Raw genomic sequence first — 56,339 nt, 5'->3', positions numbered from 1 at the left:
AAGCAAGACATGGAAGACGCCGGCAACAACCTGATCCGCATCATTCTCAAAGGCTGCGGCCTGACGCCTGCTATCTAAGACACCTATGCCTTTTACCCTCAGCGGCTTTTGCGAATACCGCGAAGAGATTCGCAAAAGCCGCTTCATCACCCTCGCCGGGCCAATCACTAGCGCAGTCGACGCCCAGGCGTTCATCGAGCAGCACAGTGATTTGAACGCCTCGCACAATTGCTGGGCATGGAAACTCGGCGATCAATACCGCAGCAATGACGATGGCGAACCCGGCGGCACCGCTGGCCGGCCGATTCTGGCAGCGATCGAAGCGCAGGATTGCGATCAGGTCGCGGTGCTGGTGATCCGCTGGTATGGCGGCATTCAACTGGGCACCGGCGGCCTCGCCCGGGCCTATGGCGGCGGCGCCAACAAATGCCTGCAAGGGGCGCCGAAGGTCGAGCTGATCAGCCGGGTGCCGGTCAGTTGTGCCTGTGCGTTTGGCGAGTTGGCGCTGGTGAAGCTTCGGGTAGCGGAACTGGGCGGTTTGGTCGTGGAAGAAACCTTCACGGCCAATGGCGTGGAACTGCAATTGGCGATCGGCGAGGGGCAAATAGAGACTTTGCAGATGCAGCTGGCGGATTTGAGTCGCGGGCGCATTTTGTTGCAGCGATAAAAGATCAAAAAATCGCAGCCTGCGACAGCTCCTACGCGCCTGTGGGCGCTGCGATCTTTTGGGGCAGCCCGGTTTTCTTTACTCTCGATACTTGCCCACATCTGCTGTGCACCCGGCTGTGGATAACCTGAGCACATTCCGCTGTAACCCTTCTGTCATGCGGCTTTGCGGGCTTTGCTCATTTTTCATCCAAATTCCCAGCAACAACATTTATTCCACGTAAAAACAATCAGTTAGAGCGGTTTATCGCCATTAGAAGAAAGCCCCTCAGTGCTTATGCCCCTCCAGTCGGCTTGCGCACAAATACTGTGGAACAACCTGTGGATAACCCGTTCATGGCTGGCGCAGCCCCATGTCCGACATAGCTTGCAGGGTATTGCTCGTTTTTTGATCAATTCACCGCGCGCAAAACCAGAGCCTGATCAAGGAACGTGCCCTCAAGTGGTGCCTGATTCGGAATTGGAATATGACGGGGCATCCTCCACAACGCCTATGCCAGCAAGGCTTTGCCGATTTCCTGACTCAATGGCCAGGAAATTGCTTTATTCCCAGGTATAACTTCTGTCGACCTGAGCCTGTCATGTCCAACCCCGTGCCGATCCCCGATCAAATACCTCGCCTGCAACTGCGCAGAATCAGCAAACGTTACCCCGGTTGCCTGGCCAACGATGCCATCGACTTGAGCATTGCGCCCGGTGAAATCCACGCCCTGCTCGGCGAAAACGGTGCGGGCAAAAGTACCCTGATGAAGATCATCTACGGCGTCACTCACGCCGACTCAGGGGAAATGATCTGGCAGGGCCAGCGCGTGACCATGCGCAATCCGGCCCAGGCTCGCGGCCTCGGGATTGGCATGGTGTTCCAGCATTTCTCGCTGTTCGAAACCCTGAGCGTGGCGCAGAACATCGCGCTGGCAATGGGCGCAGCGGCAGGAACACCGAAGCAGCTTGAGCCGAAGATTCGTGAAGTGTCCCAACGCTACGGCATGGCCCTGGAACCGGAGCGACTTGTCCACAGCCTGTCCATCGGCGAGCGTCAACGGGTGGAAATCATTCGCTGCCTGATGCAAGACATTCGCCTGTTGATTCTCGATGAGCCTACGTCGGTACTGACTCCACAAGAGGCCGATGAGTTGTTCGTCACTTTGCGCCGACTGGCCACCGAGGGCTGCAGCATTCTGTTTATCAGCCATAAGCTCGGCGAAGTGCGCGCGTTGTGCCACAGCGCTACGGTGTTGCGCGGCGGTCGGGTGGCCGGGCATTGCGTGCCGGCGGAGTGCTCGGATCGGCAACTGGCGCAATTGATGGTTGGTGAAGCCGCCGAGCTGATCACCGACTATCCAAAGGTCATAGGCGCTGATGCGTTTTTGAACGTGACGGGGTTGTCCTGGCACAACCCGGACCCGTTCGGCTGCTCTCTGAAGAATATTGATTTCGACGTGCGCAGCGGCGAAATCGTGGGGGTCGCCGGGGTGGCAGGCAATGGTCAGGATGAGTTGCTGGCCTTGCTCAGTGGTGAAGAACGGTTGCCCCGCGATGACAGCGCAACAATCAGTTTCGGCGGGCAACCGGTGGCCCATTTGCGACCGGATGCTCGACGTAAACTTGGCTTGGCATTCGTCCCCGCCGAGCGTCTGGGCCATGGCGCGGTGCCGGAGCTGAGCTTGGCAGATAACGCCCTGCTCACCGCGTTTCAACAGGGGCTGGTCAGCAACGGCCTGATCCAGCGCGGCAAGGTCGAAGCGCTGGCCGAAGACATCATTCGCCGCTTCGGGGTCAAGACACCTGATGCCCAGGCGCCTGCTCGCAGCCTGTCCGGCGGCAACTTGCAAAAATTCATCCTCGGCCGGGAGATCCTTCAGCAGCCTAAATTGCTGGTGGCCGCGCACCCGACCTGGGGTGTGGACGTCGGCGCGGCCGCGACCATTCACCGGGCGTTGATTGCCTTGCGCGATGCTGGCGCGGCGATTCTGGTGATCTCTGAGGACCTCGACGAACTGTTCCAGATCAGCGACCGCCTCGGCGCCCTGTGCGGCGGTCGACTGTCGCCATTGCAGGCCACCGTCGACACCCATCTGAGCGACGTCGGCGGCTGGATGGCCGGCCAGTTCGACGCGCCTCAATCACCTGCCCCCGTAGCGCTTTAACGGAGTTTCACATGCTGCTTTCTCTCGAACCCCGTGGCCAGCAATCGCGCCTGATGTTGTGGTGCTCGCCCTTGCTGGCGGCCGTGTTGACGCTGGGCTGCGGCTCATTGCTGTTTATCGCGCTGGGCCACGATCCGTTGCTGACCTTGCACACGTTGCTGATTGCACCGATCAGCGATCTTTATGGCGTCTCCGAATTGTTGGTCAAAGCGTTGCCGATTCTGCTCTGTGCATTGGGCCTGGCGGTGGCGTATCAGGCGCGGATCTGGAACATCGGCGCCGAAGGTCAGTTGCTGCTCGGCGCCCTCGCCGGCAGTGCGTTGGCAGTGAACATTATCGATATGCAAAGTCGCTGGGCGCTGGTGCTAATCCTGATGGTCGGCACCTTGGCCGGCGCCGCGTGGGCCGGGTTGACTGCATGGTTGCGCACGCGCTTCAACGCCAATGAAATCCTCACCAGCATCATGCTCAATTACATCGCCCTGAACCTGCTGCTGTTCTGCGTCCACGGCCCGCTGAAGGACCCGGCCGGGTTCAACTTTCCAGAGTCGGCGATGTTCGGCGATGCCAGTCGACTGCCGCTGTTGATGGAGGATGGCCGGGTTCACGCCGGTGTGTATTTCGCCTTGCTCGCGCTGGTAGCGGTGTGGGTGTTGCTGCAGAAAAGCTTTGTCGGCTTCCAGATCAAAGTGCTTGGGCTGGACAAGCGCGCCGCCGGTTTTGTCGGCTTTCGCGAGAAGCGGCTGATCTGGCTGGCGCTGTTGATCAGCGGCGGTTTGGCGGGGCTGGCCGGCGTGTGCGAAGTCACCGGGCCGATCGGCCAACTGGTGCCTCAAGTCTCGCCGGGTTACGGCTACGCGGCGATCACCGTGGCGTTTCTCGGGCGACTGAATCCCATCGGCATTCTGTTTTCCAGCCTGTTGATGGCGCTGCTGTACATCGGTGGCGAGAGCGCGCAGATGAGCATGAACCTGCCGCAAGCCATCACTCAATTGTTCCAGGGGATGATGCTGTTTTTCCTGCTGGCCTGTGACGTACTGATTCTCTACCGACCGCGTTTGAACCTGCGCTGGGCTCGCCGTGCACCAACCACCGCCGTACACGCAGGAGCCTTGTGATGGATATCGATCTGCTGAGCAATATTTTCTACGCCATGGTCCGTTGCGGTACGCCGTTGTTGCTGGTGGCGCTGGGCGAGCTGATTTGCGAGAAGAGTGGCGTCCTCAATCTCGGGCAGGAAGGCATGATGCTGTTTGGCGCGGTGATCGGTTTTATCGTCGCGCTGAACAGCGGCAATCTCTGGTTTGGCGTGTTGCTGGCAATGCTCGCCGGGATGCTGTTGTCGTCGCTGTTTGCCTTGGTGGCACTGGTGTTCAATGCCAATCAGGTGGCGACCGGGTTGGCGTTGACGATCTTCGGCGTGGGCCTGTCGACCTTTGTCGGCGCAGCGTGGGTTGGCAAACCGTTGGCGGGTTTTGAGCCAGTGGCGATTCCGTTGTTGAGTGAAATCCCGCTGATCGGGCGGATGCTGTTTGCCCAGGACTTGTTGGTGTATCTGTCGTTCGCGCTGTTCACGTTAGTGGCCTGGGTGATTCTGAAAAGTCGCGTCGGGTTGATTATTCAGGCAGTCGGCGAAAACCCGGATGCCGCTAGTGCCATGGGCTTGCCGGTGTTGCGCGTGCGTAAGCTGGCGGTGCTGTTTGGCGGCGCAATGGCGGGGTTGGCCGGGGCTTATTTGTCCCTGGCGTACACGCCGATGTGGGCGGAAAACATGAGCGCCGGTCGTGGCTGGATTGCCCTGGCGCTGGTGGTGTTTGCCAGTTGGCGGGTGTGGCGATTGCTGCTCGGGGCGTATCTGTTCGGTCTCGCCAGCATCCTGCATTTGGTGGCGCAGGGGTTAGGGCTGGCGATTCCGTCGAGCCTGTTGGCGATGCTGCCGTATGTCGCGACCATTGTGGTGTTGGTGCTGCTGTCCCGGGATGCCGTGCGCACACGGTTGTATGCGCCGGTTTCGTTGGGGCAGCCGTGGCAGGCCGGGCATTAGGGTTGGCTTCAAGGGCCTCATCGCGGGCAAGCCCGCTCCCACAAGTTTTGTGTCGATCGAAAATTCCGTGTTCGCCAAAATCACTGTGGGAGCGGGCTTGCCCGCGATGGCGCCCGAACAGGCATCACCTGAACAACGCCCCACGCCAATTCAAAGACCAAGAAAACAACCAGCAATGAACTGGCGCCGTGGAGCAAGGCATACAGTTGCCAAGCCGAAAACAGAAACCTCCCCACCGCGTCATACCGCCCAAACACCAACTGCGGATCACGAATCCGCAGCACCGCCCAGACGCACACAATCGAACCCAATAAATTCGCCATCAGCATATGCATCGGCTCGAACGGCGGCAGCTCGCCTGGCAGATTGAAAGTCTGACTCAGGCTCAACAACACGCCATGCAACGCCGCAAAACTCCACGGTGTCACAAAAGCAGCGGTCACGATCAGGTCGTACCACGCACTGCCACGCACCACTTGACGATATTGCGTTGAAGTCCACATCGGCATTGCTCTATAAATTCAGGGAGCAACAAGGCTAAAGCCTGGAGTATGCTCCAGGGTCAAGCCCTCTCGAGACACCAAGATTCGGCTCAGCGGCGGGGCTTTACCCTTGGTGAGATCGGCAGCAGTGTCGCTGCGCTGTGGCAGGCGCCCGACCCAGCCAATGCCGTTACCCGGCTGTTGCAAGACAAACTGAACCTGATCGAAACCCGCATCGCCGAACTCGACGTCTTGCGTCAGGAACTGCAACATCGACTCGGCCAGCGTTGTCCATTAAATCCGTGATTCTCATCTATCTAGGAAGCCATTCATGTCTACGGCAAAAACCGCACTCATCATCGGCGCCTCCCGGGGCTTGGGCCTCGGTCTGGTGAAAACCCTGCTGGCCGACGGCTGGCAAGTCACCGCCACCGTGCGTAACCCGCAGAGCGCCGAAGCCTTGCAAGCGTTGGGCAAGGTGCGGATCGAAAAACTCGACATGGACGATCAGCAAGCAGTCATCGCCCTTAGCCAACAACTCAAGGGTGAAGTGTTCGACTTGTTGTTCGTGAATGCCGGGGTCAAGGGGCCGGAGGTCCAGACGCCGGGCGGCGCGACGTTGGCCGAGGTCGGTCAATTGTTCTTCACCAACGCCGTGGCGCCGATCAATCTGGCCCAGCGATTTGTCGGGCAGATTCGTGAAGACAGCGGCGTGCTGGCGTTCATGAGTTCGGTGCTGGGCAGCGTGACCATGCCCGACGCGCCGGAGCTGGCGCTGTACAAGGCCAGCAAGGCGGCGCTGAACTCCATGACCAACAGCTTCGTCACCCAATTGGGCGAACAGAAACTCACCGTGCTGTCGCTGCATCCGGGTTGGGTGAAGACTGATATGGGCGGTGAAGGCGCGGACATTGATGTGGAAACCAGCACCCGCGGGCTGATCGATCAGGTGAATGCGTATGCCGGCAAGGGCGGGCATCATTTTGTGAACTACAGGGGTGAGACCATTCCCTGGTAACACCACCGCACCCTGTGGGAGCTGGCTTGTCGGATCGCCGCACCGCTGCGATAGCATCACCTCGGTATCGCTGAAAAACCGAGGTGCCTGCATCGCGGGCAAGCCCGGCTCCCACAGGGTTTGGCATCGTCTGGTCGGACCGGGCTTGCCCGCAAAGCTTTTTTGTTCGAAACTCCGCACCTCGCCCCCGCGGCGACCCTGGATCAGCAGACAGGGCAACACTGAGCTGGCAACCCTGAACCCAACTTTCAGAGGAGCCGGCCACCATGCCTGCGACCCGTACCTGGTTAAAAAATCCCCTCGCCATTTTCACGGCCAACGCGCTCGATGCCCGTGGCGGTCTGGTGCTGCAAGACGGTTTGATCGTCGAAGTGCTCAGCGCCGGCCAGCAACCCTCCGCGCCCTGTGACCACGTTTTCGATGCGCGCGAACATGTGATCCTGCCAGGGCTGATTAATACCCATCACCACTTCTATCAAACCCTGACCCGTGCCTGGGCGCCGGTGGTTAATCAGCCGTTGTTCCCGTGGTTGAAAACCCTCTATCCAGTTTGGGCTCGCCTCACCCCTGAAAAACTTGCCCTCGCCACCAAAGTCGCGTTGGCCGAGTTGCTGCTGTCCGGTTGCACCACCGCGGCCGATCACCATTACCTGTTTCCGGAAGGCCTGGAAAACGCGATCGACGTACAGGTCGAGAGCGTCCGCGAACTGGGCATGCGCGCCATGCTCACTCGCGGTTCCATGAGCCTTGGTGAAAAAGACGGCGGCCTGCCTCCGCAGCAAACCGTCCAGGAAGGCGAAGTGATCCTCGATGACAGCCAACGTTTGATTGCCGCGTACCACGAGCGTGGTGATGGTGCGCAGATTCAAATCGCCCTGGCGCCGTGCTCACCGTTCTCGGTGACCCCGGAGATCATGTCCGCCAGCGCCGAACTGGCGAACTCCCTCGACGTGCGCCTGCACACGCATCTGGCAGAAACCCTCGATGAAGAAGACTTCTGCCTGCAGCGCTTCGGCCTGCGTACCGTCGATTATCTGGACAGCGTCGGCTGGCTCGGCCCGCGCACCTGGCTGGCCCACGGCATTCATTTCAACCCCGACGAAATCGCCCGTCTCGGCGCGGCCGGCACGGGTATTTGCCATTGCCCGAGTTCGAACATGCGCCTGGCCTCCGGCATTTGCCCGACGCTGGACCTGACTGCTGCGGGTGCGCTGCTGGGTCTGGGCGTGGACGGTTCGGCGTCCAACGATGCGTCGAACATGATCCTCGAAACCCGTCAGGCGCTGTACATCCAGCGGCTGCGTTATGGCGCGGAAAAGATTACGCCGGAGTTGGTACTGGGCTGGGCGACCAAGGGCTCGGCGAGTTTGCTCGGGCGCAGCGATATCGGTGAACTGGCGGTGGGCAAGCAGGCGGATCTGGCGTTGTTCAAACTGGATGAACTGCGCTTCTCCGGCAGCCATGATCCGGTGTCGGCGCTGCTGCTGTGCGGCGCGGATCGGGCGGACCGGGTGATGGTCGGCGGAAAGTGGCGGGTGATCGATGGACAGGTTGAGGGGCTGGATCTGAAAGGGTTGATTGCCGATCACAGCCAGGCGGCTCGGCAGTTAATCAGCGGCGTCTGATACGACACCTTTCCCATGTGGGAGCGAGCCTGCTCGCGATGACGGAGTGTCAGTCAGTTTAATGGTGCCTGACACACCGCCATCGCGAGCAGGCTCGCTCCCACAGTGGCTTGTGGTGTTTCAGAGGCCCAACAACGACAACATGATGAACGTCGCAAACAGCACAAAGTGGGTCATGCCTTCGATGGCGTTGGTTTCTCCATCATTGAGGTTGATCGCGCTGACGATCAGGGTGATGAAGATCATAACGGTCTGCACCGGGGTCATCGCCATCTGAAATGGCTGGCCGGTGTAGAGCGCCATCGCTTCCATCACCGGCACCGTCAGGATCACCGTCGACAGCGACGCGCCCATGGCGATGTTGACGACCGACTGCATGCGATTGGCCAGTGCCGCCCGCAACGCGGTCAGAATCTCCGGCGCCGCGGAAATTGCCGCCACCAGAATCGCCGTGATCACCGGCGGAGCTCCGGTTCCTTCCAGGCCCAGATCGAGGGTCTTGGACATGACTTCGGCCAATGCGCCGATCACCACCACGCCAAACACCAACGTGCCGATGCTCAATGCCAGATTGATCGGTTCGGGCTTCTCGTCCGGTTCCTTCCTGCGACGCTTTTCCGGGTAGCTGTAGCTGAAGAAATAGCTATGAGGCCCGACCTGCATGCGCAGGAACAAAGCGTAGAGCACGACCATCGCGCCGATGGTGAAGGCTGAATAGAGTTTCCAGTTGGCCTCGGGAATGAACTCCGGCACCACCATGGAAACGCCCATGGCGGTGAGGATCATCACGCTGTAGCTGCGCGCCGAGTCGTCGTTGTAAGACTGTTCGCCGTGCTTGAGCCCACCCATCAACGCGGCCAGGCCGAGAATGCCGTTGATGTCGAGCATCACCGCTGAATAAATCGTGTCGCGAACCAGCGTCTTTGAGGCTTCGTTGCTCATCATGATCGCCAGGATCACCACTTCCACCAACACCGCTGCCAGGGTCAGGATCATTGTGCCGTAGGGGTCGCCGACTTTTTCGGCGAGCAGTTCGGCATGATGGGCGACGCGCATCGAGGCAGCGACGATGAACGCGATCAGCACCAGGCCGGCGCTCAGGGCAATGGTCTGGCCGCTGTGCAGCAGCCAGTGCTCCATCGGGTAGGCGACGAAGGCGGCGATCAGGGCCAGCAGTAGAAACTTTTCTTGCTTGATGAGTGTGAGCATCGCGGGCCTTTTGCCGAACTGAGCGAAATCGGCGTGATGAGCTACTGACTGCGGGGCGGCGCCAACGTTTCGTTACACCTTAGCGCACCAGTGGATGGCAGTTGCGCATGGTCATGCACTTTTATCGGCCTTGCGGGCCTCTTCGCGGGCAAGCCCGCTCCCACAGGATTTGCGCAAGTCATGTAGGAGCGGGCTTGCCCGCGATGACCGTTACGCGATTTCGATCATTTTGTTGTCCTGTTGGTCAGCAATTTGCATTGACCTCGCACACCTCACAACAAAATGGAGTTCCAGTTCATGCATAAACGTCCGTTGAAGCAGCTACTTTGCGCTGTCGCCGCAGCCATCGGTCTGAGCGCCAGCCTGACCGCCAGTGCTGCCGACCCGCTGAAAGTCGGCTTCGTCTATATCGGCCCGATCGGTGACCACGGCTGGACGTATCAGCATGAACAGGGACGCAAGGCGCTGGCTAAGAAGTTCGGCGAGCAGATCACCACCAACTACGTGGAGAACGTCGCCGAGGGCGCCGACGCCGAGCGGGTGATCCGCAACATGGCCAAGGACAAATATGATCTGATTTTCACCACGTCTTTCGGCTACATGAACCCGACCCTGAAAGTCGCCAAGCAATTTCCCAAGGTGACTTTCGAACACGCCACCGGCTACAAGCAGGACAAGAACCTTGGCACTTACCTGGCGCGCACTTATGAGGGCCGCTACGTCGGCGGTTTCCTCGCGGCGAAGATGACCAAGACCAAGAAAGTCGGCTACGTCGCTTCTTTCCCGATTCCGGAAGTCATTCGCGATATCAACGCCATTCAACTGGCCCTGAACAAGTACAACCCGGGCACCGAGATCAAAGTGGTGTGGGTCAATTCCTGGTTCGATCCGGGCAAGGAAGCCGACGCCGCCAATGCGCTGATCGACCAGGGCGTGGACGTGGTGTTCCAGCACACCGACAGCCCGGCACCGATCCAGGCGGCCGAACGGCGCGGCGTGTATGCCGTCGGTTATGCGTCGGACATGGCGCACTTCGGGCCAAAAGCGGTGCTGACGTCTATCGTCAACGACTGGGGGCCGCACTACATTCAGGCGACCCAAAGCGTGCTCGACCACACATGGAAATCCCAGGATTACTGGGGCGGTCTGAAGGAAGGCACGGTTGAGTTGCCGATCAGCGACCTGGTGCCGGCTGCGGTAAAAACCGAAGCCGAACAGATCATTGCCGACATCAAGAGCGGTGCGTTGCATCCGTTCACCGGGCCGATCAAGGACCAGGCCGGCGTCGAGAAAATCCCGGCGGGCGCGACGGCAACCAATGCGGAACTGGCGTCGATGAATTACTACGTCGAAGGCATGAAGGCCGAGATACCGAAGTAATTCCTTTGAACCAAAACACAGTACCTGTGGGAGCGGGCTTGCCCGCGATAGCGGACTTTCAGTCAACAGAGATGTTGGATGTGCAGACGTCATCGCGGGCAAGCCCGCTCCCACAGGGCTCTGCAGTGTTTTGTCAATCTGCGTACTCTTCAGGACAATCGCATGAACAGCCTCCCGATCATCGACATCAGCCCGCTCTACAGCGCTGATCAAAACGCCTGGCAATCGATCGCCACACAAATCGACCATGCCTGCCGGGAATGGGGCTTTTTCTATATCAAGGGCCACCCGATCGCCCCGTCGCGTATCGATGCCGTGCTCGACCATGCCCAACGTTTCTTCGCCCTGCCCGCCGCCGAAAAACTCAAGATCGACATCACCCAGACCCGCCACCACCGCGGCTATGGCGCCATCGCCACCGAGCAACTCGACCCGAGCAAACCCAGCGATCTGAAAGAAACCTTCGACATGGGCCTGCACCTGCCGGCTGATCATCCCGAGGTTATTGCGAAAAAACCATTGCGCGGTCCCAACCGTCATCCGTCGATGCCCGGCTGGGAATCGCTGATGGAGCAACACTACGTCGACATGCAGGCGCTCGCTCAAACCCTGTTGCGGGCCATGACTCTGGCGCTGGGCATTGAGCGCGACTTCTTCGATACGCGATTCAAAGAACCGGTCAGCGTGCTGCGGATGATTCATTACCCGCCGCGCCATACTGCCAGCACCGAAGATCAGCAAGGTGCCGGCGCTCACACCGATTACGGCTGCATCACCCTGCTCTATCAGGATGCCGCGGGAGGTCTGCAAGTGCGCAACGTGCAGGGCGAATGGATTGATGCGCCGCCGATCGAAGGCACGTTCGTGGTCAACCTCGGCGACATGATGGCGCGCTGGAGCAACGACCGTTACCTGTCGACGCCGCATCGGGTGATCAGCCCGCAGGGGGTGGATCGGTACTCGATGCCGTTCTTTGCCGAACCGCACCCCGACACGCCCATCGAATGCCTGCCCGGTTGCCAGGACGAACGGCATCCGGCGAAGTATCCGGCCACCACCTGCGCCGAGTTCCTGCTGTCGCGCTTTGCCGATACCTACGCCTATCGACGGGAACAGGAAGCCGTGTAATGAACCGGCTGGTCAGGTTTTGCTCATTGTTTCTGCGGGCATCTGTAGAATGCCCTCATTGCACCTGATGAGATTTCAAAAATGTACGACTGGCTGAACGCTCTGCCCAAGGCAGAATTGCACTTGCACCTGGAAGGTTCGCTGGAGCCTGAGCTGCTGTTCGCCCTGGCCGAACGCAACAAGATCGCCCTGCCGTGGAGCGACGTTGAAACTCTGCGCAAGGCTTACGCCTTCAATAACCTGCAAGAGTTTCTCGACCTGTATTACCAGGGCGCCGACGTGTTGCGCACGTCTCAGGATTTCTACGACCTGACCTGGGCTTACCTGCTGCGCTGCAAGGCGCAGAACGTGATTCACACCGAACCGTTCTTTGACCCGCAAACCCACACCGACCGTGGCATCCCGTTCGAAGTAGTGCTCAACGGCATCGCCGCCGCACTGAAGGATGGCGAGCAGCAACTGGGCATCACCAGTGGTTTGATCCTCAGTTTCCTGCGTCACTTGAGCGAAGACGAAGCGCAGAAAACCCTCGACCAGGCATTGCCGTTCCGCGATGCGTTTGTCGCCGTGGGCCTGGACAGTTCGGAGATGGGCCACCCGCCGAGCAAGTTCCAGCGGGTGTTCGATCGTGCGCGCAACGAAGGCTTCCTGACCGTGGCCCACGCCGGTGAAGAAGGCCCGCCCGAGTACATCTGGGAAGCCCTCGACCTGCTGAAAATCCAGCGCATCGACCATGGCGTTCGCGCCATCGAAGATGAGCGTTTGATGCAGCGGATCATCGACGAGCAGATCCCGCTGACCGTGTGCCCGTTGTCGAACACCAAACTCTGCGTGTTCGATCACATGTCCCAGCACAACATCCTCGACATGCTCGAGCGCGGTGTGAAGGTCACGGTGAACTCCGATGACCCGGCCTACTTCGGCGGGTATGTCACCGAGAACTTCCACGCGCTGTACACCGATCTGGGGATGACCCAGGATCAGGCCAAGCGCCTGGCGCAGAACAGCCTGGATGCCAGATTGGTCAAACCTTAAAAGCCACCGAATAACCTGTGGGAGCGGGCTTGCCCGCGATAGCGGACTGTCAGCCAACTCAATGTTGAGGCAGTTGGCCTCATCGCGGGCAAGCCCGCTCCCACAGGGACTGTGTTCAGCCGACGATCTCTACTTCGCTCAACTCTTCCAACGTCTTGCCCCGGGTTTCCATCCCGAACATCCACACCACCCCCGCCGCAATCGCAAAACACATCGCCCCCAGCGCAAACACTCCGCCCTGCCCGGTCATCGGGAACACCAGCCCGGTCACCAACGGCCCGAGCAACGACCCCACGCGGCCGATAGCCGAAGCGAACCCCGAACCCGTGGCGCGTGCCGACGTCGGGTACAACTCAGGGGTGTAGGTGTAGAGCACCGCCCACATGCCGAACAGGAAGAACTGCATCAGCAGCCCCGAGGTAATCAACAGACTGACGTTGCCGCCGAACACCGCACTCTGGCCATAAAGAAACGCCATGACCCCACCGCCGAGCAATGTCACGACGCACACCGGTTTACGCCCCCAACGCTCCACCAGCCAGGCAGCCATGAGAAAACCGGGAATCCCGCCGAGGGAAATCAGCACCGTGTAATACACCGACTGGGTCACGGCGAAACCCGATTGTTGCAACAGCGCACTGAGCCAGGACGTCAGGCCATAGAAACCCAGCAAGGCGAAGAACCACACGCTCCAGATCATCATCGTGCGCTGGCGATACTGCGGCGACCAGATCTCTCGTAGCGCAGAGAAGAAAGTGCCCGGTTGACTCGCCACCCGGGGCAGACGAATCGGTTCAGGCAACTCCGTACGGCCCAGTGAAGCCCGAACCCGGGCTTCGATGCCGCGCAAGACCTTATCCGCCGCGTCATGATGCCCGGCCTGCTCCAGCCAGCGCGGTGACTCGGGAATGAAAAAACGAATCGCCAGGACGAACACCGCCGGCACCGCCAACACCAGAAAGATGTCGCGCCAGCCAATCACCGGCAACAGGAAGTACGACAGCACCCCGGCGGCGACGAAACCGAGGGGCCAAAAACCATCCATCAATGCGATGTAACGCCCACGTCGCTTTGCCGGAATCAGCTCGGACAGCATCGACTGCGCAATCGGAAACTCCATGCCCATGCCGATCCCCAACAGGACTCGGAATAGCGTCAGCGTTTCGACGTTCTGCGCCGTGGAGCACAGGTAGCTGGCGATGCCCCACAGCACAATGCTCCACTGGAACACCGGTTTGCGCCCGAAGCGGTCGGCCAACATACCGGACAGCGATGCGCCCATGACCATGCCGAAGAAACTCGAACTGGCCAGCAATCCGGCCTGCGCCGTGCTCAGGCCGAACTCGGTTTTGATCGAGCCGAGGAGGAAGGTCATCATCGCCAGGTCCATGGAGTCGAAGAAAAACGCCAAGGCAATGATGATGAAAATGATGCGGTGATAACCGCTGATGGGCAGCCGTTCCAGTCGTTCTGCCGCGCTGAAGCTTCGTGTTTCCATGCCACATCCCCCCAATCCTGAAAGTCCCCGGATCGAGTGTGCGCGATAGCGGCTGGGGATTATTGCTGAATACGACCTGTCCACAGCTCTGAACGACGCCTGAAACAAAGATCCCGGACGTCGCATCTCAATGGCTCTAAAGCGCCATTTCCAGTTCGGTTTCCTTGGCGAAGCGATGGATTTCCCGTTGCCCCGCAGCGGTGATCTGCAACGCTCGCGAATCGTTGGGCAGGCTCAACCAGCCGGATTGCATGAACAACTGCAACAACGCTGCGCCCAATGAGCCACCCATGTGCGGGCGTCTTTCGCTCCAGTCCGGGCAAGCGCAGGCGACTCTGCTGTTGCGATGAGCCAGCGCCTGGATGAACACACCGCGTGTGGCCAATTGTGTGGCGCCCTTGTGAGTGATCATGACCCGTTGATCGAGTTGCTCGATCCACCCCGCATCCAGCAGACGCTGGTAAAGATCGGCGGCCAGGGTGCCGCCCAGATGGTCGTCGCAGAGCCTGGCCCGCAGCAATGACGAAGGCGCCGCCTGAGGTTTGGCGATAGGGCTGGTGCGTTTGAAAACCTCTGGAATATCCCGAGGCGCGCTGGCCAGGGTCGCGCTGGCCAAGGCCTCTATCGCGGCGCCGACTTCGGGCGCGGCAAGCCGGAAAAACCGCTTGCGTCCACGGGTTTCGACTTTCAACAGACCTCCGGCGGACAAACGCCCTAAATGCGCACTGGCCGAAGACGGCGACAGGCCGGCCAGCAACGCCAGCTCTTCGGTTTGCCGCGCCGAGCCGTCCATCAAGGCCCACATCATTGCGCTGCGCTTTGGGTCAGCCAGCAATGTGGCGATCTGGCTGATGCAAGGTGCATGTTCCATGTATTCACTCCCTGTTGAATCGTTTCGTCTACTGCTCAGAGACATCTTGACCAGTAATGTGTCGTCGGCCAAGACGCGAAAACCGCCATAAACCGGCAAAGGCACCCACTCACCCAGGCCATTGCTTCGCGGGTGCAATGAAGGTCCGGTGATGACCATGGGTCTGACCGAATCGAACCTGAACTCGCCATTGCGAGGTCGACGGTGCGTACATGAGGCGAGCGCTAGTATAAGCGGGTTAACCGCCGGTTCCTGCCCTCGGGGATCCATTGGTGGTGATAGTTCCTGACAGAAATTTCGCTATTTGCCTGCGACTAATGATCGACATCCGATTTAGTCGGAAATTGACTGCTTATACGAGCGCATCGGCTGGCAAGCATTTCCCGCAAAAGGTTCACCGGCTTACTCAATTGTGCGCGATGGGCGCACAGCAAATTCAGCGGTGCGCGCTCACAGAGCAGCTCCGGCATCAGCACTTTCAACCGACCGGCCAGCACATCGGCAGCGACATCGAGCCAGGACTTATACGCAATCCCCGCCCCCGCTATGGCCCACAGACGCACAACATCGGCGTCGTCACTGAAACGATCGCCACTGACCGTCAGGCTCACTTCACGTTTGCCATCGTGGAAACTCCAGTGATCGTGGACCCGGCCGCCGAGCATGAACAACAGGCAATTTTGCTGAGCCAGTTGCTCCAGATGCCGAGGTTCGCCATGCCGGGCCAGGTAACTCGGCGCCGCACAGAGCACGCGACGGTTTTGCGGAGCGATGGGCAACGCCACCAGACTTGAGTCTTCCGGCTCGCCATAACGCAGGGCAATGTCCACCGGTTGGCGGAACAGGTCGGCGATGCGGTCGCCCAATAGCAACCGAACCGTTAGTTTCGGATGTTCACGCTGAAACTCGTCGAGCCACGGCAACAGCAGGTTGCGACCGAAGTCCGAAGGCGCCGACAGCTGCAAAATCCCGCTGACCTGATCCTGCCCGCTGGCCAGCAGGCGGCGACCTTCATCAAGATTGCTCAAGGCTGCCCGGGCGTATTCCAGAAAGCCCTCGCCTTCAGCGGTCAAGCGCAGGCTACGGGTAGAGCGGGCGAGCAAGCGCGCGCCGAGTTGTTGTTCGATGCGCTTCAACGCCGCACTGGCCACCGCCGCCGACATATCCATCACCCGCGCCGCCGCCGACAGACTGCCCAGGTCCGCAGCCCGAACGAACAACTGCAAGTCATCGAAACGCAACATCGCCAGCCCCGATTATCAAAAAAATATTGAAAGAGACTGCTCTTTTAGCGGGTTTTATCTTGCCGGGAAATAACCAATCATCTGTCCCATCGAAATCATTCCCTCTGAGGACCCCACATGAAAGCCATTGCCTACTACGCCTCCCTGCCCATCAGCGACGAAAAATCCCTGCAAGACATCGAACTGCCAGAACCGGTCGCTGGCCCGCGCGACCTGTTGGTGGAGGTCAAAGCCATCTCGGTCAACCCGGTGGACACCAAAGTTCGCCAGAACGTCCAGCCTGAAGGTGGCGCGGCAAAGGTGCTGGGCTGGGACGTGGCCGGTGTGGTCAAGGCCGTCGGCAGCGAAGTGACCTTGTTCAAGACTGGCGACAAAGTGTTCTACGCCGGCTCCATCGCCCGTGCCGGCGGCAATAGCGAGCTGCATGTGGTGGATGAGCGAATCGTCGGCCATATGCCGAAAACCCTCGGTTTCGCCGAAGCCGCCGCCCTGCCCCTGACCGCCATCACCGCGTGGGAACTGTTGTTCGAGCGCCTGCAAGTGCGCGAAGGCAAAACCGATGAGGGCCAGAGCCTGCTGATCGTCGGTGCCGCTGGCGGTGTGGGTTCGATCCTCACGCAATTGGCCAGCCAGCTCACCGGGCTGAAGGTCATCGGCACCGCCTCCCGTGCCCAGACCCAGAGTTGGGTGCGTGACCTGGGCGCCGATCAGGTGATCGATCATAGCCAGCCGCTGAGTGAAGAACTCAAACGTGCGGGGTTCGAGCAGGTGACTCACGTCGCCAGCCTGACCCAGACCGATCAACACCTGGATCAATTGGTGGAGGCGTTGGCGCCGCAAGGCAAACTGGCGCTGATCGACGATCCGAAATCGCTGGACGTGACCAAGCTCAAGCGCAAGAGCCTGTCGCTGCACTGGGAGTTCATGTACACCCGCTCGCTATTCGAAACCGCAGACATGATCGAGCAACACAAACTGCTCAACCGCGTCGCCGGGCTGATCGATGCGGGCACGCTGAAAACCACGGTCGGCGAGCACTTCGGAACCATCAACGCGGCTAACCTGCGGCGTGCCCATGAGCTGTTGGAGAGCGGCAAGTCCAAGGGCAAGATTGTGCTTGAAGGGTTCTGAAGAGTAGGAGCTGCCGGAGGCTGCGATCTTTTGATTTTGCTTTAAAAACACAAGATCAAAAGATCGCAGCCTTCGGCAGCTCCTACAGGGGATGGCGATCTTTTGCCGTCAGTCAGAGAATTGACCGTTGTCACAATTGCGATCGTATTCAGGTCTACAATCGAAGACTCTGCGAACAATCATTTACGTGATGTCTTTTACGAGACGTCTTTTACGAAAGGAGTTCAGCAATGAAGATCCTGATAAAAGAAGTAGCAACATCCCGCTGGCAGGTCCGCCTGGATCAACACGCTGTGACGTTCCGCAGTGAGGCCGAAGCCCTGGCCTTCACTAAAACGCTTGAAGCGCGCTTGCACGCGCCCCATCAGATTCCCGACCGTCAGCATCGCGCTGCTGGCTGAGTCCCGTCCTCAGACTTGGGCTTGCGTCAGCGCCCGGGCATTTTGCAAACGTCGGGTGAGCGTTGCCGCGCTCACCACCAGAATCCCGCACAGGCTGATGACCATGGCCATCGGCATGGCGCTGCCATCATGCAAAACCCCCACCAATGCTGCGGCCCCGGCGGCAACGCTGAACTGCAGGCAACCGAGCATCGCCGAGGCACTGCCCGCCCGCGCGCCCTGCCCGTTCATGGCGCAGGCTGAGGCGTTGGGCACAATACAACCCAGGCTGGCGATGCAGAGGAAAAGCGGAATCAGCAACGGCCACAACTGCGCGGTATGCAACGCGCTGACCGCCAACAGGGCCAGACCGCCCGCCAGATAGAACCAGACGGTACGCGCCAGTAAAAAAGCCGGACCGCGTTTGGCCAGCATTCGGGCATTTACCTGGGCCACCAGAATGAAACCCGCCGCGTTAATGCCGAACAGCCAGCCGAAATGCTCGGCCGGCACGCCATAGAGTTTGATGAAGACGAACGGTGAACCGGCGATGTAGGCAAACATCCCGGCGATGGCGACACCGCCAGTCAGGGCATGGCCGAGGAAGATCGGGTCCGCCAGTAACCGACCGTACTGACGCAGCGCGCCCGACAACGGTTGGCGCGGCACATGGGCCGGCAGACTTTCCGGCAGCCCGAGGGCCACTGCCAACCCTGCCAATGCACTAAAACCGGTCAGCACCAGAAAGATCGATTGCCAGCCAGTCGTGTTGACCAGCAACCCGCCCAGCATCGGCGCAAGAATCGGCGCCAGGCCCATCACCAGCATCAACTGCGAAAAGACCTTCGCCGAACCCACCGCATCGCATTTATCGCTGACCACCGCCCGCGAAATCACCATGCCCGCGCAACCGCCCAGCGCCTGGACGAAACGTGCGCCAATCAGCCACTCCAGAGTCGGCGCATAAGCACAGGCCAATGAAGCGACGGTGAACAAGCCGACACCTGTCAGCAAGGGAATCCGTCGCCCGAAGCGATCAGCCACCGGGCCGTACGCCAGTTGGCCAATGGACAGGCCAAGGAAATAGGCCGCCAGGGTCAGTTGAACGTGTTTTTCGTCGGTGCCGAAAGCGAGCGCCATCGCCGGGAATGCCGGCAAATAGAAATCGATCGCCAGCGGACCGAAAGCGCTCAAGGCGCCGAGAATCATGATTGTGCGAAAGTTCATCAGGCGTCCAGGTTAGGCATGCAGGTTGGCCATGGATCGGCAGGCCAACAGTCTAGCCGGGCGTGGACGCCTTGAACATTCCGTTAGGTCGCTAACTATTAAAAAACTCAGGCCAGTTTGACGCCATAACCCTCTTCGCTGATCGCGGCGATCACCTGATCGGCCGTCAGCGCACTTTCAACGCCGACTTCTTTTGCCGCCAGATCAATGCGCACGCTGGCCGCGGGATCCTTGGCTTGCAGCGCCTGAGTGATGGCCTTGACGCAATGACCGCAGGACATGCCTTCAACGTTGAACACTTGCATGGGACGTCTCCTTAATGGGGCCCTTTAATCGGGTTGAGGGCAGTCTCGAGCTTGCCACCATGGCAAGGTCAAGTTCTGAGGCAAGCTGCCGGGCTGGCAATCGGCGCCGTGCTCGGCCAAGCTGCGTCCATCTATGACTCGACCTCAGGAGATTCAGCCATGCGCTGGTCAGCTCTCAGCCTGTTTGGCTTCCTCAGCCTATTTGCCGCGACACCTTCGGTCCAAGCCGCCGGGGAGGACTACGGCGTGCTGATCATTTCCCGCGAGCGTCTGGAGGTTTCGACTTCCTGCGAGATCGGCGTGTACATCCAGGATCAGCTATCGGCGCGACTGTTCCAGGAACAGAGCACCTCGTTCAACCTGCCGCCGGGCAATGTGTCCCTGCGTCTCAAACTGCTGCCGGGCCAGGCGCCGGGTTGCAACCCGGGCATGCTCGCGCCGGGTTCGCAGAACATCACGCTCAAGGCCGGGGATGTGTTGAAGTTCCGGATTGCGATGACGCAGGAAGGGATGTACCTCAAACCTGCCGCCCTCGAATATTGAGTCGCCTGTAACAAAGATCGCAGCCTGCGGCAGCTCCTACGGGATCGGGTTAACACGCTGTCAATGTAGGAGCTGCCGCAGGCTGCGATCTTTTGATCTGAGACATGGCGCTTGACCTTGCCCGCATGGCAAGGTTGATCCTGTAGGTAATTTCTACAGGGAGCGTGACCGATGTCCGAATCCACCACCTTCGATCTGCCGATTGCCGGCATGACCTGCGCCAGTTGCGCCGGGCGTGTCGAGCGTGCCTTGAGCAAAGTTCTCGGCGCCACGGCCGTCAGCGTCAACCTGGCCACCGAACAGGCCCGGGTTCAAGCGCCCAGTGACAGCCTGCCGGCCTTGATGGACGCGGTGCTGCAGGCCGGTTACAGCGTGCCACAGCAGACCCTGGAATTGAGCATCGACGGCATGACCTGCGCGTCCTGTGTTGGCCGCGTCGAACGGGCACTGGCCAAGGTGCCGGGGGTGAAGAGCGTCAGCGTCAACCTGGCCAACGAGCGTGCCCACCTCGAATTGCTCGGCCAGGTCGACCCGCAAACCCTGATCGGCGCCGTGACCAAGGCCGGATACTCCGCCAGCGTCTGGGAAGTCGAACACCCGCAAATCGACAATCAACAGCAACGACTGCACCGTGAACGCTGGGCTTTGCTGGCGGCTATCGCCCTCGCTTTGCCGCTGGTGCTGCCGATGGTGCTGCAACCTTTCGGCGTGCACTGGATGCTTCCGGCGTGGGTGCAGTTCGCGTTGGCCACACCGGTGCAGTTCATCTTCGGCGCGCGCTTCTATGTCGCTGCGTGGAAAGCCGTGCGCGCCGGTGCCGGCAACATGGATTTGCTGGTAGCCCTGGGCACCAGCGCCGGCTACGGTTTGAGCGTTTACGAGTGGGCCACCGCCGCCGGCCGCCTGCCGCACCTGTATTTCGAAGCCTCGGCGGTGGTGATCGCTTTGGTGCTGCTGGGCAAATACCTGGAAAGCCGCGCCAAGCGCCAGACCGCCAGCGCCATCCGCGCCCTTGAAGCCTTGCGTCCGGAGCGAGCCATTCAGGTGATCAATGGCCGCGAACAGGACGTTGCGATCAGCGCTTTGCGCCTCAACGATCTGGTCATGGTCAAACCCGGTGAACGCTTCCCGGTGGATGGCGAAGTGGTGGAAGGCCAGAGCCACGCGGATGAAGCACTGATCAGCGGCGAGAGCCTGCCGGTGCCAAAACAGCCGGGTGACAAGGTCACCGGCGGCGCCATCAATGGCGAAGGTCGGCTGCTGGTTCGGACCTTGGCGCTCGGCGCAGAAACCGTGCTGGCGCGGATCATCCGCCTGGTGGAAGACGCGCAGGCGGCGAAAGCGCCGATCCAGAAACTGGTGGATAAAGTCAGCCAGGTGTTCGTGCCAGCGGTGCTGCTGATCGCGCTGGTGACCTTGATCGGTTGGTGGCTGTACGGCGCGCCACTGGAAACCGCGTTGATCAACGCGGTCGCAGTGTTGGTGATCGCCTGCCCTTGCGCACTCGGGCTGGCCACGCCGACGGCAATCATGGCCGGCACCGGTGTGGCGGCGCGCTACGGGATTCTGATCAAGGACGCCGAAGCTTTGGAGCGTGCCCATGAAGTCAGCGCCGTGGTGTTCGACAAGACCGGCACATTGACTTCGGGCACGCCGCGCATCGCTCATCTGAGTGCCATCGAAGGTGATGAAGCTGCTCTGCTGCAAATGGCTGGTGCGCTGCAACGCGGCAGTGAACACCCGTTGGCCAAGGCTGTGCTGGATGCCTGCACCGAGCGCGGCCTGACCGTGGCTGATGTCAGCGACAGTCAATCGCTGACCGGGCGCGGTATTGCCGGCAATCTCGATGGTCGGCGATTGGCTTTGGGCAATCGGCGTCTGCTGGAAGAAAGCGGGCTGAGCACCGGGTCATTGGCCGACTCCGCAACCGCTTGGGAAACCGAAGGCCGGACCCTGTCCTGGCTGATTGAACAAAGCCCTGAACCGCGAGTGCTCGGTCTGTTCGCCTTCGGTGACACGCTCAAACCCGGCGCCTTGCAAGCGGTGCAACAGCTGAGTGCACGGAACATTAGCAGCCACCTGCTGACCGGCGATAACCGCGGCAGCGCCAAGGTAGTCGCCGAGGCGCTGGGCATCAGCGATGTCCACGCCGAAGTATTGCCGGCGGACAAAGCTGCCACCGTCGCCGCACTGAAAAAAACCGGCGTGGTGGCAATGGTCGGCGACGGCATCAACGACGCACCGGCCCTTGCCGCGGCAGACATCGGCATCGCCATGGGTGGCGGCACCGACGTCGCCATGCACGCTGCCGGGATCACCCTGATGCGCGGCGATCCACGGCTGGTGCCGGCGGCACTGGAGATCAGCCGCAAGACCTACGCGAAGATTCGCCAAAACCTGTTCTGGGCCTTCGTCTATAACCTGATCGGCCTGCCACTGGCGGCGTTCGGCTTCCTCAACCCGGTGCTGGCCGGCGCGGCCATGGCGCTATCGAGCGTCAGCGTGGTGAGCAATGCGTTACTGTTGAAAACCTGGAAACCCAAAGACCTGGAGGACAACCGATGAACATTGGCCAAGCGGCCCGCCAGAGTGGTCTGAGCGCAAAGATGATTCGTTACTACGAATCCATCGGCCTGCTCAAAGCAGCCCATCGCACCGACAGTGGCTATCGGGTCTATGGCGACGACGATCTGCATACTCTGGCGTTCATCAAGCGCTCTCGGGATTTGGGTTTCTCGCTGGAAGAGGTCGGCAAACTGCTGACCCTCTGGCAAGACCGCCAGCGAGCCAGCGCCGATGTGAAGGCGCTGGCCCGTCAGCACATCGACGAGCTGAACCAGAAGATTCGCGAACTCGGCCAACTGCGCGACACCCTGCAAGACCTGGTAGAACATTGCCACGGCGACCACCGCCCGGACTGCCCGATCCTCAAGGAGCTGGCGTCGGGCTGCTGCGCCGAACCCGCCCATTCCTGAGCGCCAACCCCTTCGCCACCAGCAACGTGGTGAGGGGAATGCCGTGAAACAACAGCACCACCGCGCCGGGCGTCCACCAGGAATAGAACGGCGCGGCGATCAACATGCCGATGCCGAACCCGGTCATTTGCAGCAGCGTCAGAAAGCTGAAAATCGGCAGGCGCAGGTTGTCCGGTTCACGTTGCAGGCGCGACATCAGGCCGACTTCCGAGAAGCCGTCACCCAAGCCTGCGGGCAATGAAAACAGCAACAAGCCGTAAAGGGTTTGCTGTTGGAACATCAGGATGAAGCCGCAGGACATCAGCAACACGCCGAAGAAAAATCGCCGTTCAAGGTGCGCGTTGTCCGTACCTTTCAGGCGACTGGCGATTCGTGCTCCGATGAATTTTCCGATGGCCCAGACCGCCAGCATCAGGCCCAGGGTGGTGCTGGCCGACTCGGGTGTCAGCAGTTTTGAAATGATCGGGAGGCCGACGTTGTGCCCGGCGCTGCCCAAAGTGTCGGCCATGGCAACAGCCAGCATCGCCGCCAGCACCGGCGCCGTGCGCAAACCCTGACGCAGGGCTGACCATTCGCCTTGTTTGTGAAAGGGCTCATCACTGGGTTCAGGTCTGGAAAACCGCAGCGGCACAATCAACAACGCCGCCAGCAGGTAAGTGACCACGTTCAGGGCAAATACCGTTTCAAAGCCAAACCCGGCCACCAACAACCCCGCCACCAGACTCCCGCCGACCATCGCCGCAGACGACGCCGAGGTAATCCAGGCGTTGGTCTTGAGCAACTGCGCCTTATCGATCATGTGCGGCAATTGGCTGTTGAGGCCGATGGCAAACATCGAATTGCCAAACCCCAGGCCGAACGCGATCAGCGGTAGCAGCAGCGCTTGTTGAGTGACCGGCAACACCAGCAGCAGGCCCAGCAAACCGGCGCGCAGCAGGTCGAAGGCAATCAGCGGCAGGCGCCCGGCCCAACGGCGATAGAACCGGGTGCCAATCAGACTGGCAAAGATCCCCCCGGCTACACGGCTGGCGAGGAAGATGCCGACGCTCATGGCGCTGTTGCTGAGCAGATAGACGTAAGTGGCCAGGGCGACCATGTTGAGGAAAGCGCCGAAGTCCGAAATCAGCCGGGCGGCGATGATCAGTTGGGCATTGCGGGTGGAATTCACATTCAGTCCTTGAGTGTGGTGAGTATCGCCGTTGTGGATTGTCTGGTCTGACGCCATCGCGGGCAAGCCACGCTCCCACAGGTCAGGTGTCGATCATAGAATCCGGGTGCAACACAAAACTTGTGGGAGCGGGCTTGCCCGCGATGCAGACGACGCGATCCGAAAAAAAAGCATCTACAAAAAACCCGGCCGAGGCCGGGTTTTGGGTCAACCGATTACTGCATCCACGGTGGAGGCGGCTCTTCGGCTTTGCTCGGTGGCGCGTCGTCAGCAGCGCGAATCGCTTGCTTACGCTCTTCATCAAGACGGGCCGCCTCGATCTCGCGCATGATCCCGCCGACGTCCGCCAGTTCTTCCGGCTCGTCGAACTCGCCGGTCAACACACTGGCCGGGTGCAAAGTACCAGCTTCGTACAATGCCCACATTTCCTTGGCGTACTTGGTGCGTTTCAACTCCGGTGCAAAGCGACCAAAGTACGACGCCATGTTGCCCACGTCCCGTTCCAGCATGTTGAACGCGTGGTTATTGCCCGCCGCATCCACCGCTTGCGGCAGGTCGATGATGACCGGGCCGGTCGGCGTCAGCAGCACGTTGAACTCGGACAGGTCACCGTGCACCAAACCGGTACACAGCATCAGCACGATCTGCGAAATCAGAAACGCGTGATATTCGCGCGCCTGGTCCGGCTCCAGCACCACATCGTTCAGACGCGGCGCGGCATCGCCGTACTCGTCGGCCACCAGCTCCATCAGCAGCACGCCTTCGAGGAAGTCATACGGCTTGGGTACGCGCACACCGGCACCGGCCAGCCGGAACAACGCCGCCACTTCGGCATTCTGCCAGGCGTCTTCGGTTTCTTTCTTGCCGAACTTGGAGCCCTTGGCCATCGCTCGAGCCTGCCGGCTGTTGCGCACCTTACGGCCTTCCTGATACTCGGCCGCCTGACGAAAACTGCGTTTATTCGCCTCCTTGTAGACCTTGGCACAACGCAGCTCGTTGCCGCAGCGCACCACATAAACAGCTGCTTCTTTACCACTCATGAGTGGGCGCAGCACCTCGTCGACCAGACCGTCCTCGATCAGGGGTTCAATGCGTTTTGGAGTCTTCATCAGCTTTTATTGTGGGTCCTTTATTACCAAACACGCGAAAGTCATTCGTTATACGGCAATCCTCTCATTCGCGGGAGGGGTTGCCGACCTATGAACGTTCCCATGAACATCAAGAAGCACACAATGTGCCGGATTAATCGGGCACAACTCATTGACCGCTCAGGATCATAGCTGAGCCTGCGCCACTTGTTGACGAAGGGCTACAGGGGCATTTGCGACAGAATCTGACATGTAGCCCCTACCCTTCGCCGGATTTTTCTCAACAGGCCTAAATTTCCACGTTCCTCAGCCGAAGTCATTAGAGAGAAAAGGAATTGTCCGACAATCGCCCCGACAATGATAACGAGGGCGCACTCAAGGATCGGGGTATCGAACGTTTTCGGCTGCCAACAATCCGCGAGTCATCTGCACTGCGTGGGCCTACAAGAAAAAACTGGAGCGCGGATGAACATCAAACAGAAGTTGACCTGGGCGTTTGCAATCATCGCCTGCTTGCCCGTGGTGCTGGTCGCCACCCTTGTGGTGCTGAACTTGCGCAGCGATGCCAAGGATAATTTTGTCGATGGCAGTGGCCGCGAAATTCGTCAGGTCAGCAATGCGATGCAGCTGTTCTTTGACGGCATCAGCCAGAACGTCGATTACCTGGCCACCCAACCGCTGATCAAGGACTCCGACGACAGCCTCAAGACCTACATGAGCGCCAACGCCGAGAGCATTCCCCAAGGCGAGTCGGACAAAAAGGTCTTCGCCCTCCTCCAGGACCTGGGCAACAGCCACCCGGCCTACGCCTATGCCATCCTCGGTACGGCGGCGGGCGGTTACGTGTCTTGGCCGGACGATGCGAAGCTGAGCAATTACGATCCGCGCCAGCGCCCTTGGTACAAAGCCGCGCAGGCCAAACCCGGCAAACCATTTCGCACCGAGGCCTATTACTGGGCTCAGGATGACGCGACTTACGTCAGCACCGTGCGCACCATCGACAACAAACTGGGCACCAACGGCGGCGTGGTCAGTATCGACGTGACGCTCAAGCAGCTCACCGAAATCGTCAAACAGATCAAACTCGGCGAAACCGGCTACCTGATGCTGGTGGAAAACACCGGCAAAGTGCTGGTCGACCCGAAACAACCGGAACACAACTTCAAAGCCTTGACCAGTCTCGGCGACGGTTACGCGCAACTGGCCAAGGCCGGCAAAGGGCTGGTGGAAGTCGAGCTCAATGGTGAACGCTACATGGCCAACGTCTGGCCGTCGGAACAACTGGGCTGGACCTTTATCGGCCTGATCAAACAGACCGACGTGATGAGCTCGGCCACTCAACTGACCTGGCTGATCGCAATCATTGCGGCGGTACTGGCGGTGTTCTTCGCCATTGTCGGCGCCAGTTTCGCCAGCCTGATCGTGCGGCCGATCCGCAGCGTGGCCAGCGGTCTGGAAGGCATCGCCCAGGGTGAAGGCGACCTGACCAAGAACCTGCAAATCCGTGGCAGCGACGAAACGGCTCAATTGGCCAACTGGTTCAATCAGTTTCTGGCGGCGATTCGCAACCTGATCCAAAGCATCGGCGGCGCCGCGACCAAAATCCTCGCCACCTCCCAGAGCTCGACGCAAGTGTCCAGCGACATGGCCGAAGCCGCCGGGCGCCAGCGTGAAGCGGTGGACATGGTGTCCACGGCGTTCCATGAAATGGTCGCCACCGCCAACGAAGTCGCACGCTCCTGCAGCCAGGCCGCCGAGTCGGCCGACAGCGGCCAGCGCCAGGCGCGTGAAGGTCAGCAGCAGATCGATGCCGCAGTGAGTAGTGTTGACCGCTTGAGCCAGGAAATCGAACAATCGGCGCAATCGATGCAACAGCTCGAGCGCGATAGCAACGATATTCAGTCGATCCTCGGGACCATTCGTTCCATCGCTGAACAAACCAACCTGCTGGCACTGAACGCCGCCATCGAAGCGGCTCGGGCGGGTGAACAGGGTCGTGGTTTTGCGGTGGTGGCGGATGAAGTTCGCGCCCTGGCCAAACGGACGGCCGACTCCACGGCGGAAATCGACGGGCTGCTCGGTAACCTGGCCAAACGCACCAGCCAGGTGACGCAGCAAATGCATGCGAGCCTGGAAGTGTCTCAGCAATCGGTGACGCGCATCGGCGAGGCGCGCAGCAGCTTCGGGCAGATTCGTGAATCGGTGGATGTGATTCGTGACATGAACACTCAGATAGCCACGGCGGCGGAAGAACAGCATCAAGTGGCGGAAGACATCAATCGCCACATCAGCCAGATTCATGGCGATGCGCAGTTGGTGGCAGAACTGGCGAACTCGGCGCGGCTGGATTCTCAGAGCCTGGCAGGGTTGTCGAATGAGCTGGATGGGTTGGTTCGGCGGTTCAGAACCTGATCCAAAATCCCGGTAGCGCTCCCACAGGGTTTGCGTTGTCCTTGTGGGAGCGGGCTTGCCCGCGATGAGGCCGTCACTGCCTGAACAATTCCCCCGGGGTAAACCCGAACAATCCCTTGAACGCCGCAATAAACGCCGACGTCGAGTCATACCCGCAAGACAGCGCGGCATGGGTCACGCTGTTCCCCTCCTCCAGCAAACTCAACGACGACAGCAGCCGCATGCGCTGCCGCCAGCCACGGAAGCTCAACCCCGTTTCACGCTGGAACAAGCGCATCAGGGTTTTCTCCGACGTGCCCAAACGCTCGGCCCACTCCTGCAAGGTCGCATTGCGCTCAGGGCTGTCGATCAGTTCGTTGCACAAGCCCAACAACCGTTCATGCCGGGGCAGCGGCAGAGAAAAACCCACCTCCGGCAGACTCGCCAACTGATCCAGTAGCACGCCCACCAACCGCGCCTCCTGGCTTTCGCCCTGTGGATACTCCACCGGAAACAGGCAAAAACGCTTGATCAGTTCCCGTGCCAATGGCGTGACTTCCAGCACCCGGCAACGCCCGTCCGCCCATTGGCAATCCTCGCGGCGCACGTACAGGCTGCGCATCTCGGCACGCATTGAGGTCACGACCTGATGCTCGAGATCCGCCGGAATCCAGATGCCCCACTGCGGCGGCGCAAAGAAACTGCCCTCGGCGGTATGCACACCGAGAACGCCGCTGATGGCGTAGGAAAACTGCACCCAATCGTGACGATGCGGCGGTGTCCACGAACCAGCGTTCAGACTTTCCGCACGCGCATACAACGGACGCGGCAACGCCGTTAGCGCCGGGATGGTCCGCTCGAGGGAAAGTTGTCCGTTAGTCGGCATTGATTGGCCTTATGTCGCAAGACGGCTGATGAGGCCGACGTTAGGCTAAGTCATCAATTCTTACAAACCTATTCGGTGCCGGTCATGCATGCCTTCAAACACCTCAAACGCGTGGTCACCGACTGGTTCTTGTGCGGCATGCTGCTCGCCACGCTGCTGGCGTATTTCTTCCCGACCTTCGGCGCCACCGGCGGCGGGATGCACGCGGAGTATGTGATTAACATCGGCGTGTTTCTGGTGTTCTTCCTCCATGGGGTCAACCTCTCCAGCGAGCAGATCAGCCACGGACTGAAAAACTGGAAGCTGCACGTGATGGTTCAAATCTTCACCTTTGCGGTGTTTCCATTGATCTGGCTGCTGAGCGACAAACTGCTGGGTTCGCACATTCCCTCACTGCTGATGCTCGGCTTCCTCTACCTCTGCGCCCTGCCTTCGACCATTTCCTCATCTGTGGCCCTGACCGGCAGCGCGGGCGGCAACGTACCGGCAGCGATTCTCAACGCGAGCCTGTCCAGTGTGTTGGGGATTTTTCTGACGCCGTTGCTAGTGAGTTTCGTGGTCGGCAGCGGCGCGGGTGGTATCGATCTGGGCTCAACCCTGCTCGACTTGTGCGCGATGTTGCTGTTGCCGCTGGTGCTCGGGCAATTGCTGCGGCCGTTCCTGGGCAAGTTTTTCGCTCGGCACAAGCGCTACACCAACATCGCCGACAAACTGGTGATTCTGCTGCTGGTGTACTCGGCGTTTTGCAATTCGATGGTGTCGGGGATGTGGCAGCAACAGGGCAACAGCGTGATTTTGACTGCGCTGATGGGCAGTGCGATTTTGCTGGCAATCATTCTGTGGATGACCACCCGCACCGCTCGTGCGCTGAAGTTCAGCCCTGCCGATGAGATTGCCGCGGTGTTCTGCGCCAGCAAGAAATCCCTGGCGGCCGGTGCGCCGATGGCGGCACTGATTTTCGGCGCCAACCCCGGCCTTGGCTTGATCCTGCTGCCGATCATGATCTATCACCCGTTGCAGCTGATCGTCTGCTCGGTGATGGCCGAGGGTTATGCCAACCGCAACCGGGAACTGGCCGCGCAGCAACGCGCGGCAGTGCTCAACCCCCAGTAATCAGCAATCAGCGCTCGATAATCGCCGTCACGCCCTGACCGCCCGCTGCGCAGATCGAGATCAACCCTCGGCCCTTGCCCGCCGCGTCCAGCAGCTTCGCCAGGTTGGCGACGATGCGTGCACCGGTGGCGGCAAACGGATGCCCGGCGGCCAGTGAGCTGCCCTTGACGTTCAGGCGGCTGCGGTCGATGGAGCCCAGCGGTGCGTCGAGGCCGAGGCGGGTTTTGCAGAACTCCGGATCTTCCCAGGCCTTCAATGTGCACAGCACCTGCGCGGCGAACGCTTCGTGGATTTCGTAGTAATCGAAGTCCTGCAAGGTCAGGCCGTTGCGCGCCAGTAACCGCGGCACGGCATAAGCCGGCGCCATCAGCAGGCCTTCGGCACCGTTGACGAAATCCACCGCTGCCGCCTCGCCGTCACGCCAATAGGCAAGGATCGGCAAGCCGCGCTCTTTCGCCCATTCTTCACTGCCCAGCAACACCACCGACGCACCATCGGTGAGTGGCGTGGAGTTGCCCGCGGTCAGGGTGCCCTTGGCGCTTTTCTCGAAGGCCGGTTTCAGTGAGGCGAGTTTTTCCAGGGTCAGATCCGGGCGCAGGTTGTTGTCCCGGGTCAGGCCGAGGAACGGCGTCATCAAATCGTTGTGCCAGCCTTCGGCGTAGGACGCGGCCAGTTTCTGATGGCTTTCCTGAGTCAGCTGATCCTGCTCGTCACGCGGGATGCTCCAGGTTTGGGCCATCATTTCACAGTGTTCGCCCATCGACCGGTTGGTGCGCGGCTCGCCGATGCTTGGAAAGTCGGGCATCAAGTGGCGGGGACGCAGTTGCAGGAAGGTTTTCAGTTTGTCAGCGGTGCTTCGGGCGCGGTTGGCTTGCAGGAGGATCTTGCGCAGGCTTTCGTTGACCCCGATCGGCACGTCTGAGGCTGTGTCGACGCCGCCGGCAATGCCACATTCGATCTGGCCCAGGGCGATTTTGTTCGCCACCAACAATGTCGCCTCCAGCCCCGTGCCGCAGGCTTGCTGGATGTCGTAGGCCGGCGTCATCGGCGACAACCGCGAGCCGAGCACGCATTCGCGGGTCAGGCCGTAGTCCCGCAAATACTTGAGCAATGCACCTGCCGCCACTTCACCCATGCGCACACCGTGCAGGTTATAGCGCTCGATCAGGCCTTCCAGCGCTGCGGTGAACATCGCCTGGTTACTGGCAGTGGCGTACGGCCCGTTGGACCGGGCAAAGGGGATACGGTTACCACCGATAATCGCGACGCGGCGCAGCTGAGTCATGAAAAAGCTCCTTTTAACCAAATATGAACACCAAACCCACAGGGGGCTGCATTTCCTGAAAGTCCTGCTAAACCCAATCTCAAACTAACCTGCAATGATCAAGCGTAGGCCGTATCTCGTGGGTCGAACGACTAATTGCCGTTCATGGTCCACACTTTTAACCCCAGCTGCTGGAGCGTGATTCATGTCTGACCGCTATATCGACTTCGCCAATTCGTCCATCGGCCATCGTGTGGTCGGTGCCCTGGGTCTGCCGTCGCCGGTACGACTGGAACGCTGGCAAGCAGGCCGGCTGCGGCCTATCGAGGGGGCGCTGTTGATTGGCGGTGGCCCGTTGGCGGAAAAAGTCAGCACTCTCGCCAACCGCCTGACCGACACGATTTACAGCTACGGCACCGATCCGACCCTGGCCACCGCGTGGATTCCCGGCCACGGCCAGAAACTCAAAGCCGTGGTGTTCGACGCCAGCGATCTGGTACAGGTCGATCAGCTGAAACAGCTGCGCGAGTTCTTCCAGCCGCTGATGAAAAACCTCGATCACCATGCGCATCTGGTGATTCTGGGCCGGGCGCCAGAGACCTTGAGCGACCCGTTCGCCGCCAGCGCCCAACGCGCCCTGGAAGGTTTCAGCCGTTCGCTGGCCAAGGAACTGCGCAGCGGCGGTACTTTGCAGCTGATCTATGTTGGCGAAGGTGCCGAAGATCAACTGGAAGGCCCATTGCGGTTTTTCCTCTCGCCAAAAAGCGCGTTCATTTCCGGACAAGTCATTCGCTTGAAGGCGTGTGAGGCGCAGGTGATGGACTGGAGTCGCCCCTTGTCGGGACGCAAGGCACTGGTGACGGGCGCGGCACGCGGCATCGGCGCCTCGATCGCCGAAACCCTGGCCCGCGACGGCGCCGAGGTAATCCTGCTCGACGTGCCACCGGCCAAGAACGATCTCGAGGCCCTGGCCGCACGCCTCGGCGGGCGCGGCATCACACTGGACATCTGCGCCGAAGATGCCGCCGCACAATTGATCGAACACTTGCCCGACGGCGTCGATATCGTGGTTCACAACGCGGGCATCACGCGGGACAAAACCCTGGCCAATATGACCCCGGAATTCTGGGACGCGGTGCTGGCGGTCAACCTCAACGCGCCGCAAGTATTGACCAAGGCTTTGCTCGACAGCGGCACCTTGCGCGACAACGGCCGAGTGATCCTGCTGGCGTCCATCAGCGGCATCGCCGGCAATCGCGGACAAACCAATTACGCGGCGAGCAAGGCCGGGTTGATCGGCCTGGCCCAGGCCTGGGCGCCGCTGCTGAGTGAGCGCGGCATCAGCATCAATGCCGTAGCGCCAGGGTTCATCGAAACCCAGATGACCGCGCACCTGCCCTTCGGCCTGCGCGAAGCCGGGCGGCGCATGAGTTCATTGGGCCAGGGCGGCCTGCCGCAAGACGTCGCCGAAGCCGTGGCCTGGCTGGCACAACCGGGCACCGGAGCCTTTACCGGGCAGGCGTTGCGCGTCTGTGGGCAAAGCGTTTTGGGAGCCTGACCATGACCACCGACTGGCACACACTCAATAGCGAACCGGGCCTGAAAACGCTGTATGTGAAAGCGGCAACGCGCCGCAAAATCACCGGCACCACCCTGCCTGACTTGGGTTATCACTGCTGGGTCAATATCGATCCGAAACGCCTGGAGGCGTATCGCAAGGTCTGTGGTTTCGCCGACAACGGACTGCTACCACCGACGTATCCACACATCCTGGCGTTTGCCTTGCAGATGCAATTGCTCACGGCCAAAGCGTTTCCGTTCCCGCTGCTGGGGCTGATTCACTTGAGCAATCGCATCCGCATCTTGCGCCCCATGGGCGGCGTACACCGGGTGCGGGTCAGCGTGAAAGTGCAGAACCTGAAACCTCATGCCAAAGGGGCGACGTTCGATTTGGTGACGACACTCGACGATCAGTTGGGGCCGCTGTGGGAGGCTGAAAGCCAGATGCTCTGTCGCGGCGTCAAACTGGAAGGCGAGCCCGTTGAGGAAGCGTTTGCATCAACGCTATCGCTGACCGAAGTAGCCCACTGGAAAGCACCCGCGGACATTGGCCGGCGGTACGCCAAGGTGTCCGGAGACTACAACCCGATCCACCTGAGTGCGATCAGCGCGAAGCTCTTCGGCTTCCCTAGCGCCATCGCCCATGGCCTGTGGAACAAGGCACGTACGCTGGCAGCCCTGACCGATCATTTGCCGACGGCAAACGTCGAGATTGCGGTGCAGTTCAGGAAACCGGTGCGCCTTCCCAGTGAAGTGACGCTGATATCCAGCGCGGCGGGGTCCAGTGGGGATCTTCAGTTGATGGGCGCGGGGGATCTGGAACACATGGTTGGGCAGTGGCGGCCAGTTGCCTGATTTTGTGGCGAGGGGGCTTGTCGGAACGCCGCATCGCCCCGTTCGGCTGCGCAGCAGTCGCCAAGCGCACTGTCAGACACTCCGCGTGCTCAGCCTTCAGGGCAGCTGCGCAGCCCAACGGGGGCAAGCCCCCTCGCCACAGTTCAGTGCTTACCTTGGGATATGGGCACCATAGATCAGGAACTAACCACCCCAGGAAACAAATTATTCAACGTCTCCAACAACCGCACGTGATAAATCGGCTTGCGAAACAAATCCAGCACCTGCAACCGCAACATATCACTCACATCATCCATATCCGCATGCCCCGACGTCACAATCACCGGCAAATGCTGACGAGACGTATGCTCACGCAACCGCTTGATCAACGACATGCCACTTTCCTCCGGCATCCGCAAATCAGTAATCACCAGCGCAATATCAGGATGACAAGTCAGATGATGAAGGGCGAGTTTGACCGACGTTGCCGTAAAACAAGTAAAGCCCTCGCCCTCCAGCAACTCGGCCAGTTCCAGTAACGCATCCTCCTCATCATCGACCAGAAGAAGCTGTTGCCGAGGGAGCGCTGGAGCGTTCATGGGGTAACACCTGCAATGGACTAAGCCTTGACGTTAGAAGCCCTTTGCGGGATTGGCAAATGACTGCCTGTTGCCAGCCTTAAAATCAAAGCGCAGCTGAAATTGTGGTGAACATTGCGGTGACACTCGTGGCGATGGGTGTCGCAAATGCTGCCAGCGCAACGGCCACCATCCCCGCAATAATCGCGTACTCGATACCCGAAGCACCTTCAGTATCTTTGGCCAGACCTTTGTAAAAAACGAACTCGGATTTGATCTTCTGAACAACTTTAATAAAGGACATGACGTGTCTCCTATGACAGCGGATGTTGCACGGCCGCAACATGATTCCCCTATGCCAGCATCAGCATTGTCGGCAAACCCGAGACCAACAACTGTAAGAACCTATTAATACTTAAGTATTAACCGTCAATAAACAGCGCTTTTGGCTTCAACCCGTTACTTTTGTCAGATATTTACCGCCCTGTAATGGCTTTTTGCTCTACCTGCGCTACCGTCAAATAGCGAAATAGTTCCATGTTCATAGCTGCCTGATTGCGAAGTCATCTCGTTAGAACTCTTGGGGGGGCGTTACGCAGCAGGAAAGGGAGAGCCTTCATGAACAGTCGCGTCACCATGGGCCTGGCCGGGCTGTTTCTGGTAGGCGCCATCATTGCCGGTTATTGGGGGCTGGCGCTGAGCCGCCAACCGGCACCCGAATCCATCGCGCAACCCGGCACATCATCGGCCCCAATACTGGCGTCGGTGGACGACCCGACCCGCCAGCCGGTGGTTGTGCTGCTGCGTGACATAGCGCCGTTCGAGCAAATCACCGCCGCCGACGTGACCCTGGAAAAACTTCGTACCGCCCCGGCCGGCAGCCTGTCCCGTCTCGATCAAGCCATTGGCCGTATGCCTTGGCGCATGCTTACTGCAGGCAGTTGGCTCAATGATGAAAGTTTCGAAACCGGCGGGGCGCTGGCGCGAATGATCCGCCCCGATGAGCGCGCCCTTGCTGTGGCGGCGGATGACGTGGTCAATGTCGGCGGTCAACTGAGCCCCGGCGACTATGTCGATGTCCTGCTGTTTCTGCGCATGGACACCAACAACCTCCAGCAATCGGCCCAGGTCGTGGTCCCGGCGTTGCGGGTGCTCGGTGTCGGCGACCAGTTGGGGCTGATGAACGATGGTCAGCCTGCCAACCCGGCACGCAGCACTGAAGAAAGACTCAAACAGGAACAGCAACGCGCCAGCGCCCGCACCGTTTTGCTCGCCGTCCCCGAACCCCTCTTGAGTCGCCTGATGCTCGCGGCTCAGGTCGGGGTTTTGCGCCTGGCCGTGCGCAGCGCCGAGGAAAAACGCCTGAACCAATACTGGGCCGGCAACCGCGATTCAAAGGCGAGCCTGGCCAGTGCCAATCGCGAACTGGTGCAGTTCAGTCAACTGGCCCTGGACGGCACACCCAAACCCGCCACCGGCGGCGCAGCACCGCGCAAGACGAGCGTGGAAGTCATCCGCGGCAATGAAGTCACCCAACAAACGCCCTGAATCGAGCGAGGACGCTTCTCCATGCGCAGACGTTTCACGCAGTACTTGCTCGACAACGGCTGCTTCGATAAATGCGGTGGGTTATCGCAATGAGCCAGCCCCAGAACCTGAGTCAGACGTTCCTCGCGATCACACGCAACAGCACCGACTTCGAGTGGCTGCAAGGTGCCCTTGCCCCTTTGGGCCGAGTGATCAGCGCCGGTGGCGGTAACCTCGATGAGCTCTTGACGCTGGTGGACGTGACCTTCGCCAACCTGGTGTTCGTGGGGCTGGACCGTGAGCATGTGGTGGCCCAGAGCGCGTTGATCGAGGGTGCCCTGGAAGCCAAACCGATGCTGGCGATCGTTGCCTTGGGCGACGGCATGGACAACCAACTCGTGCTCAATGCCATGCGAGCCGGCGCGCGGGATTTCGTCTCTTATGGCTCACGTTCCAGTGAAGTTGCCGGCCTGGTGCGACGCCTGAGCAAACGCCTGCCAACCGTGGCGCCGAACATGCAACAGAGTCAACAGGGTGGCCTGACCGTGCTTTACGGTGCGCAGAGCAATGCCGACGGAGCGTTGCTCGCTAACCACCTGGCGCACGTGGTGCAAAAGAGCGGCCAGCAGACACTGTTGCTGGATCTGGGCCTGCCGCGTGGCGACAGCCTTGCGTTGCTGGGGCTGGAGAGCTCGTTTCATTTTGGCGATGCGTTGCGACATCTGAGGCGCCTCGACGCGACGCTGATCGACAGCGCCTTTACCACCTGTGACGCCGGGCTGCGGATCCTCGCCTACGCCAGCAACGACGAACCGCTGGAACAGACCAGTGCCGCCGAGCTGTACATGCTGCTCAGCGCCTTGCGTCAACATTTCCAGCACATCGTGGTGAACCTCACCGGCCAGTCGGACAGCGAAGCGTTACGCACCTTCGTCAGCCATTGCGACAAGTTGCTGTGGTACACCGATCAGAATGTGCTCGACTGCCGACGCAACCTTGAAGTGCTCGGCCGCTGGCGCGAAAAAGGCCTCAAGCTCGACCATGCCCGGTTGCTGGTGGACCGCTATCTGCGCAACGTCGTACCAGACTCCGACACCTTGAGCAAAAGCTTCGGCATGGAGGTTATGGCGGTCCTTGTCTACAGCCCGGAAGTACGGCTCAACGCCAAGAATCAGGGGGTGAGCCTGTTCGAACTGGCCCCGCGCGAAAACCTGACCCAAAGCCTGCGCGCCCTCGGCGAACGACTGGCCAAACGCTCCGAAGACCAGGACAAACCCAAGGCTGGCTGGTTTGACCGATTGAGGGGTGCGCAATGAGCGGGGAAAAACTCTTCGGCGCGCCCTCCCACGGGCCGGCCGGCAATACCGACCACGAAGGCCTGAAACTGGTGCTGCACCGCTACATCATCGACGCCATAGAGGAGTCCGGAAAAAACCTGCTGGAAGGTTCGCGGCCAATGCTGTCGCAGTTCGTCATCGACAAAGTCGCCGAGTACATCGCCCGTCTGCACCTGGCGATTTCCCGTTATGAGATGGAGCGGCTGGCTGAGGAAATTGTCGACGAGCTCACCGGTTTCGGCCCGCTGGAGGTGTTGCTGCGTGACTCGACGGTGACCGAGATTCTGGTCAACGGCCCGCACCGGGTGTTCGTCGAGCGCGAGGGTGTGTTGCACCTGAGCGACCTGCGATTCATCGACGACCATCACGTCGAGCGAGTAATGCAACGAATTCTCGCGCCTCTGGGCCGACGGCTCGACGAGTCTTCGCCGATGGTCGATGCGCGCCTGCCCGACGGCAGCCGGGTCAACGCGATCATCCCGCCCATTGCCCTCGATGGCCCATGCCTGTCGATTCGAAAATTCCGCAAGGACATGCTCAAGAGCTCCGATCTGATGGCGATGCAAACCATCGACCAGGCGATCTTTGAATTTATTCAGGAGGCCGTGGGCAAGCGTTGCAACATCCTTGTCAGCGGCGGTACCGGCACCGGCAAGACCACACTGTTGAACATTCTCAGCCAGTTGATCGCCCCTCACGAACGCTTGGTCACCATCGAAGACGTCGCCGAACTGCAACTCGGCCATCCTCACGTAGTGCGCCTGGAAACCCGACCGCCGAATGCCGAAGGCCACGGCGAAGTGAAGGCCAGCGATCTGATTCGCAACGCGCTGCGGATGCGCCCGGACCGGATCATCCTCGGCGAGATTCGCGGCGTCGAAGTGGTCGACGTGCTCACCGCGATGAACACCGGGCACGACGGCTCCATGAGCACCGTGCACGCCAACAATGCACAGGATGCGCTGTTGCGCCTGGAGACCCTGGTGGGCCTGACCGGGCGCTCCATCGCTGAACGCACCCTGCGGCAAATGATCTGCGCGGCGCTGGACGTGGTGATCCAACTGACGCGCCTGCCCGATGGTCGTCGCTGCGTCAGCGAAGTGGTGGAGGTCGTGGGTATTCGTGATGACATCTATGTGACCAATACGCTGTTCCGCTTCGACCGACGCACCGGTTTCGGTTTTCTGCGCGAGGCGGTCAACCCCGCCGGCGATAAACTACGCCGCGAGTCGGCGCTCTCTCCCTTATCGCATTGAAGGTCACGGCATGCTCAAACCGGCGCTGCTCATCCTGATTTGCCTGACGTTGCTGGGCCTGTCGATCCGTTTGTTCTACAACGGTCTGCGCCAGACCGGCATCGATCGAACCCTCGGTCGCTTGATGCAGGGGCAACCGCAACTGACGGTGGCGAAATCATCCTGGGCTGGCCTGGAGCGGGCCTTTCTACGCGCCGGTCTCGGTCGTCCCACCGAGCGCCTGGGGTTGTGGCTGTTGCTCTGGGCCTTGGGCATATTGCTGGGGTTTGCCCTCGCGAGCTGGATCGGTTTGCTGGCGTTGTTGCTGATGCCACCTCTGGCTCTGCGGCTGTACATCAGTTTGTGCTACCAGCGCCGGCTCAAGCGCATGATCGAACAGCTGCCGCCAATGCTCGATCACACGGTGCGCAGTCTGAAGTCCGGACGCACCTTGGCCGATGCGGTGCTGGTCGCCATCAACGCCGCCGAAGATCCACTGAAAAACGCCATGGGCCGGGTTCAGCGCAACGTGCATTTGGGCGTCAGCCTGCCTGACGCTGTCACGGACTTCGCCGAACTGTACGAGAAAGACGAGTTTCGCTTGTTTGCGCTGGGTCTGAAGGTCAATCACCGCTACGGCGGTAATGCCAGTGAGCTGTTTGAGAACCTGATCAAAATGATCCGTGAACGCGACCAAGCTGCGCGCCAACTGCGCGCCATGACGGGCGAAACCCGCATCACGGCGGTGGTGCTGGCCCTGATGCCCGTGGGACTTGCCGCCTACTTCTTACTGTCCAATCCGAAATACCTGCTCGCCATGTGGAACAGCAGCTCGGGGCAAATGATGCTCGCGACCGCGTTCGGCCTGCAGGTGGTGGGTTGCCTGGCGCTGTGGCGCATGTTGCGTAGCGTATGAAAATAGCCCTGCTGATCAGCGCACTGTTGTTTCTGGCGGCCACGCTGTTACTGCTCAGTGGGCTGCTGGACCAACATCGACGTGCTCGCCAGGTGGCTCAACGACTGGACGGCAAACCACTGAGCGACCATCGCGTCCGTCACTGGTTGCAAGTGCTGGGCGACAGCCGCATCGGTCAGCGCTCGGTCAAACTGGACAACGAAACCCAGACCCTGCTCAACCGCCTCGGCTGGCGCAGCGCCCGGCAACGCTCGCTGTTCGCTGCCTGCCAGGTCGGCATACCGGTGCTTGCGTTGGTCCTGAGTCTGTTGATCCAGAGCGTGTTTTTCCCGCAGGTGAACAACCACTGGATCACCCCGGCCTTCGCCACCGCCCTCGGTTATTTGTTGCCCAAACGCTTGCTGGCCGCCGCCGCGTACCGTCGGCAAAGACAACTGGCGATCGAGATTTCGACCTTCATTCCACTGCTGCGCATCCTGTTCGAATCCGGCATGGCGGTGGAGCAGTCGCTGCGAGTGCTGAGTATTGAAGGCAAACAATTACTGCCAGCCCTGACCCATGAATTGCGCCTGATACTGACCCGGGTCGATTCCGGCCTGGAGCTTGGCGAAGAACTGAACAAGGCCACCCAGTTACTGGCGGTGGACGAGTTCACCGACACCTGCGTGATTCTTCAGCAATTGATCCACCAGGGCGGCGGTGCCATGAAATCACTGCTGGGACTCAAAATGCTGCTCGATGACCGGCGCCTGACGCGCTTGCAGGAATACATCTCCAAGATGTCCGCGAAAATGTCCGTCGTGATGATGTTGTTTCTCTTCCCTGCGTTACTGATCGTACTGGCCGGACCTAGCTTCACCGCATTGGCCCGGGCCTTTCATCATTGAAAGGCACAGCGGCGATCCCGTAGGAGCGACCTGTGGCGAGGGGGCTTGCCCCCGTTGGGTTGCGAAGCAGCCCCAAAATCTCTGATGTCCCAAAGATCTTGTGAGTGCTGCGCACTCAAACGGGGGCAAGCCCCCTCACCACAGGCCCGCGCCTACAGGGGATTAGCTGTGTGGCGCGGGTTTTGGTATGTCGACGTTATCCAGCATTCGATTCACCGCCAGCTCGGCCAGCATGATGACCTGCTGAATCGCCAGGATCGTATGCCGCTGCGGGGCTTCGACATATGCGGCAATGTCGCTGGTCATGACACTTGCCGAAGCCAGCGACTCGCAGACATGGGCTAACAGGCTTTCGTTATCCATGTCCGGCGCAACCATAAACATCTTGCTTGGCTTGCGGCCTTCGGTTTTGTTTGGGGTGGGATTGAGGTAGTGATCGAGCGCGCGGTTAGCGGCGTCGTGGAATTTTTTTGAATCAGAAGATTCGTAAGGGGAAACGTTGTCGGTTTCTGGGGGATTCGGGGTTGCTTTGAACATGATTACACCTCTGGGATGAAATGGAGCCACTTCCAAATTGCCGCGATGCAATTTGGGGTGGCAGCTGTACGCGGGTTCGCGGACCGATCCCCGAGGCAGCTCGGCATACCCGAAGGTATCCCGCGCACAGTCGCCATGACACGAAACGACAGACACCCAAAAGTGCTGTTGTTTGGTGGAGCGATTATGCCTCAAGAATCGAGCCGCGACGCCCGGACGCTGAATGGTCAGCGACGGACAAAGGCTAGAGACACAGCTTCCGACGGGCAACCTGAAAAACATGTGGGAAGGTTCTGATGTTTTTACCGATCGATAAACATCGCTGGCTGTAAGGCCGCCATCGCGAGCAGGCTCGCTCCCACAGTGGAGCGGCGTGCACCCGCCCCTCACCACTCAACAGGCCGAGCGTTAGCTCGCCTGCAGCTTTTGATCTTGATCTGCCCGCCCCTTCGGGAGGCCTCGTTCCGGTGTTCATCTGGGGATTGGCGCGCAGCGCCGTTCGACGCAGTCGAACTCATCGCATGTAAGTTGAAGCGAAGCCAACCGTAGGGCGATGCCCCCAGATGGATACCGGAACGAAGGAACGCCGAGCCTTAGCGAGGGGCCGTACGCTTGGGGCGAGACCTTTTGGTTCCTTTTGGGGCGTTTGCCAAAAGGGACTAAACCATAAGCCGCCGTTACCGCAGAAATGGATATGTACACCATGAAACAGCGTACAGCCGAAAAAAATCAGTGCGCAGTAAGCCGCCGCACACCAGCATTACCAGGCGACAACGCCAACGCCACCTGCGTCCGATTATGCATATGCGTCAACCGCAACACCTGCGACACATAAAGCTTCACCGTGTTCTCGGTAATCCCCAACTCACAAGCAATCTGATAATTGGTCTGCCCCTTGCCCACCAACCGCGCCACCTCCAACTGCCGCGGTGACAGCTGATTGAAAGCCGCCGGCATCTCCACCCGCTCAACCTCACTGAACGCACCATCAGCCGAATCAGACGAAGACACCGAAGACGGTCCCCGGCGAACCTTGTCCAAATCCTGATACAGCTCGTCGATCGACTCACAAAGGTACTGCAGCTTCTGACTCAAATGCCCCAACTGCAGGTTTTTCTGCCGCTCCTGCAAGACCACTTCCTGACGCTGCAAACCTTCGAGCAACTCATCCAGATCAATCGGTTTCTGATAGTAGTCAGCGAACCCGGCGCGCAACGCCTTGATCACATCCTGCTTGTCTGCGCGACCGGTGAGCATGATCGCCTCGAACGCCCGGTGCTTGCCGGACAACCGTTGCAACGCCTGGACGAGCTGAATGCCATCCATGTCAGGCATCCGCAAATCACAGAGCACCAGACCGATATCCTCATATTCATTGAAACGCTCGATCGCCTGCTTGCCGGACTGACAAGGAACACAGCGATAACCATTGCGCTCGATGAACTCGCACAGTTCTTCGACAATCAATGGTTCGTCATCGACCACAAGGACTTTTATTGCCGAGATACGCTTGTTCACGTGTCACTCCAGACTTGACCGTTCCTGTACCCACTTCCAAAAGCTGTACAACAACTGTTTTGAAAGTAGACGCACTTTCCAACTATGTACATAGAACGAGTGGCGCCCGGCGACTAATGCATCCAGACCAGTGTGAGCAACATGCCCACCAGTACGAACGGCGCAAAGGGCTGCTTTTTTGACGTTCCTGGCCCCAGGTAACGAAGACGATCTCTAAGCCCCTGCCCCATATACAGCCAGAGTCTTGGCGCCAGCAGCAGCCAGAATGCACTGGCCAATCCAGCGCCGATGAAGCCGCCGAGCAGGTGCATACCGTCCGTCGCAAGGCCCAGCGTCGCCATCAGTTTCACGTCGCCCGCCCCCAGACGTCTCAATGCATAACCGGGCAAGGTGAAGGCCAGAGCCAACAACAAAGCCCAGCCGCCCTGCGCCGCCTCGGCCCCCAACCATGTGGTGCCCGTCCACAACAGATATGCCAGCGCCAGTACACCCGCGCCAAGGGTCAGGCCATTAGCGATGTGCCGCTCTCGGACATCCTGTGCTGCGCAAAGCGTCAGCCAGATAAGTAGGACAAAGTTCTGCATCCGGTAAAAAACGTCCGTTTTGGCTGAATGATTCTATGCTGATACTACGTCGTGATGGTCAGGGTAGACGCACTCATGAAAACAGGCCTCCCCCGCAAACAAAAAGGTGCCGTGGCGATTGAGTTCGCTTTGGTGTTCATCATCTTTTTCGCCGTGTTTTATGGGCTGGTGAGTTACAGCCTGCCGCTGTTGCTGATGCAATCGTTCAATCAGTCGACGGCCGAAGCGGTGCGCCGCAGTGTGGCGCTGGACCCGAGCACCGCCAATTACGATACCGCCGTCAGAAACATAGCGACCACCGAATTGACCCGGCAGTTGGCCTGGATTCCTGCCGCGCTGAACTTCAATGTGGCCACTGACGCCAGTGCCACTTATATCGGTGGCGTGCTGACGGTCACCATCAATTACCCCACCAGTAAACTGAATCAGGTCCTGCCGTTTCTGGTGCTGCCGGGGATCGGCTCGGTGCCCAATCTGCCGGCGACCCTTACCGCCCGATCGAGCCTGCAATTTTGAGTTCCGGGGACAGACTCTTCGGGCGCCTGCTCAACCGCCAACCGCCGCAGCCCTCGACCAGTGCGGACACTCAGAGCGTGCAACGTCTCGGTTTGCAGCTGCTTCTGAATGACGAGGGCCGGGTGATTCAGCTGACCGGCCCTCTGCGGCATCTGCTGGCGCAACAAATGCCGGGCGCGCAGGCACCGCATCTGCTCGATTACCTCATGCCCCATAGCGAGCTGTCGGTCGAAGGCGCGCCTGCCGAGTGGCAGGGGCAGAGTCTGGACCTGGATTTTTTCAGCCTCGGCGAACAACCGCTGCATCTGCGGGGATGGGTGCAGCCGTTGGGCGAAAACTGGCTGTTGCAGTTAATCGACATCGGCGATCTGCTGCTCGAACGTCGACAAGCGCGCAGCCGCGAACAATGCCAATTACTTGCGGCGCAGATCAGCGAACAGTTGCGCCTGTGCAGCCTGACGCGCTTGCCTGAGGTGCTGGCGGAGCAACTGCAAGGTCTGGCCCAGCGCTTTCAGATTCCATGCATCGCCATGGCCTTGCTCGACGAACAGGCAGAGGGTTGGCTGATCCACCAGCATTACGCGGCCTTCGATGCACCCGGCTTGTGGGAAATCGACCAACGCCTGGGCACCGGGCTCGACAGTTTGAATGGCTCCGCCCCCCAACAACTGACCCCCAGCGAACACCCGCGCCTGCAAGGCATCTTCGGCAATGCCGAAGGGTTCGCGGTGCCTTACCACAATGCCCTGGGCGTGGTGGCCTGGTTGCTCTGTGGTTTCTACCCGATGCAAGAACGTGCCCCCGACCTGAGCGAGCGCGACTGGTTGCAACTCACCGCCGCTTTGGCCGGCCCGCTGCTTGAGCGCTTGCGCGAGCATCAGCACCATCTGCAACTGGAGCGGCTGGAGTCTCTGCAAGCCTTGCTCGGTACCGGCTGGTGGGAGGTTTTCAGCGACGATGCCGAGGTGCAATTGGCGCCGTCGCTGGCAAGCATGCTGAACCTTTCGAGCACTCGTTTGCCGCTGTACGACTGGCTCGAACAGATCCACCCCGCCGACCGTGAAGAGCTGACGATTCGCCTGCAAACCTTGCAGGACGAAGGCGCGCCGTTGCTGCTGTGCGTGCGCCTGCATCGCCCCGACGCGGCGCAAACGCCGATCTGGTATCGACTGCAAGGTCAGGCCCTGGGCATCGGCAGAAACCGGCGGTTGGTGGGCTTCATGCTCGACATCAGTGACATCAAAAATCAGGAGCAGAACGCCGCTGCCGCCCATGCCCGGCTGGACAACCTGATCGCCAGTTCACCGGCAGTGATCTATGTGCAGCGCTATGTCGAAGGTGCGCTGCAACCGACATTTTTCAGCGACAGCCTGTTGCCGCTGCTCGGTTGGTCGCTCGCCGATTGCGCCGCCGGCGCGCTGGTGGAACGGGTTCACCCCGAGGACCGCGACGGCTATTTCGAGCGCACCCGGCAACTGCTGCGCGAAGGTTCGGTGCGTGCCCGTTATCGGCTGCGCGACAGTCGCGGCGATTACCACTGGCTGCTCGACGAAGCCAAACTGCTGCGCGACGACCTCGGGCTGCCGGTGGAAGCCGTGGGGCTGTGGCTGGATGTCACCGAAGCGACCCTGGCCGCCGAGAAGGTAAAACAGAGTGAAGAGCGCTATCGGATTCTGGTGGAAGATTCCCCGGCGATGATCTGCCGCTACCTTCCAGACCTGACACTGACCTTCGGCAACCGCCCGCTGGCGACCTATCTGGAATGCCAGCCCGAGAAGCTGCCGGGAGTGAACCTGGGCAGCTGGATGTCGCCGGAACAGCGCGAATCGTTCCTCCAGCGGCTCAGTCACCTGAGCCCGGAGTTCCCGGTCAGCACCGCGGAAATCAACCTGCAACTGCCGGGCCGGGAACACGCCTGGTGGGTCTGGTCGGATCGCGGGGTGTTCGACGAGCAGGGTCGCTTGCTTGAGATTCAGGCTGTGGGCCGCGATAACACCGAAGTCCGGCGCGCCCAGCAACAGCTCACCCAAAGCGCAAAAATGGCCACCCTCGGCGAAATGGCCACCGGGCTGGCGCATGAAATCAATCAGCCGCTGAACGTGATGCGCATGGCCATCGTCAATGTGCTCAAACGCCTGAGCAATGGCGATGCGCAAATCGATTACCTGACAGACAAACTCAACCGCATCGACGCGCAAGTCCAGCGCGCGGCGCGGGTGGTGGATCACATGCGGGTGTTCGGTCGGCGTTCGGAGATCGAGCAGCACCCGTTCAATCCGGCTCAAGCCATCGAGGGCACGCTGTCACTGCTGTCCGAAGGTATGCGCGGCAAAGGCGTCGAGCTGCGGGTCAGCGAGACCGGATTTGAAGTGCAGGTGCGCGGTTACGTCGATCAGCTGGAACAGGTGCTGATCAATCTGATGGTCAATGCGAGGGATGCGCTGTTGAGCAAACGCGAGGCCGACCAGGAGTTCAAACCGTGGATTTCGGTGTACGCCGAACGTGATGAATACTCGGTGCGACTGTGGGTCGAGGACAACGGCGGCGGTATTGATCCACGGCTGCTGGAGCGGATTTTCGAACCCTTCTTCACCACCAAACCGGTGGGTATCGGCACCGGGCTCGGGTTGTCGGTGAGTTACGGCATCGTCGAAAACATGGGCGGTAAGTTGAGTGTAAGAAACTCGACCGAGGGCGCGCGGTTTTGTATCGAGTTGCCGATTGCCACGGGCGATCAGATCACCAGCGTCGCGCGTCCCGAATGACAGCTGAGGTTGGCACCGACGTCGACCTTGTTCAAATCGATCCCAAGGCTCAACAGCAAGGTGTTGATCAAGCTGTCGAGCAACGGGCTGAGCACGCTGTTGATCGCGCTGATCAGCAAGGTGGTGACGCTGCTCAGGATCGTCCCCAGACCGCTGACGAGACTGCCCGACGGGCCATACATATCCACGTGAATGTTAAGCGGCGTGTTGAGCAGACTGCTGACGATGCTGCTGGTGGTGAACGAGTAGTAGAACGGTGGCTGGTTGATTTCCGGCAGGCTGGTGGCGGGTGGTGCGGAATAGACGTGGGATATGTTGGCGTTCGCCGCCACGCTGGTGTCGGCAACGATATCGATGCCGCCACCGACGCCGGGCACACGCGGATCGCAGGTGATGGGCAGAAAGAGAATCCTGCGACAGGTTTTGATCCCGATATCGATCACCTTCAACGGCTGCACCGTGACCGCCGGCGGCGTGGTGTTGCTGCCGAACATGCTGGCCGCATCGATCTGACCGATTTTCAGGTTAACCAGCGATGTACTGGTGTTGGTGGTCAGGGTTTTGTTGGTGTTACTGACGCAGCTGTAGGCCGTGACGTAACTGCTGGCACTGGCGACCTCCAGCGCCACATCGAGCCGTATCGGCCCCGGCAACACGATGATGTCGGGTGTCTGGCAGGGCACGCCCAAGGCACAGGTCAGTGAATTGAGCACCGCCACCAGGTTGAGATTGAGCAAGGCGTTGAGGGTGTTGGTCAGCGGTCCTGCCAGATCGGTCACCGCATTGACCAGCGCCACAATGGCGTCGAGTGCCGGCAGGTCGATCGACAGCAATGTGCGCACCTGCGCAGTTCTCACGTAGATCCGATTGGGGCCCAGTGGATCCAGCGCAGCGTTTTTCGGATTGCCGATCGCGGAGAGTTGTGGCGGTTCCAGGACCTGCACCCGCGCCGTGATTTGCGCCAGCCCTGCCAGATTGATCGGCAGCGTTGCCACCAGACCGTTTTTCTTGTTGGCCAGTTGCACGATGCCTTCAATCAGGTTGAACACACTCACGTTCGTCGCCAACGCCGACATATTGCTGCCGTTCTCGACGTGCAGCATATTGCCCAGCACCACGGTCGTTGAGCCAGCGGCAACCTTGAGTGCTTGCAGCCCGACGATGGTCGCCGTCGCGCCGAGTGTGCCGCCGGGGTCCAGCACATTGACGGCAGTCTGGATCAACTGACTAACCGCCACCGAAGTGCCCAACACCTGGCTATACCCGGCGGCGTTGAGGCCGAGGTCGACCTTCAATCGATCGAGGTAACCGAGCAGGCTGATGTTGGTGCTCATCAAACCGTTCCAGCCCGCCACGGAGAGGTTCAGATTGCCGCCCAACAAACCACCGAACAGCGCATTGAGAGTGGCCGACTTGCTGGTATCGATAGTCAGCACCGTAGTGCGGATGGTCAGCGATGCCAGCGGTGGCGGCAACGCTGCGACGGCGGTCGCGGTCAGGTTGAGGGTCGCACCGGCTGGAGGACCGCCGAACACGGCACCAATACCACCGGCGAAACTCTGCAGGATCGAATGGCTGACGGTCACCCTAATGGCTTCGCTGCTGCTCGGATTAGCCGTAAAAACCCGAAGATTATTGGCGTCCAGGGTCAAGGCGCCGCAGGCCACCGTCAGGCTGCGCGTGGGGTCAGGAAGAGTGAAATTGTTGCGGTTTGCACTGGCGGTGGCATAGGCGGTAGCGGTGGCACCCGTGGCGCAATCACCGTTGCGCGTGGCAGCCTCCAGCGCGGCCATATCCGCCACCCGTTGCAAGCTGCGTTTTTCCAGGTACAGGCGGCCGCTGTCGACCACGAGCAGCAGGAACACCAAGGCCATGCCCAGGGCCAGCACCGCCATCAAACCGATCGCTCCCCGTTGCCGGGCCGGGCTACGAAACTGCAAGCAGGGAGACATGGCACACTCCTTTGCCGGCACACTGCCGAGGGCTACCTCCAACGATGTGAAGCAGTGTAGACAAGGGTCCGCCAGATTGCTGGCAACTCGCCATCCAAGACGACAAAAACTCAATGTGGGAATGGGTTTATGTGGGAGCGGGCTTGTGTGGCGAGGGGGCTTGCCCCCGTTCGACTGCGAAGCAGTCGTAAATCAGGACACCGCGTTGCTGACTAAAGATCGCGGTGACTGGTTTTAGGGTCTCTTCGCACCCCAACGGGGGCAAGCCCCCTCGCCACACAAGCTCACCTGGCCACAGGCTCGCTCCCACAGTGGAGCGGTGGTGTTGGTTTAGTGCGGTGGATAGTTAGCCAATATCCGCCCGACTGTCTCGTGGATTTTATTGCTGCGATCCTGCGGGTTCGGTGTGCGACTAAGCGTCTGCTCGTCGCTGCCGCGCCACACCAGTTTGCCGTCCTTGCCATCGAGCAGGTCGACCTGGATGGTTGCTACCTTATAGCTGACGTTGCGGGTTTCGGTGTACATCGGCCCGCCCCAGTAGCCGTACCATGGGCCACCATAACCGCCGCCATAGTTAGTGCTCACCTGTTGCTGGCGATCTTCGACGATCAGGTAGGCCTGCACCTTCAGGTCCGAGCTGGCACCGGCGGCGGCTGGACGTAAACCGCGCTGATCCAGCTGATCGGCAACGGACTGGCGGATGCGTTGTTCGGTCAGGTCACTCTTGATCCGTGGATCATCGGGACGGTATTGCACGGCAGGCTCTTTCCAGCTCCAGCTACGATAGGCGGCAAAGTCGCGGCTGGCATCGAAGTCATGATTGACCTGGTTGGCGGCGCAGGCAGTGAGCAGTGCGGCCATGGCCAGTAAAGCGAGACGGCGGAACATGATTTTTCTCCGATTGAAGACATGATCCAGCGGGATGCTTCCTTCACAGGAAGCTAACTAGGAGGATACGCCGACATGGCTTTTTCGACAGCTTCACGAATGGCATCAGCACGCTCGCTCTGGCTGCCCTGATTGCTGGTTTCGGCACTGGCACTCCATACCGGCTGGCCGGTGCTCGCGTCGAACAGATCGACGCGCACCACCACCACTTGTACCTGATAAGTACGGATGACCGGCACCGTGTTGTACATGCCGTAACCGCTGCCGTAGCGGTTGTAACCGCCATAACCGCCGCCGTAATACCCCCCGCCGTAACCATAGTCATCCTGGACCTGACGCAAGCGGGTTTCCAGATGCAGGTCGGCGCTGACCAACAGGTCTGCCGGGCGGTTGTCGTGCAGTGGACGCAAGCCGCGTTGATCGAGGGCATTGCTGACCGCTTCGGCCACCTGCTCCGAGTCGGCCCAGGCCGTGCCCGGAGGCAGGCGCCCGTTGAGCCAGGCCCAGCTGCGATAGCGTCCGTAATCCCGTGGCGGCGCCGGGTAGGCGCTGCGGTCGAAGGTGGTGGCGGCCTGGGGCGGTGCCGGTGGCAGGGGATTGGAGGTCGCGACATAAGGGTTGCTGCCCTGACAGGCCGCCAACCCGAGACAGATCACCAGCAACCCTGAACGACTTTTCATTTCGCGCTCCGGTCAGATCGGCCGACAGATCCAGTGCAAATAGCGCCCAAGCCCGGCGAAGCTTGGGTGACGGCGGTGAGCCAGTTCCATTTCCAGCAAGTCCGGCAGTTCGACGCGGGCCTGGAATTCCACCGGCATGTAGTCATAAAAAACCCGCACTCCACTCTGGGTTTCGACCTGCCACATGCTCTCAAGTTGCGCCGCCAATTCCCGTGGATCCAGTGGCTGCTGCGGAGTCAGGCTCTGCTTCTCGCCAGCCATGTCGTTCTTGCGCATCTTGCGGAAATGGCCCTTGAGCAGGTTGCGGTAGATCAACGCGTCGCGGTTGTAGAACGCCAGGGACAACCAGCCATCCGGCTTCGTCAACTGATGCAGCACCGGCAAAATCGCGTGGGGTTCGGCCAGCCATTCCAGCACGGCGTGGCACAGCACCAGATCGTAAGGTTCGGTGAGCTGACCGAGCAGGTCTTGCCACGGCGCCTGAATGAATGTCGCCGTCTGCCCCGCTTCGGCGAAGCGCTGGCGGGCACCTTCAAGCATCGGTTCGGCGGGTTCGGCGAGGGTCACCTGATGACCGCGCTCGGCCAGCCACAACGACATGTGGCCCAGGCCCGCGCCGATGTCCAGGACGCGCAACGGACGGTCCGGCAGGGTTTCGGCCAGGTCGGCTTGCAGCACCGCGAGCCGGATCGCACCTTTGGCGCCACCGTAGATTTTTTCGGCGAAGCGAGTCGCCAGTTGATCGAAATGACGGTCGCTCATCAGCTGAACCGCCGTTCGCTGTCCGCGAGTTTGCTGCGCACCACTTCATTCATGTCCAACCCCAACTCGCTGCACAGCAGCAGAAGATACAGCACGATGTCGCCGATTTCCTGCCCGGCATGGGCGAGCTTGTCTGCCGGCAACTGACGCGACTGGTCTTCGGTCAGCCACTGGAAAATCTCCACCAGCTCGGACATTTCCACGCTTGCGGCCATGGCCAGGTTTTTCGGGCTGTGAAATTGCCGCCAGTCATTACGGTCGCGAATGGCGTGCAGGCGTTCGGTCAGTTCAACAAGGTTCATCGGGCTCTCCTGAAGGCGTATAGCTTCAGGGGGATGGCGGGTGAAGGCAAGTGGCAGCGTTGTGCCTGCGCACTTTGCGCCATACTCCAAAAAGATCGCAGCCTTCGGCAGCTCCTACGGGAACTCGGCAGCACGATCCATAGCCCAACGCTCGGATCCGGCAACCACGCCACCACTCCATCAGGACGTACACATGCAGGTAGAAAGCTTTTTCGAATGGCTCGGCCAGATAATCGGTTCGGCCATCCGGTTCATCATCGATGCCCTTACTGGCCTGTTCAACCTGTTGAGCAACGCCGGCAGCAATTTCGTCGAAGGGTTGGCCCAGGCGCTGGGCATGGACACTTCGATCGTCAGCATCATCACACTGATCATCGGGCTGATGCTGCTGTGGGCGGCGATCCGCGCCTTCATGAACGCGTCGATCATCATGGGGATTATCTGGTTGTTGCTGGGATTGTGGTTGCTGAGCTGGATTGTTCATTAACCCCATCCCTCCTGCCCTGATCATTCCCACGCTCTGCGTGGGAACGATCATGCAAAACAATCTGCCGCTACAATGCAGACGCCCCCAAGGAGCCTGCATGTCCAACCTGATTGCCGACTGGCGCGACCGTCCGACTCATCGTCGAGTCTGGTCGCTCGCCGCACCGATGATTCTCTCGAACATTTCTGTACCGCTGGTGGCGCTGGTCGACAGCACCGTCGTCGGCCACCTGCCCCATGCGCATCAGCTCGGTGCTGTCGCAGTGGGCGCCAGTCTATATACCTTTCTTGCCTGGGCCATGGGCTTTCTGCGCATGGGCTCCACCGGGTTCGCCGCCCAGGCTGCCGGGCGTGGGGATGGCGCAGCGTTGCGGCAGATTTTGCTCCAGGGTCTGTTGTTGGCCATGGGCCTGGCCATTCTGTTAGGGGCGCTGGGCGTGCCGTTGAGCGGGGTCGCGTTGCACTTCATGCAACCGTCGGCGGAGCTGGATCAGCTCACCCGCGAGTTCTTCCACACACGGTTGTTCGGCCTGCCGGCGGCGCTGGCCAGTTACGCGCTGGTGGGCTGGTTCCTCGGCACCCAGAACGCTCGGGCTCCGCTGGCGATTCTGCTGAGCACCAACCTGGTCAATATCGCGCTGAACCTGTGGTTCGTGCTCGGCCTGGAGTGGGGCGTGGTCGGCGCGGCCCGGGCCTCGGTGATCGCCGAGTGGACCGGCGCGCTGATCGGCCTGTTCATGACCCGCAAAGCCCTGCGCGCCTACCCCGGTCATATCGCTTGGGCGGCGCTGGCGTTGTGGCAGAGTTGGCGCCCATTACTGGCTGTCAATCGCGACATCTTCATCCGCAGCCTGGCGTTGCAGTCGGTGTTTTTCCTGATCACCGTGCAGGGCGCGCGGCTGGGCGATGCCACAGTCGCCGCCAATGCGTTGCTGCTTAACGGTCTGCTGCTGACCGCCCACGCGCTGGACGGTTTGGCCCACGCAGTCGAAGCACTGTGCGGACACGCCATCGGTGCTCGCGACCGAGAGGCCCTGCGCCGCTCATTGGTGGTGGCGTGCGGTTGGTCATTGCTGGCGAGTGTGGGGTTTGCCTTGCTGTTTCTGCTCGCCGGGCACCTGTTCATCGAGATGCAGACGGACATCCAGAGCGTGCGCGACACCGCCTTCCTTTACCTGCCTTACCTCGCGGTGCTGCCGCTGATTGCCGTCTGGAGTTACCTGCTCGACGGCCTGTTCATCGGCGCCACCCGCGCCCGGGAAATGCGCAACGGCATGCTGCTGACGTTGATCCTGCTGCTGCCCTTCGCCTGGGCGCTGCAAGGCTTGGGCAACCATGGATTGTGGATAACCTTCCTGTTGTTCATGTTGCTGCGCAGCCTGACCCTTGGCGCGTTCGCCTGGTACTTGCGCAAGCACGACAGCTGGCTCAACGGATGACGAGGGTCAGCTTCAGGGTTGATCGTTCTGCCACAGGTTGCGCAGGCTATCGAGACGCTCCTGCTGGGTGGCTCCCGACAGCGGCTGCCCGGCCACTGCGTCGGGATGCTGCAAGCGCAACCATAACCAGCCATCGAGCACCGGACGTTCGCTGAAACCCAGCGCCAGCCCTTCCTGCAGGTAAGCCCACAAGCTGTTGTAGTCGGTGCCGATGGATCGGCTCCAGTGCCAGGCGTGTTGTTCCAGCAGGCAGGTTTGCAAGGTGTCTCGCTGACGCAGGCTGAGGTTTTCTTCGATGGCCAGCGGCCGGACGGCAAGCCGCGGATTGAACAACTGCTGCCAGCCTTGACAGCCTATGGCCCGGTCGGCCCAGGTGCCGCCGAACCAGCGCAACTGATCGATCGGACCTAGCCAGCGACTCAATTCCTGCGCATCGCAGGCATCGAAAAAATAACTCGCCGTGTGTGGGTTGTAGTAACTCAACAAGGCCCGGTGATGCAGACCCAAAGTGACCGTGAGCATGCGTCGCAAATGCTCCAGCAGCCGCGATGGCGATGCTTCACTGACCAGCAGCAATCCGCTCCAGGTATGTGGCGCACTTTGGCACAGCTCGACCAATGCCGGGCATTCGCGAAGGTCCACCAACACCGGCCCGTGCTCACGCAAGGGGTGAAACTCGGTGCCTTCGAACAGGCGGAACCATCGGGCATGAGCAAACTGTTGCCACAAATTCACGCCGGCCTGAGGCTCGCCCGGCACATCGAGCAACAGCCATTGCGGGGTCGGGTCGACCGCTTGAGCGGCGATCATGCCGCACCGCTCTGGCCGAGCTGCATCGCCGCCCGGCAGGTACAAAAGGACTGCGCGCAATGACTGAAACTGCCGCCGCCGGGCAGCAGGCACAGGAGCACCAGGGGTTCACTGGATTGCAGCAAGCCCTGCATGCCGTCGAGCACCGGGCTGACATCGGTCGTCAAGGAGGGTTGCGGGTCGGGTATGACTGGCTCTGCACTGGAGGCTGCGCCGGGAAGAAATCCGCTGATCAAGGGCTGATCCGGATCGCCTTCGATAAAGCTCACCAGCACCTGCGCCCCTTCACTCAACGGCAGGGTGCCCGCGCCTTCCAGCCCGGGAGCCAACGGCAACCAGCAGTGGCTGGGCGCTGCGCCCTCCCCCTGGTAAAGCCAGTCAAACTGCACGGCAACCGGTCTGGACAGATCCGGCTGAGACTCATCGACCTCGACCACCCACGCCCGCTGCAGGCTATGCATCCTGGGTTTCACGCCCGAATGAGGTGCCACGAAAGGCATTTCCTGCCCAACGGCGCGCAGTTGGTTGCTATAAGGAAGCCCCGGTTCCTGCCCCCCCTGATGCTCGATATGGGTCAGTAGCCAGAGTCGATTCCAGTCCACACACGGATGGCCGGACAGCGGCATCAGTTGACCGCTGCGCAACGTCGCCAGATTCGTCTGGCCTTCGGCGATCTGCCCGCAGCCGTGAAGCTTGAACTGATGCACACCTGGCCGCTCGTTCTCACCCTTGAAGACGCTCTCTTCGCCACGGCTAAACTGCCCCAGGCCATCACCGAAAACCAGACAGTGTCCGCGTGAGCGGTGTTCGAAGTAATAATGAAGTCGTTCCTGGGCGCACAGACGCTGGAGAAATTGCAGGTCTGATTCCCGGTACTGCGTGCAGAAATCACGGGACGGGTAATCGCCGCTCAGGTCGAAACGCCGATCCTTGCCGGCAATACCGTGCTCCTTGAGCACCTGAGCGAGAATCTCCGGCACCGAGCACTGGCTGAAGATTCGCTGATTGAAACGCTGGGCCAGACACGCCAGCCTGGGGCCAAGACGCACACGACATAGCCTGGGCTCACCGCCATGGCCGAGCTGAACGAGGCCCAGCAACTGCCCGTGAATACCCTGCCCCAAGGGTCCGAAGTGCAAAAAGGCCGAGCGATACAGCAGGCTTGCGAGGTCCAGCGTTGGGTCACTGTTCAGCAGATCCACGTCGAACACAAAAGGCTCGCTGATGGCTTCACTACCGGTAAAGGCCAAGACCTCAAAGGGGTCGGGAAGACCCGCTATATCCAGACGAAATGACAGCTCGTTGACTGGATCGAACATCGGCGATTCTCTACAGGAGGGGCGGCCGGGGATTCTCGCTGAGAGACATGGCCGAGTAGAGTGCCGAAGTACAACTTAGGAAATGACCTACGTGAAAAGAAGACCACATCGCTTGGATAGCCCGGTCTGTGGGTCATTTCGCTTGAAAAGAGAGAAGTGTCGCACCAGGTCATCTGAAATTTCCCCAACGTATGGAGAATTTTCAGACAACCCGATGAGAACGGAGCCTTACCTCAAGAAGACAGGTAAGACGAACGGGTCAGGCCCAGACGCAGGGCGTCGAGGAACTGGGTGCGCTCGGCGGCGCTGATGCGGGCACTGGCGCACTTGTCGCGGTAGTGGGTCATCAGCTCTTCCGGCGACAAGTGCACGTAACGCAGCATGTCTTCGATGGTGTCGTGGGTTTCGATACCGGCGTGGTACACGCTGCCGTCGGCGTTCTGGTAGATGTTCACCGAGTCGGTGTCACCGAACAGGTTGTGCATGTCGCCGAGAATTTCCTGGTAGGCACCCACCAGGAAGATCCCCAGCAGATAGTCTTCGCCTTCGTTCAAACCGTGCACCGGCAAACTGGTCTCGATGCTCTGCTCGTCGACGTACTGCTTGATCTTGCCGTCGGAGTCGCACGTCAGGTCTTGCAGCACCGCACGGCGCAGCGGCTCTTCGTCGAGACGGTGCAGCGGCAAAATTGGCAGGACCTGGCCGATGGCCCAGGTATCCGGCAGGCTCTGGAATACCGAGAAGTTGCAGATGTACTTGTCGGCCAGCTTGTCGTTGAGTTCGTCGAGCACCTGACGGTGGGAACGCTGACGGGCCTTCAACGAGTTGTGCAGGCGGCGGCAAACGGCGAAGTAGCATTGCTCGGCCAGGGCTTTTTGCGCCAGGGTCAGCTTGCCATCGGCGTATTGAGTGGCCACGTCGCTCATGTAGTGCGTGGCGCGCCAGTAGGTTTCGGTGACCATTTCGATATCGGTCGGGCCGAGCAGATCAACCAGCCACTGCACGGTTTCCGGCAGCTCTTCCTTGTTATCGATCTTCGGCACGTCGTCGTTGTGTTTCTCGACGTCGGTTACCTGAACCACAAGCATGGCGTGGTGAGCAGTCAGGGAGCGGCCGCTTTCAGAGAAGATGTTCGGGTGCGGCAGGCTCTGCGCGTCGCAGAACTCCTTGAGCATCCCGACCACGACACCGGCGTAATCGTCCATGTCGTAGTTGATCGAACTGGCGTTACGCGAGTGAGTACCGTCGTAGTCCACGCCCAAACCGCCGCCGACGTCGATGTGATCCACCGGCAGGCCAAGGTTGCGCAGCTCGCCGTAATAACGGATCGCTTCCTTGAAGCCGTGCTGGTAGTCCGCCAGGTTGGCGATCTGCGAACCCATGTGGAAGTGCAACAGGCGGATGCCCTGATCCAGACCGGCAGCGCGGAAACGCTCGACCACCGACAGCAGTTGCGCCGCCGACAGGCCGAACTTGGATTTTTCACCCCCGGTGTCTGCCCATTTGCTCGACGCCAGGGACGACAGACGCACGCGCAAGCCGACCTGCGGCTTGACCTTGAGCGCTGCCGCTTCTTCGATCACCAGACCGACTTCGGATTCTTTTTCTATCACGATGAACACGTTGTGGCCGAGCTTCTGGCCCATCAGCGCCAGACGGATGAACTCGCGATCCTTGTAACCGTTGCAGACGATGGTGCCGCCCTTCGGCGCCAGCGCCAGTACCGCCAGCAGTTCTGGCTTGGAGCCAGCTTCCAGACCGATGGAAACGTTCTGGGTGGCGATGATGTTTTCGATCACCGCTTCCTGCTGGTTGACCTTGATCGGGTACAGCGCGGTGTACTTGCTCTGGTATTCCAGGCGCTCGATGTTGGCGTCGAACGCACCGGTCAGCTGACGTACGCGGTCTTGCAGGATGTCAGGGAAACGCACCAGCAACGGCAAGGACAAACCGCTTTTGCGCAGTTGGTCGACTTGCTCGAAGAGGTCGATAGGCGAACTGGTCGGGCCGTTCGGACGAACTTCGACGCGACCGGCGTCATTGATCGCGAAATACCCGGCCCCCCAATGGCGAATCCCGTAAACACTGC

The 56,339-nt window shown here is 60.3% G+C and carries 52 protein-coding genes and 2 pseudogenes (2 of these 54 running past the window's edge); 30 read left to right on the top strand and 24 right to left on the bottom strand.

Features of this window, described 5'->3' with window-relative positions; translation table 11 throughout:
- The 5 genes from KGB18_RS21885 to KGB18_RS21865 form a co-directional block, all read left to right on the top strand.
- Positions 1 to 78 carry the end of a TetR/AcrR family transcriptional regulator gene (locus KGB18_RS21885; protein WP_038978834.1) on the top strand. It extends 573 nt beyond the left edge of the window, so only the last 78 of its 651 coding nucleotides appear in the window; its start codon lies beyond the left edge, outside the window; the stop codon is at positions 76 to 78.
- A gap of 7 nt (positions 79 to 85) precedes the next feature.
- A complete protein-coding gene (locus KGB18_RS21880) occupies positions 86 to 667 on the top strand; it encodes an IMPACT family protein (RefSeq protein ID WP_123718931.1) in 582 nt (193 codons plus the stop codon).
- Positions 668 to 1,247: 580 nt separating this feature from the next.
- Positions 1,248 to 2,813, top strand: coding sequence for an ABC transporter ATP-binding protein (locus KGB18_RS21875; protein ID WP_223570460.1), 1,566 nt, complete (start codon positions 1,248 to 1,250; stop codon positions 2,811 to 2,813).
- Between the two features lie 11 nt (positions 2,814 to 2,824).
- The gene (locus tag KGB18_RS21870; RefSeq protein WP_223570459.1) at positions 2,825 to 3,931 is read left to right on the top strand and encodes an ABC transporter permease; all 1,107 of its coding nucleotides are present in this window, start codon (positions 2,825 to 2,827) and stop codon (positions 3,929 to 3,931) included.
- Positions 3,931 to 4,857, top strand: a complete 927-nt coding sequence (locus tag KGB18_RS21865) for an ABC transporter permease (protein ID WP_223570458.1) — start codon at positions 3,931 to 3,933, stop codon at positions 4,855 to 4,857. The genes KGB18_RS21870 and KGB18_RS21865 overlap by 1 nt, the downstream gene beginning before the upstream one ends.
- Positions 4,858 to 4,937: 80 nt before the next feature.
- Here the strand turns inward: KGB18_RS21865 and KGB18_RS21860 are convergent, their stop codons facing one another.
- Positions 4,938 to 5,360, bottom strand: a complete 423-nt coding sequence (locus KGB18_RS21860; RefSeq protein WP_123718934.1) for a hypothetical protein — start codon at positions 5,358 to 5,360, stop codon at positions 4,938 to 4,940.
- An 84-nt stretch (positions 5,361 to 5,444) separates the two neighbouring features.
- Here KGB18_RS21860 and KGB18_RS21855 point away from each other — a divergent pair.
- The 3 genes and pseudogenes from KGB18_RS21855 to KGB18_RS21845 form a co-directional block, all read left to right on the top strand.
- A pseudogene (locus KGB18_RS21855) lies at positions 5,445 to 5,645 on the top strand (MerR family DNA-binding protein); the annotation flags it as partial.
- Between the two features lie 25 nt (positions 5,646 to 5,670).
- Positions 5,671 to 6,357, top strand: coding sequence for an SDR family oxidoreductase (locus KGB18_RS21850; RefSeq protein ID WP_008006308.1), 687 nt, complete (start codon positions 5,671 to 5,673; stop codon positions 6,355 to 6,357).
- 266 nt (positions 6,358 to 6,623) lie between these two features.
- Positions 6,624 to 7,982 carry an 8-oxoguanine deaminase gene (locus KGB18_RS21845; protein WP_223570457.1) on the top strand — a complete coding sequence of 453 codons (1,359 nt, stop codon included), beginning with the start codon at positions 6,624 to 6,626 and terminating at the stop codon, positions 7,980 to 7,982.
- Positions 7,983 to 8,102: 120 nt separating this feature from the next.
- On the opposite strand, the gene KGB18_RS21840 is transcribed toward KGB18_RS21845, so the two are convergent.
- Positions 8,103 to 9,191: a calcium:proton antiporter gene (locus KGB18_RS21840; RefSeq protein WP_223570456.1), complete on the bottom strand. Its 1,089-nt coding sequence runs from the start codon at positions 9,189 to 9,191 to the stop codon at positions 8,103 to 8,105.
- Between the two features lie 297 nt (positions 9,192 to 9,488).
- Here KGB18_RS21840 and KGB18_RS21835 point away from each other — a divergent pair, with 297 nt between their 5' ends.
- The 3 genes from KGB18_RS21835 (at position 9,489) to KGB18_RS21825 (ending at position 12,734) form a co-directional block, all read left to right on the top strand.
- Entirely contained in the window at positions 9,489 to 10,571 is a 1,083-nt protein-coding gene (locus KGB18_RS21835; protein WP_123718938.1) for a BMP family ABC transporter substrate-binding protein, read from the top strand.
- Positions 10,572 to 10,733: 162 nt separating this feature from the next.
- Complete coding sequence (locus tag KGB18_RS21830; protein ID WP_223570455.1) at positions 10,734 to 11,699, top strand: 2-oxoglutarate and iron-dependent oxygenase domain-containing protein; 966 nt, start codon at positions 10,734 to 10,736, stop codon at positions 11,697 to 11,699.
- Between the two features lie 81 nt (positions 11,700 to 11,780).
- Entirely contained in the window at positions 11,781 to 12,734 is a 954-nt protein-coding gene (locus KGB18_RS21825) for an adenosine deaminase (RefSeq protein ID WP_038978824.1), read from the top strand.
- A gap of 115 nt (positions 12,735 to 12,849) precedes the next feature.
- Here the strand turns inward: KGB18_RS21825 and KGB18_RS21820 are convergent, their stop codons facing one another.
- The 3 genes from KGB18_RS21820 to KGB18_RS21810 all read right to left on the bottom strand — a co-directional run bounded on the left by KGB18_RS21820 (position 12,850) and on the right by KGB18_RS21810 (position 16,347).
- A complete protein-coding gene (locus tag KGB18_RS21820; RefSeq protein WP_201062581.1) occupies positions 12,850 to 14,232 on the bottom strand; it encodes an MFS transporter in 1,383 nt (460 codons plus the stop codon).
- 136 nt (positions 14,233 to 14,368) lie between these two features.
- Complete coding sequence (locus KGB18_RS21815) at positions 14,369 to 15,103, bottom strand: ArsR/SmtB family transcription factor (RefSeq protein ID WP_048396202.1); 735 nt, start codon at positions 15,101 to 15,103, stop codon at positions 14,369 to 14,371.
- Between the two features lie 314 nt (positions 15,104 to 15,417).
- Entirely contained in the window at positions 15,418 to 16,347 is a 930-nt protein-coding gene (locus KGB18_RS21810) for a LysR family transcriptional regulator (RefSeq protein WP_123718943.1), read from the bottom strand.
- A gap of 117 nt (positions 16,348 to 16,464) precedes the next feature.
- Here KGB18_RS21810 and KGB18_RS21805 point away from each other — a divergent pair, with 117 nt between their 5' ends.
- Together KGB18_RS21805 and KGB18_RS21800 are read left to right on the top strand one after the other, a co-directional pair.
- Positions 16,465 to 17,478 (top strand): zinc-binding alcohol dehydrogenase family protein, encoded by a 1,014-nt coding sequence (locus tag KGB18_RS21805; protein ID WP_201062579.1) that lies wholly within the window; start codon positions 16,465 to 16,467, stop codon positions 17,476 to 17,478.
- Positions 17,479 to 17,708: 230 nt separating this feature from the next.
- Entirely contained in the window at positions 17,709 to 17,879 is a 171-nt protein-coding gene (locus KGB18_RS21800; RefSeq protein WP_007907130.1) for a hypothetical protein, read from the top strand.
- A 9-nt stretch (positions 17,880 to 17,888) separates the two neighbouring features.
- Here KGB18_RS21800 and KGB18_RS21795 read toward each other — a convergent pair whose 3' ends face one another.
- On the bottom strand, positions 17,889 to 19,085 hold the full coding sequence (locus tag KGB18_RS21795; RefSeq protein WP_123718945.1) for a multidrug effflux MFS transporter: 1,197 nt from the start codon (positions 19,083 to 19,085) through the stop codon (positions 17,889 to 17,891).
- A gap of 107 nt (positions 19,086 to 19,192) precedes the next feature.
- Positions 19,193 to 19,390, bottom strand: a complete 198-nt coding sequence (locus KGB18_RS21790) for a heavy-metal-associated domain-containing protein (RefSeq protein WP_008069687.1) — start codon at positions 19,388 to 19,390, stop codon at positions 19,193 to 19,195.
- Positions 19,391 to 19,549: 159 nt separating this feature from the next.
- On the opposite strand from KGB18_RS21790, the gene KGB18_RS21785 reads away from it, so the two are divergent.
- From KGB18_RS21785 to cueR, 3 genes are all read left to right on the top strand, one after another.
- Positions 19,550 to 19,933 carry a hypothetical protein gene (locus tag KGB18_RS21785; protein WP_048396201.1) on the top strand — a complete coding sequence of 128 codons (384 nt, stop codon included), beginning with the start codon at positions 19,550 to 19,552 and terminating at the stop codon, positions 19,931 to 19,933.
- Between the two features lie 171 nt (positions 19,934 to 20,104).
- Complete coding sequence (locus KGB18_RS21780) at positions 20,105 to 22,498, top strand: heavy metal translocating P-type ATPase (RefSeq protein WP_123718946.1); 2,394 nt, start codon at positions 20,105 to 20,107, stop codon at positions 22,496 to 22,498.
- Positions 22,495 to 22,908 (top strand): Cu(I)-responsive transcriptional regulator, encoded by a 414-nt coding sequence (gene cueR / locus KGB18_RS21775; RefSeq protein WP_007907120.1) that lies wholly within the window; start codon positions 22,495 to 22,497, stop codon positions 22,906 to 22,908. The genes KGB18_RS21780 and cueR overlap by 4 nt, the downstream gene beginning before the upstream one ends.
- Here cueR and KGB18_RS21770 read toward each other — a convergent pair.
- Both KGB18_RS21770 and KGB18_RS21765 read right to left on the bottom strand, forming a co-directional pair.
- A complete protein-coding gene (locus tag KGB18_RS21770) occupies positions 22,862 to 24,076 on the bottom strand; it encodes an MFS transporter (RefSeq protein WP_123718947.1) in 1,215 nt (404 codons plus the stop codon). The genes cueR and KGB18_RS21770 overlap by 47 nt on opposite strands.
- Positions 24,077 to 24,291: 215 nt before the next feature.
- Positions 24,292 to 25,185: a PA4780 family RIO1-like protein kinase gene (locus KGB18_RS21765; RefSeq protein ID WP_007907116.1), complete on the bottom strand. Its 894-nt coding sequence runs from the start codon at positions 25,183 to 25,185 to the stop codon at positions 24,292 to 24,294.
- A gap of 336 nt (positions 25,186 to 25,521) precedes the next feature.
- Between KGB18_RS21765 and KGB18_RS30150 the strand changes: the two are divergent.
- Positions 25,522 to 26,718: pseudogene (locus tag KGB18_RS30150) on the top strand (cache domain-containing protein); the annotation flags it as partial.
- A 90-nt stretch (positions 26,719 to 26,808) separates the two neighbouring features.
- Complete coding sequence (locus KGB18_RS30145; protein WP_370694472.1) at positions 26,809 to 27,576, top strand: methyl-accepting chemotaxis protein; 768 nt, start codon at positions 26,809 to 26,811, stop codon at positions 27,574 to 27,576.
- 73 nt (positions 27,577 to 27,649) lie between these two features.
- Here KGB18_RS30145 and KGB18_RS21755 read toward each other — a convergent pair whose 3' ends face one another.
- Complete coding sequence (locus tag KGB18_RS21755) at positions 27,650 to 28,441, bottom strand: AraC family transcriptional regulator (RefSeq protein WP_123718949.1); 792 nt, start codon at positions 28,439 to 28,441, stop codon at positions 27,650 to 27,652.
- Between the two features lie 84 nt (positions 28,442 to 28,525).
- Here KGB18_RS21755 and KGB18_RS21750 point away from each other — a divergent pair, with 84 nt between their 5' ends.
- A complete protein-coding gene (locus KGB18_RS21750) occupies positions 28,526 to 29,554 on the top strand; it encodes a bile acid:sodium symporter family protein (protein WP_123718950.1) in 1,029 nt (342 codons plus the stop codon).
- 7 nt (positions 29,555 to 29,561) lie between these two features.
- Here KGB18_RS21750 and KGB18_RS21745 read toward each other — a convergent pair whose 3' ends face one another.
- On the bottom strand, positions 29,562 to 30,839 hold the full coding sequence (locus KGB18_RS21745; RefSeq protein ID WP_123718951.1) for an acetyl-CoA C-acetyltransferase: 1,278 nt from the start codon (positions 30,837 to 30,839) through the stop codon (positions 29,562 to 29,564).
- Positions 30,840 to 31,023: 184 nt separating this feature from the next.
- Here KGB18_RS21745 and KGB18_RS21740 point away from each other — a divergent pair, with 184 nt between their 5' ends.
- The gene (locus KGB18_RS21740) at positions 31,024 to 32,376 is read left to right on the top strand and encodes a 3-oxoacyl-ACP reductase (RefSeq protein ID WP_123718952.1); all 1,353 of its coding nucleotides are present in this window, start codon (positions 31,024 to 31,026) and stop codon (positions 32,374 to 32,376) included.
- 2 nt (positions 32,377 to 32,378) lie between these two features.
- The gene (locus KGB18_RS21735) at positions 32,379 to 33,233 is read left to right on the top strand and encodes a MaoC family dehydratase (protein WP_123718953.1); all 855 of its coding nucleotides are present in this window, start codon (positions 32,379 to 32,381) and stop codon (positions 33,231 to 33,233) included.
- 176 nt (positions 33,234 to 33,409) lie between these two features.
- Here KGB18_RS21735 and KGB18_RS21730 read toward each other — a convergent pair whose 3' ends face one another.
- Both KGB18_RS21730 and KGB18_RS21725 read right to left on the bottom strand, forming a co-directional pair.
- A complete protein-coding gene (locus tag KGB18_RS21730; RefSeq protein WP_123718954.1) occupies positions 33,410 to 33,811 on the bottom strand; it encodes a response regulator in 402 nt (133 codons plus the stop codon).
- 85 nt (positions 33,812 to 33,896) lie between these two features.
- Positions 33,897 to 34,094: a Flp family type IVb pilin gene (locus KGB18_RS21725; protein WP_080370534.1), complete on the bottom strand. Its 198-nt coding sequence runs from the start codon at positions 34,092 to 34,094 to the stop codon at positions 33,897 to 33,899.
- A gap of 314 nt (positions 34,095 to 34,408) precedes the next feature.
- Here KGB18_RS21725 and cpaB point away from each other — a divergent pair, with 314 nt between their 5' ends.
- From cpaB to KGB18_RS21700, 5 genes are all read left to right on the top strand, one after another.
- The gene (gene cpaB / locus KGB18_RS21720; protein ID WP_123718955.1) at positions 34,409 to 35,338 is read left to right on the top strand and encodes a Flp pilus assembly protein CpaB; all 930 of its coding nucleotides are present in this window, start codon (positions 34,409 to 34,411) and stop codon (positions 35,336 to 35,338) included.
- Between the two features lie 89 nt (positions 35,339 to 35,427).
- Positions 35,428 to 36,633, top strand: a complete 1,206-nt coding sequence (locus KGB18_RS21715) for a CpaE family protein (protein WP_123718956.1) — start codon at positions 35,428 to 35,430, stop codon at positions 36,631 to 36,633.
- Positions 36,630 to 37,910, top strand: a complete 1,281-nt coding sequence (locus KGB18_RS21710; protein ID WP_123718957.1) for a CpaF family protein — start codon at positions 36,630 to 36,632, stop codon at positions 37,908 to 37,910. The genes KGB18_RS21715 and KGB18_RS21710 overlap by 4 nt, the downstream gene beginning before the upstream one ends.
- A gap of 10 nt (positions 37,911 to 37,920) precedes the next feature.
- Positions 37,921 to 38,805 carry a type II secretion system F family protein gene (locus tag KGB18_RS21705; protein ID WP_123718958.1) on the top strand — a complete coding sequence of 295 codons (885 nt, stop codon included), beginning with the start codon at positions 37,921 to 37,923 and terminating at the stop codon, positions 38,803 to 38,805.
- On the top strand, positions 38,802 to 39,692 hold the full coding sequence (locus KGB18_RS21700; protein WP_201062569.1) for a type II secretion system F family protein: 891 nt from the start codon (positions 38,802 to 38,804) through the stop codon (positions 39,690 to 39,692). The genes KGB18_RS21705 and KGB18_RS21700 overlap by 4 nt, the downstream gene beginning before the upstream one ends.
- A gap of 162 nt (positions 39,693 to 39,854) precedes the next feature.
- On the opposite strand, the gene KGB18_RS21695 is transcribed toward KGB18_RS21700, so the two are convergent.
- From KGB18_RS21695 to KGB18_RS21685, 3 genes are all read right to left on the bottom strand, one after another.
- Positions 39,855 to 40,229 (bottom strand): DUF6124 family protein, encoded by a 375-nt coding sequence (locus KGB18_RS21695; RefSeq protein ID WP_201062568.1) that lies wholly within the window; start codon positions 40,227 to 40,229, stop codon positions 39,855 to 39,857.
- Between the two features lie 729 nt (positions 40,230 to 40,958).
- Positions 40,959 to 41,747, bottom strand: coding sequence for a response regulator (locus tag KGB18_RS21690; RefSeq protein WP_223570454.1), 789 nt, complete (start codon positions 41,745 to 41,747; stop codon positions 40,959 to 40,961).
- A gap of 113 nt (positions 41,748 to 41,860) precedes the next feature.
- Positions 41,861 to 42,331: a prepilin peptidase gene (locus tag KGB18_RS21685; RefSeq protein ID WP_201062567.1), complete on the bottom strand. Its 471-nt coding sequence runs from the start codon at positions 42,329 to 42,331 to the stop codon at positions 41,861 to 41,863.
- Positions 42,332 to 42,406: 75 nt separating this feature from the next.
- On the opposite strand from KGB18_RS21685, the gene KGB18_RS21680 reads away from it, so the two are divergent.
- Together KGB18_RS21680 and KGB18_RS21675 are read left to right on the top strand one after the other, a co-directional pair.
- Positions 42,407 to 42,847: a TadE/TadG family type IV pilus assembly protein gene (locus KGB18_RS21680; protein ID WP_007907464.1), complete on the top strand. Its 441-nt coding sequence runs from the start codon at positions 42,407 to 42,409 to the stop codon at positions 42,845 to 42,847.
- A complete protein-coding gene (locus KGB18_RS21675; RefSeq protein WP_223570453.1) occupies positions 42,844 to 45,612 on the top strand; it encodes an ATP-binding protein in 2,769 nt (922 codons plus the stop codon). The genes KGB18_RS21680 and KGB18_RS21675 overlap by 4 nt, the downstream gene beginning before the upstream one ends.
- Here the strand turns inward: KGB18_RS21675 and KGB18_RS21670 are convergent.
- The 5 genes from KGB18_RS21670 to KGB18_RS21650 form a co-directional block, all read right to left on the bottom strand.
- Complete coding sequence (locus tag KGB18_RS21670) at positions 45,582 to 47,564, bottom strand: pilus assembly protein TadG-related protein (protein WP_223570452.1); 1,983 nt, start codon at positions 47,562 to 47,564, stop codon at positions 45,582 to 45,584. The two genes, KGB18_RS21675 and KGB18_RS21670, sit on opposite strands and share 31 nt — an antisense overlap.
- A gap of 330 nt (positions 47,565 to 47,894) precedes the next feature.
- The gene (locus tag KGB18_RS21665) at positions 47,895 to 48,452 is read right to left on the bottom strand and encodes a DUF4136 domain-containing protein (RefSeq protein WP_123718965.1); all 558 of its coding nucleotides are present in this window, start codon (positions 48,450 to 48,452) and stop codon (positions 47,895 to 47,897) included.
- A gap of 53 nt (positions 48,453 to 48,505) precedes the next feature.
- Entirely contained in the window at positions 48,506 to 49,132 is a 627-nt protein-coding gene (locus KGB18_RS21660; RefSeq protein WP_123718966.1) for a DUF4136 domain-containing protein, read from the bottom strand.
- Between the two features lie 12 nt (positions 49,133 to 49,144).
- Positions 49,145 to 49,894: a methyltransferase domain-containing protein gene (locus KGB18_RS21655; RefSeq protein ID WP_030128232.1), complete on the bottom strand. Its 750-nt coding sequence runs from the start codon at positions 49,892 to 49,894 to the stop codon at positions 49,145 to 49,147.
- Positions 49,894 to 50,196 (bottom strand): MazG-like family protein, encoded by a 303-nt coding sequence (locus KGB18_RS21650; RefSeq protein ID WP_008011269.1) that lies wholly within the window; start codon positions 50,194 to 50,196, stop codon positions 49,894 to 49,896. Before KGB18_RS21650 ends, KGB18_RS21655 begins: the two co-directional genes overlap by 1 nt.
- A 193-nt stretch (positions 50,197 to 50,389) precedes the next feature.
- Between KGB18_RS21650 and KGB18_RS21645 the strand changes: the two genes are divergently transcribed.
- Together KGB18_RS21645 and KGB18_RS21640 are read left to right on the top strand one after the other, a co-directional pair.
- Positions 50,390 to 50,683 carry a hypothetical protein gene (locus KGB18_RS21645; protein ID WP_123718967.1) on the top strand — a complete coding sequence of 98 codons (294 nt, stop codon included), beginning with the start codon at positions 50,390 to 50,392 and terminating at the stop codon, positions 50,681 to 50,683.
- A 97-nt stretch (positions 50,684 to 50,780) separates the two neighbouring features.
- Entirely contained in the window at positions 50,781 to 52,121 is a 1,341-nt protein-coding gene (locus tag KGB18_RS21640) for an MATE family efflux transporter (protein WP_123718968.1), read from the top strand.
- A gap of 12 nt (positions 52,122 to 52,133) precedes the next feature.
- On the opposite strand, the gene KGB18_RS21635 is transcribed toward KGB18_RS21640, so the two are convergent.
- The 3 genes from KGB18_RS21635 to speA all read right to left on the bottom strand — a co-directional run.
- Positions 52,134 to 52,931 (bottom strand): DUF4123 domain-containing protein, encoded by a 798-nt coding sequence (locus tag KGB18_RS21635; RefSeq protein WP_223570451.1) that lies wholly within the window; start codon positions 52,929 to 52,931, stop codon positions 52,134 to 52,136.
- Positions 52,928 to 54,250, bottom strand: coding sequence for a contractile injection system protein, VgrG/Pvc8 family (locus KGB18_RS21630; RefSeq protein ID WP_223570450.1), 1,323 nt, complete (start codon positions 54,248 to 54,250; stop codon positions 52,928 to 52,930). Before KGB18_RS21630 ends, KGB18_RS21635 begins: the two co-directional genes overlap by 4 nt.
- Before the next feature lie 233 nt (positions 54,251 to 54,483).
- Positions 54,484 to 56,339 carry the 3' portion of an arginine decarboxylase gene (gene speA, locus KGB18_RS21625; protein WP_052965842.1) on the bottom strand. 58 nt of this gene lie beyond the right edge of the window, so the window shows 1,856 of its 1,914 coding nt (coding positions 59-1,914); its start codon lies beyond the right edge, outside the window; its stop codon occupies positions 54,484 to 54,486.

Source organism: Pseudomonas sp. BF-R-26 (genome assembly GCF_019947395.1).
GTDB classification, from domain to species: domain Bacteria; phylum Pseudomonadota; class Gammaproteobacteria; order Pseudomonadales; family Pseudomonadaceae; genus Aquipseudomonas; species Aquipseudomonas farris.
The sequence above is the reverse complement of the archived record's forward strand: the minus strand, read 5'-3'. Positions and strand labels throughout refer to the sequence as shown.

Bases quoted from the DNA above. Each gene is read 5' to 3' on its own strand.
- KGB18_RS21880 (WP_123718931.1), top strand. From the start codon at position 86: ATGCCTTTTACCCTCAGCGGCTTTTGCGAATACCGCGAAGAGATTCGC.
- KGB18_RS21875 (WP_223570460.1), top strand. From the start codon at position 1,248: ATGTCCAACCCCGTGCCGATCCCCGATCAAATACCTCGCCTGCAACTG.
- KGB18_RS21870 (WP_223570459.1), top strand. From the start codon at position 2,825: ATGCTGCTTTCTCTCGAACCCCGTGGCCAGCAATCGCGCCTGATGTTG.
- KGB18_RS21865 (WP_223570458.1), top strand. From the start codon at position 3,931: ATGGATATCGATCTGCTGAGCAATATTTTCTACGCCATGGTCCGTTGC.
- KGB18_RS21860 (WP_123718934.1), bottom strand. From the start codon at position 5,360: ATGTGGACTTCAACGCAATATCGTCAAGTGGTGCGTGGCAGTGCGTGG.
- KGB18_RS21850 (WP_008006308.1), top strand. From the start codon at position 5,671: ATGTCTACGGCAAAAACCGCACTCATCATCGGCGCCTCCCGGGGCTTG.
- KGB18_RS21845 (WP_223570457.1), top strand. From the start codon at position 6,624: ATGCCTGCGACCCGTACCTGGTTAAAAAATCCCCTCGCCATTTTCACG.
- KGB18_RS21840 (WP_223570456.1), bottom strand. From the start codon at position 9,191: ATGCTCACACTCATCAAGCAAGAAAAGTTTCTACTGCTGGCCCTGATC.
- KGB18_RS21835 (WP_123718938.1), top strand. From the start codon at position 9,489: ATGCATAAACGTCCGTTGAAGCAGCTACTTTGCGCTGTCGCCGCAGCC.
- KGB18_RS21830 (WP_223570455.1), top strand. From the start codon at position 10,734: ATGAACAGCCTCCCGATCATCGACATCAGCCCGCTCTACAGCGCTGAT.
- KGB18_RS21825 (WP_038978824.1), top strand. From the start codon at position 11,781: ATGTACGACTGGCTGAACGCTCTGCCCAAGGCAGAATTGCACTTGCAC.
- KGB18_RS21820 (WP_201062581.1), bottom strand. From the start codon at position 14,232: ATGGAAACACGAAGCTTCAGCGCGGCAGAACGACTGGAACGGCTGCCC.
- KGB18_RS21815 (WP_048396202.1), bottom strand. From the start codon at position 15,103: ATGGAACATGCACCTTGCATCAGCCAGATCGCCACATTGCTGGCTGAC.
- KGB18_RS21810 (WP_123718943.1), bottom strand. From the start codon at position 16,347: ATGTTGCGTTTCGATGACTTGCAGTTGTTCGTTCGGGCTGCGGACCTG.
- KGB18_RS21805 (WP_201062579.1), top strand. From the start codon at position 16,465: ATGAAAGCCATTGCCTACTACGCCTCCCTGCCCATCAGCGACGAAAAA.
- KGB18_RS21800 (WP_007907130.1), top strand. From the start codon at position 17,709: ATGAAGATCCTGATAAAAGAAGTAGCAACATCCCGCTGGCAGGTCCGC.
- KGB18_RS21795 (WP_123718945.1), bottom strand. From the start codon at position 19,085: ATGAACTTTCGCACAATCATGATTCTCGGCGCCTTGAGCGCTTTCGGT.
- KGB18_RS21790 (WP_008069687.1), bottom strand. From the start codon at position 19,390: ATGCAAGTGTTCAACGTTGAAGGCATGTCCTGCGGTCATTGCGTCAAG.
- KGB18_RS21785 (WP_048396201.1), top strand. From the start codon at position 19,550: ATGCGCTGGTCAGCTCTCAGCCTGTTTGGCTTCCTCAGCCTATTTGCC.
- KGB18_RS21780 (WP_123718946.1), top strand. From the start codon at position 20,105: ATGTCCGAATCCACCACCTTCGATCTGCCGATTGCCGGCATGACCTGC.
- cueR (WP_007907120.1), top strand. From the start codon at position 22,495: ATGAACATTGGCCAAGCGGCCCGCCAGAGTGGTCTGAGCGCAAAGATG.
- KGB18_RS21765 (WP_007907116.1), bottom strand. From the start codon at position 25,185: ATGAAGACTCCAAAACGCATTGAACCCCTGATCGAGGACGGTCTGGTC.
- KGB18_RS30145 (WP_370694472.1), top strand. From the start codon at position 26,809: ATGGCCGAAGCCGCCGGGCGCCAGCGTGAAGCGGTGGACATGGTGTCC.
- KGB18_RS21755 (WP_123718949.1), bottom strand. From the start codon at position 28,441: ATGCCGACTAACGGACAACTTTCCCTCGAGCGGACCATCCCGGCGCTA.
- KGB18_RS21750 (WP_123718950.1), top strand. From the start codon at position 28,526: ATGCATGCCTTCAAACACCTCAAACGCGTGGTCACCGACTGGTTCTTG.
- KGB18_RS21745 (WP_123718951.1), bottom strand. From the start codon at position 30,839: ATGACTCAGCTGCGCCGCGTCGCGATTATCGGTGGTAACCGTATCCCC.
- KGB18_RS21740 (WP_123718952.1), top strand. From the start codon at position 31,024: ATGTCTGACCGCTATATCGACTTCGCCAATTCGTCCATCGGCCATCGT.
- KGB18_RS21735 (WP_123718953.1), top strand. From the start codon at position 32,379: ATGACCACCGACTGGCACACACTCAATAGCGAACCGGGCCTGAAAACG.
- KGB18_RS21730 (WP_123718954.1), bottom strand. From the start codon at position 33,811: ATGAACGCTCCAGCGCTCCCTCGGCAACAGCTTCTTCTGGTCGATGAT.
- KGB18_RS21725 (WP_080370534.1), bottom strand. From the start codon at position 34,094: ATGTCCTTTATTAAAGTTGTTCAGAAGATCAAATCCGAGTTCGTTTTT.
- cpaB (WP_123718955.1), top strand. From the start codon at position 34,409: ATGAACAGTCGCGTCACCATGGGCCTGGCCGGGCTGTTTCTGGTAGGC.
- KGB18_RS21715 (WP_123718956.1), top strand. From the start codon at position 35,428: ATGAGCCAGCCCCAGAACCTGAGTCAGACGTTCCTCGCGATCACACGC.
- KGB18_RS21710 (WP_123718957.1), top strand. From the start codon at position 36,630: ATGAGCGGGGAAAAACTCTTCGGCGCGCCCTCCCACGGGCCGGCCGGC.
- KGB18_RS21705 (WP_123718958.1), top strand. From the start codon at position 37,921: ATGCTCAAACCGGCGCTGCTCATCCTGATTTGCCTGACGTTGCTGGGC.
- KGB18_RS21700 (WP_201062569.1), top strand. From the start codon at position 38,802: ATGAAAATAGCCCTGCTGATCAGCGCACTGTTGTTTCTGGCGGCCACG.
- KGB18_RS21695 (WP_201062568.1), bottom strand. From the start codon at position 40,229: ATGTTCAAAGCAACCCCGAATCCCCCAGAAACCGACAACGTTTCCCCT.
- KGB18_RS21685 (WP_201062567.1), bottom strand. From the start codon at position 42,331: ATGCAGAACTTTGTCCTACTTATCTGGCTGACGCTTTGCGCAGCACAG.
- KGB18_RS21680 (WP_007907464.1), top strand. From the start codon at position 42,407: ATGAAAACAGGCCTCCCCCGCAAACAAAAAGGTGCCGTGGCGATTGAG.
- KGB18_RS21670 (WP_223570452.1), bottom strand. From the start codon at position 47,564: ATGTCTCCCTGCTTGCAGTTTCGTAGCCCGGCCCGGCAACGGGGAGCG.
- KGB18_RS21665 (WP_123718965.1), bottom strand. From the start codon at position 48,452: ATGTTCCGCCGTCTCGCTTTACTGGCCATGGCCGCACTGCTCACTGCC.
- KGB18_RS21660 (WP_123718966.1), bottom strand. From the start codon at position 49,132: ATGAAAAGTCGTTCAGGGTTGCTGGTGATCTGTCTCGGGTTGGCGGCC.
- KGB18_RS21655 (WP_030128232.1), bottom strand. From the start codon at position 49,894: ATGAGCGACCGTCATTTCGATCAACTGGCGACTCGCTTCGCCGAAAAA.
- KGB18_RS21650 (WP_008011269.1), bottom strand. From the start codon at position 50,196: ATGAACCTTGTTGAACTGACCGAACGCCTGCACGCCATTCGCGACCGT.
- KGB18_RS21645 (WP_123718967.1), top strand. From the start codon at position 50,390: ATGCAGGTAGAAAGCTTTTTCGAATGGCTCGGCCAGATAATCGGTTCG.
- KGB18_RS21640 (WP_123718968.1), top strand. From the start codon at position 50,781: ATGTCCAACCTGATTGCCGACTGGCGCGACCGTCCGACTCATCGTCGA.
- KGB18_RS21635 (WP_223570451.1), bottom strand. From the start codon at position 52,931: ATGATCGCCGCTCAAGCGGTCGACCCGACCCCGCAATGGCTGTTGCTC.
- KGB18_RS21630 (WP_223570450.1), bottom strand. From the start codon at position 54,250: ATGTTCGATCCAGTCAACGAGCTGTCATTTCGTCTGGATATAGCGGGT.